Annotated in this window: 64 protein-coding genes, 6 pseudogenes and 1 riboswitch (1 of these 71 cut by a window edge); of the genes and pseudogenes, 49 read left to right on the plus strand and 21 right to left on the minus strand. The window is 37.7% G+C overall.

Going from position 1 to position 56,687, the window contains the following annotated elements; genetic code table 11:
* Window positions 1-160 precede the first annotated feature (160 nt).
* The 8 genes from IPU53_RS06385 to IPU53_RS06420 all read left to right on the plus strand — a co-directional run bounded on the left by IPU53_RS06385 (window position 161) and on the right by IPU53_RS06420 (window position 6,788).
* Window positions 161-1,108 (plus strand): ABC transporter ATP-binding protein, encoded by a 948-nt coding sequence (locus tag IPU53_RS06385; RefSeq protein WP_207449013.1) that lies wholly within the window; start codon window positions 161-163, stop codon window positions 1,106-1,108.
* Window position 1,109: 1 nt separating this feature from the next.
* Window positions 1,110-1,847, plus strand: coding sequence for an ABC transporter permease (locus IPU53_RS06390; protein ID WP_207449015.1), 738 nt, complete (start codon window positions 1,110-1,112; stop codon window positions 1,845-1,847).
* Entirely contained in the window at window positions 1,844-2,527 is a 684-nt protein-coding gene (locus tag IPU53_RS06395; RefSeq protein WP_207449018.1) for an ABC transporter permease, read from the plus strand. Before IPU53_RS06390 ends, IPU53_RS06395 begins: the two co-directional genes overlap by 4 nt.
* A gap of 287 nt (window positions 2,528-2,814) precedes the next feature.
* A complete protein-coding gene (locus IPU53_RS06400) occupies window positions 2,815-3,963 on the plus strand; it encodes a sensor histidine kinase (RefSeq protein WP_207449020.1) in 1,149 nt (382 codons plus the stop codon).
* A gap of 183 nt (window positions 3,964-4,146) precedes the next feature.
* The gene (locus tag IPU53_RS06405) at window positions 4,147-4,752 is read left to right on the plus strand and encodes a response regulator (protein ID WP_207449022.1); all 606 of its coding nucleotides are present in this window, start codon (window positions 4,147-4,149) and stop codon (window positions 4,750-4,752) included.
* Between the two features lie 51 nt (window positions 4,753-4,803).
* Entirely contained in the window at window positions 4,804-5,112 is a 309-nt protein-coding gene (locus tag IPU53_RS06410) for a WYL domain-containing protein (RefSeq protein WP_207449024.1), read from the plus strand.
* Between the two features lie 94 nt (window positions 5,113-5,206).
* Window positions 5,207-5,695: a DinB family protein gene (locus IPU53_RS06415; RefSeq protein ID WP_207449026.1), complete on the plus strand. Its 489-nt coding sequence runs from the start codon at window positions 5,207-5,209 to the stop codon at window positions 5,693-5,695.
* Window positions 5,696-5,732: 37 nt separating this feature from the next.
* On the plus strand, window positions 5,733-6,788 hold the full coding sequence (locus IPU53_RS06420) for a hypothetical protein (protein ID WP_207449028.1): 1,056 nt from the start codon (window positions 5,733-5,735) through the stop codon (window positions 6,786-6,788).
* Between the two features lie 70 nt (window positions 6,789-6,858).
* Here IPU53_RS06420 and IPU53_RS06425 read toward each other — a convergent pair whose 3' ends face one another.
* Complete coding sequence (locus tag IPU53_RS06425) at window positions 6,859-7,524, minus strand: hypothetical protein (protein ID WP_207449030.1); 666 nt, start codon at window positions 7,522-7,524, stop codon at window positions 6,859-6,861.
* A 476-nt stretch (window positions 7,525-8,000) separates the two neighbouring features.
* On the opposite strand from IPU53_RS06425, the gene IPU53_RS06430 reads away from it, so the two are divergent.
* The 8 genes from IPU53_RS06430 to IPU53_RS06465 all read left to right on the plus strand — a co-directional run bounded on the left by IPU53_RS06430 (window position 8,001) and on the right by IPU53_RS06465 (window position 15,721).
* Window positions 8,001-8,780 (plus strand): ABC transporter ATP-binding protein, encoded by a 780-nt coding sequence (locus tag IPU53_RS06430; RefSeq protein ID WP_207449032.1) that lies wholly within the window; start codon window positions 8,001-8,003, stop codon window positions 8,778-8,780.
* A complete protein-coding gene (locus tag IPU53_RS06435) occupies window positions 8,770-10,935 on the plus strand; it encodes an ABC transporter permease (protein WP_207449034.1) in 2,166 nt (721 codons plus the stop codon). The genes IPU53_RS06430 and IPU53_RS06435 overlap by 11 nt, the downstream gene beginning before the upstream one ends.
* Before the next feature lie 27 nt (window positions 10,936-10,962).
* On the plus strand, window positions 10,963-11,640 hold the full coding sequence (locus IPU53_RS25435) for a response regulator transcription factor (protein ID WP_207449036.1): 678 nt from the start codon (window positions 10,963-10,965) through the stop codon (window positions 11,638-11,640).
* On the plus strand, window positions 11,637-12,674 hold the full coding sequence (locus IPU53_RS06445) for a sensor histidine kinase (protein WP_207449038.1): 1,038 nt from the start codon (window positions 11,637-11,639) through the stop codon (window positions 12,672-12,674). The genes IPU53_RS25435 and IPU53_RS06445 overlap by 4 nt, the downstream gene beginning before the upstream one ends.
* A gap of 501 nt (window positions 12,675-13,175) precedes the next feature.
* Entirely contained in the window at window positions 13,176-14,003 is an 828-nt protein-coding gene (locus IPU53_RS06450; protein WP_207449040.1) for a dihydrodipicolinate synthase family protein, read from the plus strand.
* Window positions 14,004-14,090: 87 nt separating this feature from the next.
* Complete coding sequence (locus IPU53_RS06455; RefSeq protein WP_207449042.1) at window positions 14,091-14,816, plus strand: AzlC family ABC transporter permease; 726 nt, start codon at window positions 14,091-14,093, stop codon at window positions 14,814-14,816.
* Complete coding sequence (locus IPU53_RS06460; protein WP_207449044.1) at window positions 14,813-15,139, plus strand: AzlD domain-containing protein; 327 nt, start codon at window positions 14,813-14,815, stop codon at window positions 15,137-15,139. Before IPU53_RS06455 ends, IPU53_RS06460 begins: the two co-directional genes overlap by 4 nt.
* 63 nt (window positions 15,140-15,202) lie before the next feature.
* Window positions 15,203-15,721, plus strand: a complete 519-nt coding sequence (locus tag IPU53_RS06465) for a GNAT family N-acetyltransferase (RefSeq protein WP_207449050.1) — start codon at window positions 15,203-15,205, stop codon at window positions 15,719-15,721.
* Between the two features lie 97 nt (window positions 15,722-15,818).
* Here IPU53_RS06465 and IPU53_RS06470 read toward each other — a convergent pair whose 3' ends face one another.
* On the minus strand, window positions 15,819-16,133 hold the full coding sequence (locus IPU53_RS06470) for a DMT family transporter (protein WP_207449053.1): 315 nt from the start codon (window positions 16,131-16,133) through the stop codon (window positions 15,819-15,821).
* The gene (locus IPU53_RS06475; protein WP_207449055.1) at window positions 16,133-16,474 is read right to left on the minus strand and encodes a DMT family transporter; all 342 of its coding nucleotides are present in this window, start codon (window positions 16,472-16,474) and stop codon (window positions 16,133-16,135) included. Before IPU53_RS06475 ends, IPU53_RS06470 begins: the two co-directional genes overlap by 1 nt.
* A 458-nt stretch (window positions 16,475-16,932) precedes the next feature.
* Window positions 16,933-17,029: riboswitch (guanidine-I (ykkC/yxkD leader) on the minus strand.
* A 221-nt stretch (window positions 17,030-17,250) separates the two neighbouring features.
* On the opposite strand from IPU53_RS06475, the gene IPU53_RS06480 reads away from it, so the two are divergent.
* The 7 genes and pseudogenes from IPU53_RS06480 to IPU53_RS06510 form a co-directional block, all read left to right on the plus strand.
* Window positions 17,251-17,550 carry a hypothetical protein gene (locus IPU53_RS06480; protein WP_242698101.1) on the plus strand — a complete coding sequence of 100 codons (300 nt, stop codon included), beginning with the start codon at window positions 17,251-17,253 and terminating at the stop codon, window positions 17,548-17,550.
* A gap of 337 nt (window positions 17,551-17,887) precedes the next feature.
* Entirely contained in the window at window positions 17,888-18,370 is a 483-nt protein-coding gene (locus IPU53_RS06485) for an HAD-IIIA family hydrolase (RefSeq protein ID WP_207449057.1), read from the plus strand.
* Between the two features lie 65 nt (window positions 18,371-18,435).
* Window positions 18,436-18,789, plus strand: coding sequence for a VOC family protein (locus tag IPU53_RS06490; RefSeq protein WP_207449059.1), 354 nt, complete (start codon window positions 18,436-18,438; stop codon window positions 18,787-18,789).
* Between the two features lie 278 nt (window positions 18,790-19,067).
* Window positions 19,068-20,708: a ribosomal protection-like ABC-F family protein gene (gene abc-f, locus IPU53_RS06495; protein WP_207449061.1), complete on the plus strand. Its 1,641-nt coding sequence runs from the start codon at window positions 19,068-19,070 to the stop codon at window positions 20,706-20,708.
* Between the two features lie 399 nt (window positions 20,709-21,107).
* The gene (locus IPU53_RS06500) at window positions 21,108-21,548 is read left to right on the plus strand and encodes a helix-turn-helix transcriptional regulator (protein ID WP_207449063.1); all 441 of its coding nucleotides are present in this window, start codon (window positions 21,108-21,110) and stop codon (window positions 21,546-21,548) included.
* Window positions 21,545-22,726, plus strand: coding sequence for a macrolide family glycosyltransferase (locus tag IPU53_RS06505; protein WP_207449065.1), 1,182 nt, complete (start codon window positions 21,545-21,547; stop codon window positions 22,724-22,726). Before IPU53_RS06500 ends, IPU53_RS06505 begins: the two co-directional genes overlap by 4 nt.
* Before the next feature lie 351 nt (window positions 22,727-23,077).
* Window positions 23,078-23,566 (plus strand): annotated as a pseudogene (locus IPU53_RS06510) (alpha/beta hydrolase); the annotation flags it as partial.
* 464 nt (window positions 23,567-24,030) lie between these two features.
* On the opposite strand, the gene IPU53_RS06515 reads toward IPU53_RS06510, so the two are convergent.
* From IPU53_RS06515 to IPU53_RS06545, 7 genes are all read right to left on the minus strand, one after another.
* On the minus strand, window positions 24,031-24,675 hold the full coding sequence (locus tag IPU53_RS06515) for a DUF2306 domain-containing protein (protein ID WP_242698102.1): 645 nt from the start codon (window positions 24,673-24,675) through the stop codon (window positions 24,031-24,033).
* A gap of 130 nt (window positions 24,676-24,805) precedes the next feature.
* Window positions 24,806-25,570: an SDR family oxidoreductase gene (locus tag IPU53_RS06520; protein WP_207449069.1), complete on the minus strand. Its 765-nt coding sequence runs from the start codon at window positions 25,568-25,570 to the stop codon at window positions 24,806-24,808.
* 68 nt (window positions 25,571-25,638) lie between these two features.
* Window positions 25,639-26,475: an SGNH/GDSL hydrolase family protein gene (locus IPU53_RS06525; protein ID WP_207449071.1), complete on the minus strand. Its 837-nt coding sequence runs from the start codon at window positions 26,473-26,475 to the stop codon at window positions 25,639-25,641.
* A 179-nt stretch (window positions 26,476-26,654) separates the two neighbouring features.
* Window positions 26,655-27,062, minus strand: coding sequence for a DUF6220 domain-containing protein (locus tag IPU53_RS06530; protein WP_207449074.1), 408 nt, complete (start codon window positions 27,060-27,062; stop codon window positions 26,655-26,657).
* A gap of 132 nt (window positions 27,063-27,194) precedes the next feature.
* Entirely contained in the window at window positions 27,195-27,929 is a 735-nt protein-coding gene (locus tag IPU53_RS06535; RefSeq protein ID WP_242698103.1) for an ABC transporter ATP-binding protein, read from the minus strand.
* A complete protein-coding gene (locus IPU53_RS06540) occupies window positions 27,919-28,314 on the minus strand; it encodes a GntR family transcriptional regulator (protein WP_207449076.1) in 396 nt (131 codons plus the stop codon). Before IPU53_RS06540 ends, IPU53_RS06535 begins: the two co-directional genes overlap by 11 nt.
* A 3-nt stretch (window positions 28,315-28,317) precedes the next feature.
* The gene (locus IPU53_RS06545; protein ID WP_207449078.1) at window positions 28,318-29,133 is read right to left on the minus strand and encodes a hypothetical protein; all 816 of its coding nucleotides are present in this window, start codon (window positions 29,131-29,133) and stop codon (window positions 28,318-28,320) included.
* Between the two features lie 328 nt (window positions 29,134-29,461).
* Here IPU53_RS06545 and IPU53_RS06550 point away from each other — a divergent pair, with 328 nt between their 5' ends.
* On the plus strand, window positions 29,462-30,238 hold the full coding sequence (locus tag IPU53_RS06550; protein WP_207449080.1) for a GNAT family N-acetyltransferase: 777 nt from the start codon (window positions 29,462-29,464) through the stop codon (window positions 30,236-30,238).
* Window positions 30,239-30,253: 15 nt separating this feature from the next.
* Here the strand turns inward: IPU53_RS06550 and IPU53_RS24840 are convergent.
* A pseudogene (locus IPU53_RS24840) lies at window positions 30,254-30,665 on the minus strand (MFS transporter); the annotation flags it as partial.
* Window positions 30,666-30,948: 283 nt separating this feature from the next.
* On the opposite strand from IPU53_RS24840, the gene IPU53_RS06555 reads away from it, so the two are divergent.
* The 3 genes from IPU53_RS06555 (at window position 30,949) to bla (ending at window position 33,335) form a co-directional block, all read left to right on the plus strand.
* Window positions 30,949-31,215, plus strand: a complete 267-nt coding sequence (locus IPU53_RS06555) for a CD3324 family protein (RefSeq protein WP_207449082.1) — start codon at window positions 30,949-30,951, stop codon at window positions 31,213-31,215.
* Between the two features lie 131 nt (window positions 31,216-31,346).
* Window positions 31,347-32,213: a TrmH family RNA methyltransferase gene (locus IPU53_RS06560; RefSeq protein ID WP_207449083.1), complete on the plus strand. Its 867-nt coding sequence runs from the start codon at window positions 31,347-31,349 to the stop codon at window positions 32,211-32,213.
* Window positions 32,214-32,396: 183 nt separating this feature from the next.
* The gene (gene bla, locus IPU53_RS06565; protein ID WP_207449085.1) at window positions 32,397-33,335 is read left to right on the plus strand and encodes a class A beta-lactamase; all 939 of its coding nucleotides are present in this window, start codon (window positions 32,397-32,399) and stop codon (window positions 33,333-33,335) included.
* 80 nt (window positions 33,336-33,415) lie between these two features.
* Here the strand turns inward: bla and IPU53_RS06570 are convergent, their stop codons facing one another.
* Window positions 33,416-33,745, minus strand: a complete 330-nt coding sequence (locus IPU53_RS06570) for a tRNA-binding protein (RefSeq protein WP_207449172.1) — start codon at window positions 33,743-33,745, stop codon at window positions 33,416-33,418.
* A gap of 81 nt (window positions 33,746-33,826) precedes the next feature.
* Between IPU53_RS06570 and IPU53_RS24845 the strand changes: the two are divergent.
* The 6 genes and pseudogenes from IPU53_RS24845 to IPU53_RS06595 all read left to right on the plus strand — a co-directional run.
* Window positions 33,827-33,952 (plus strand): annotated as a pseudogene (locus tag IPU53_RS24845) (GNAT family N-acetyltransferase); the annotation flags it as partial.
* 428 nt (window positions 33,953-34,380) lie between these two features.
* A pseudogene (locus IPU53_RS06575) lies at window positions 34,381-34,665 on the plus strand (RNHCP domain-containing protein); the annotation flags it as partial.
* Between the two features lie 305 nt (window positions 34,666-34,970).
* Window positions 34,971-35,528, plus strand: coding sequence for a DUF4256 domain-containing protein (locus IPU53_RS06580; protein ID WP_207449087.1), 558 nt, complete (start codon window positions 34,971-34,973; stop codon window positions 35,526-35,528).
* 187 nt (window positions 35,529-35,715) lie between these two features.
* Window positions 35,716-36,453, plus strand: coding sequence for a GNAT family N-acetyltransferase (locus IPU53_RS06585; RefSeq protein ID WP_207449090.1), 738 nt, complete (start codon window positions 35,716-35,718; stop codon window positions 36,451-36,453).
* 76 nt (window positions 36,454-36,529) lie between these two features.
* Window positions 36,530-36,952: a DUF1801 domain-containing protein gene (locus IPU53_RS06590; RefSeq protein WP_207449092.1), complete on the plus strand. Its 423-nt coding sequence runs from the start codon at window positions 36,530-36,532 to the stop codon at window positions 36,950-36,952.
* A gap of 115 nt (window positions 36,953-37,067) precedes the next feature.
* Complete coding sequence (locus IPU53_RS06595) at window positions 37,068-37,775, plus strand: DNA alkylation repair protein (RefSeq protein ID WP_207449094.1); 708 nt, start codon at window positions 37,068-37,070, stop codon at window positions 37,773-37,775.
* A 442-nt stretch (window positions 37,776-38,217) separates the two neighbouring features.
* On the opposite strand, the gene IPU53_RS06600 is transcribed toward IPU53_RS06595, so the two are convergent.
* The 5 genes from IPU53_RS06600 to IPU53_RS06620 form a co-directional block, all read right to left on the minus strand.
* Complete coding sequence (locus IPU53_RS06600; protein ID WP_207449096.1) at window positions 38,218-38,574, minus strand: VOC family protein; 357 nt, start codon at window positions 38,572-38,574, stop codon at window positions 38,218-38,220.
* A 67-nt stretch (window positions 38,575-38,641) separates the two neighbouring features.
* Window positions 38,642-39,541, minus strand: a complete 900-nt coding sequence (locus tag IPU53_RS06605; RefSeq protein ID WP_207449099.1) for a DNA-3-methyladenine glycosylase family protein — start codon at window positions 39,539-39,541, stop codon at window positions 38,642-38,644.
* 57 nt (window positions 39,542-39,598) lie between these two features.
* Window positions 39,599-39,739 (minus strand): hypothetical protein, encoded by a 141-nt coding sequence (locus IPU53_RS06610; RefSeq protein WP_207449101.1) that lies wholly within the window; start codon window positions 39,737-39,739, stop codon window positions 39,599-39,601.
* Between the two features lie 388 nt (window positions 39,740-40,127).
* Window positions 40,128-41,075: a helix-turn-helix transcriptional regulator gene (locus IPU53_RS06615; protein WP_207449103.1), complete on the minus strand. Its 948-nt coding sequence runs from the start codon at window positions 41,073-41,075 to the stop codon at window positions 40,128-40,130.
* A 224-nt stretch (window positions 41,076-41,299) separates the two neighbouring features.
* On the minus strand, window positions 41,300-41,455 hold the full coding sequence (locus IPU53_RS06620; protein ID WP_207449105.1) for a hypothetical protein: 156 nt from the start codon (window positions 41,453-41,455) through the stop codon (window positions 41,300-41,302).
* A gap of 625 nt (window positions 41,456-42,080) precedes the next feature.
* On the opposite strand from IPU53_RS06620, the gene IPU53_RS06625 reads away from it, so the two are divergent.
* From IPU53_RS06625 to IPU53_RS06650, 6 genes and pseudogenes are all read left to right on the plus strand, one after another.
* Window positions 42,081-43,403, plus strand: coding sequence for an RNA-guided endonuclease InsQ/TnpB family protein (locus IPU53_RS06625; RefSeq protein WP_242698104.1), 1,323 nt, complete (start codon window positions 42,081-42,083; stop codon window positions 43,401-43,403).
* Between the two features lie 192 nt (window positions 43,404-43,595).
* On the plus strand, window positions 43,596-44,048 hold the full coding sequence (locus IPU53_RS06630) for a histidine phosphatase family protein (protein WP_207449176.1): 453 nt from the start codon (window positions 43,596-43,598) through the stop codon (window positions 44,046-44,048).
* Window positions 44,049-44,100: 52 nt separating this feature from the next.
* Window positions 44,101-44,619, plus strand: a complete 519-nt coding sequence (locus IPU53_RS06635) for a DNA topology modulation protein (RefSeq protein ID WP_207449107.1) — start codon at window positions 44,101-44,103, stop codon at window positions 44,617-44,619.
* A 29-nt stretch (window positions 44,620-44,648) separates the two neighbouring features.
* The gene (locus IPU53_RS06640; RefSeq protein ID WP_207449109.1) at window positions 44,649-45,437 is read left to right on the plus strand and encodes a nucleotidyltransferase domain-containing protein; all 789 of its coding nucleotides are present in this window, start codon (window positions 44,649-44,651) and stop codon (window positions 45,435-45,437) included.
* On the plus strand, window positions 45,430-45,975 hold the full coding sequence (locus IPU53_RS06645; protein WP_207449111.1) for a histidine phosphatase family protein: 546 nt from the start codon (window positions 45,430-45,432) through the stop codon (window positions 45,973-45,975). Before IPU53_RS06640 ends, IPU53_RS06645 begins: the two co-directional genes overlap by 8 nt.
* A gap of 10 nt (window positions 45,976-45,985) precedes the next feature.
* A pseudogene (locus IPU53_RS06650) lies at window positions 45,986-46,108 on the plus strand (acetyltransferase); the annotation flags it as partial.
* 111 nt (window positions 46,109-46,219) lie between these two features.
* Here the strand turns inward: IPU53_RS06650 and IPU53_RS06655 are convergent.
* Together IPU53_RS06655 and IPU53_RS06660 are read right to left on the minus strand one after the other, a co-directional pair.
* Window positions 46,220-46,699 (minus strand): DUF4188 domain-containing protein, encoded by a 480-nt coding sequence (locus IPU53_RS06655; protein ID WP_207449113.1) that lies wholly within the window; start codon window positions 46,697-46,699, stop codon window positions 46,220-46,222.
* A complete protein-coding gene (locus IPU53_RS06660; RefSeq protein ID WP_207449115.1) occupies window positions 46,696-47,253 on the minus strand; it encodes a PadR family transcriptional regulator in 558 nt (185 codons plus the stop codon). Before IPU53_RS06660 ends, IPU53_RS06655 begins: the two co-directional genes overlap by 4 nt.
* Window positions 47,254-47,480: 227 nt before the next feature.
* Here IPU53_RS06660 and IPU53_RS06665 point away from each other — a divergent pair, with 227 nt between their 5' ends.
* The 3 genes from IPU53_RS06665 to IPU53_RS06675 all read left to right on the plus strand — a co-directional run bounded on the left by IPU53_RS06665 (window position 47,481) and on the right by IPU53_RS06675 (window position 49,081).
* The gene (locus IPU53_RS06665) at window positions 47,481-47,963 is read left to right on the plus strand and encodes a DUF2975 domain-containing protein (protein WP_207449117.1); all 483 of its coding nucleotides are present in this window, start codon (window positions 47,481-47,483) and stop codon (window positions 47,961-47,963) included.
* 11 nt (window positions 47,964-47,974) lie between these two features.
* A complete protein-coding gene (locus IPU53_RS06670; protein WP_207449119.1) occupies window positions 47,975-48,199 on the plus strand; it encodes a helix-turn-helix domain-containing protein in 225 nt (74 codons plus the stop codon).
* Between the two features lie 117 nt (window positions 48,200-48,316).
* Complete coding sequence (locus tag IPU53_RS06675; RefSeq protein ID WP_207449178.1) at window positions 48,317-49,081, plus strand: DUF817 domain-containing protein; 765 nt, start codon at window positions 48,317-48,319, stop codon at window positions 49,079-49,081.
* 17 nt (window positions 49,082-49,098) lie between these two features.
* Here IPU53_RS06675 and IPU53_RS06680 read toward each other — a convergent pair whose 3' ends face one another.
* Window positions 49,099-49,443: a DUF3889 domain-containing protein gene (locus IPU53_RS06680; protein ID WP_207449121.1), complete on the minus strand. Its 345-nt coding sequence runs from the start codon at window positions 49,441-49,443 to the stop codon at window positions 49,099-49,101.
* A gap of 645 nt (window positions 49,444-50,088) precedes the next feature.
* Between IPU53_RS06680 and IPU53_RS06685 the strand changes: the two genes are divergently transcribed.
* The 6 genes and pseudogenes from IPU53_RS06685 to IPU53_RS06705 all read left to right on the plus strand — a co-directional run bounded on the left by IPU53_RS06685 (window position 50,089) and on the right by IPU53_RS06705 (window position 55,229).
* Window positions 50,089-50,946 carry a VOC family protein gene (locus IPU53_RS06685; RefSeq protein ID WP_207449123.1) on the plus strand — a complete coding sequence of 286 codons (858 nt, stop codon included), beginning with the start codon at window positions 50,089-50,091 and terminating at the stop codon, window positions 50,944-50,946.
* Between the two features lie 114 nt (window positions 50,947-51,060).
* Window positions 51,061-51,655, plus strand: a pseudogene (locus IPU53_RS06690) (NADPH-dependent FMN reductase).
* Between the two features lie 219 nt (window positions 51,656-51,874).
* Window positions 51,875-52,423 carry an NADPH-dependent FMN reductase gene (locus IPU53_RS06695; RefSeq protein WP_207449127.1) on the plus strand — a complete coding sequence of 183 codons (549 nt, stop codon included), beginning with the start codon at window positions 51,875-51,877 and terminating at the stop codon, window positions 52,421-52,423.
* 484 nt (window positions 52,424-52,907) lie between these two features.
* Entirely contained in the window at window positions 52,908-54,395 is a 1,488-nt protein-coding gene (locus IPU53_RS06700) for a UDP-N-acetylmuramoyl-L-alanyl-D-glutamate--2,6-diaminopimelate ligase (protein ID WP_207449129.1), read from the plus strand.
* A gap of 20 nt (window positions 54,396-54,415) precedes the next feature.
* Window positions 54,416-54,550, plus strand: a complete 135-nt coding sequence (locus tag IPU53_RS25245) for a hypothetical protein (protein ID WP_278253246.1) — start codon at window positions 54,416-54,418, stop codon at window positions 54,548-54,550.
* Window positions 54,551-54,761: 211 nt separating this feature from the next.
* The gene (locus IPU53_RS06705; RefSeq protein WP_207449131.1) at window positions 54,762-55,229 is read left to right on the plus strand and encodes an NUDIX hydrolase; all 468 of its coding nucleotides are present in this window, start codon (window positions 54,762-54,764) and stop codon (window positions 55,227-55,229) included.
* Between the two features lie 143 nt (window positions 55,230-55,372).
* On the opposite strand, the gene IPU53_RS06710 is transcribed toward IPU53_RS06705, so the two are convergent.
* The gene (locus IPU53_RS06710; RefSeq protein ID WP_207449133.1) at window positions 55,373-56,254 is read right to left on the minus strand and encodes a LysR family transcriptional regulator; all 882 of its coding nucleotides are present in this window, start codon (window positions 56,252-56,254) and stop codon (window positions 55,373-55,375) included.
* 164 nt (window positions 56,255-56,418) lie between these two features.
* On the opposite strand from IPU53_RS06710, the gene IPU53_RS06715 reads away from it, so the two are divergent.
* A protein-coding gene (locus IPU53_RS06715) for an ankyrin repeat domain-containing protein (RefSeq protein ID WP_207449135.1) crosses the window boundary here: on the plus strand, window positions 56,419-56,687 show its beginning. It continues 451 nt past the right edge of the window; only the first 269 of its 720 coding nucleotides appear in the window; its start codon is at window positions 56,419-56,421; its stop codon lies beyond the right edge, outside the window.

Here is a 56,687-nt window from a genome sequence, read left to right on the forward strand (position 1 = left end):
CCTATGTGAAAAATTACCTCTTTTGGATCATTATATCCACAATTTGCATTCCCAGCCTTTAAATCGACTAGTTAAGTTCATTACAATTGTAACTACTACTGCTAATGAATTCTTGCAATAATAAAACCATCAAAGAAATTCATTGAGGAGGCTATCGTACATGATAATTGCGAATATGAATGACATTGTAAAGAGGTATGGCTCTTTTCGAGCCTTGGATCATGTCGACCTTAAGATAGAAGAAGGTGAAATCCTTGGATTGCTCGGGCCGAATGGGGCAGGTAAGACAACGTTGATTCATTCATTGTCAGGACTGATTAAGGTAGACTCTGGTAATATTTCGTTGTTTGGAAAAAGACTGGATGAAAATATTATGGAGATCAAACGGCAAATTGGATTAGTCACACAGGAGATTACGATATTTGAAGATTTAACAGCTCGTGAAAACCTGGAATTCTTTGGTGGAATCTATGGTTTAAGGGGTGCAGAACTTAAGCAACGGGTAGATGAAACACTTACCTTTGTTGGTTTGACCGATAGAGCAAAAAGCTTGCCAACTAAGTTTTCGGGGGGAATGAAGCGGCGCTTAAACATTGCATGTGCACTTGTTCATAGGCCGAACCTGTTAATTATGGATGAACCAACCGTAGGAATCGATCCACAATCGAGGAATTATATTCTGGAATCGGTGCGCAAGCTGCAAAAACAAGGAACAACCATTTTGTACACGACACATTATATGGAAGAGGTCCAATCGCTTGCTTCTAAAGTAGCTATCATGGATCAAGGCCATGTTATTGCGGAAGGAACATTAGATGAGTTGATTGAAAACATTCAGCATGAAGAGATAATTAATTTGGAAGTAATTGAGGAACCAACCAATGAGTTACTGGACGACCTGCGAAACCTAGGTGGAGTGAAAAAAGTCATGCAAGACAGAAAGAAAATTCAGATCATATCCAGTGGTGGTGCGGAAAATGTGGATAACGTGCTTGCTGTGGTTAAAAAAGCAGGAGGAGTTCGGTCCATTACAGCGGAGAAACCAACGTTAGAAGATGTATTCCTCACTTTGACAGGGAAGACACTGCGCGATGGAGAGGAGGCATAACATGTTGCTCAGATCTGTTTACTTTGCGTTGCGAAGAATGCTCCGCGGTTATATGGGCTACGTCATTTTAATCCTGCTTCCTTTAGCAATTATAACGGTGAACGGCTTTGCAATCGGGGATGAATTTGTTGATGAACATGGCCGATCAGGAATGGAGATGATTGCAGGCGCAATCATTATCGGCTTTCAACTTGTTGGAGGGTTTTATACGATGGAAACAGTAAAATCTGATCTGTTTTCGGAAAATAGGTGGCGTTTGCTTTCCTTGCCTTATCCAATATATATCCATACTTTTTCCATATTGATAAGCAGTGTCTTGTTTAATATCCTGAATGGAACGATTATGGTGTTGTTTACACACTGGGTATTTGCTGTGAATTGGGGAAATATGGCTTGGGTGATTCTTGTCTTGACGCTTGTTTCTTTTGTTTCGCAACTCGTGTTCTTGTTAGCTGTTATGGCAATAAAGAAATATAAAATGGCAGAATTAATTGGATACGCATATCTTTTTCTCTTCATGCTCCTATCAGGTTATTTATTCATTCCAATCCCTGAAATAGCGCTCTTTGATTGGGTTAATCGCTATATCAATCCGCTGACACTTGGTGAGACGGCGATCATCTATAACATGATAGGGGCGGGAATGAGTGATGCATATTTGAGTATGGGAATGCTGCTTTTGCTGTCTGTTGTATTAGCGGTGCTTGTGGTGCTAATTGGAAGGAGACGGCTTGCATGACCATCTTCCTTTTTACAATCAAGCGTTGTTTTAGAAATAAGATGAATATCATATTACTGTGTGTGTTACCTGTTATCGTCATCTTAATGCCTGATGAAGAGTGGACGCTATTACCTTTAGGTTTTCAACTGTATGGAGTTGTATTGTTTTTTGCAGCTGCTAGGCTTGTCAGTATCATAATGGATGATCGAACTAAAGGGGTTTTGATGAGGATTGGAGTTGCCCCTGTCACGCATTTACAGTATCTTTGGCAAAACTTGCTGGCTTATTCACTTATTCTAATTGTACAGATCATACTTGTGATTGTTGGCGGCCTTTTATATGGGCATGATTTAGTTCATCCACTTTTACTTTTTGTGGTATATGCGTTATTTGCAATGACAGCAATTGGATTTTCGCTTGCCTGGTTTTCGCTATTCAGACATAAGGAGACAGCTTTTGTGATTCTGATGAGTTTCATTATGCTGATGTCGATGGGCGGAGGAATGTTATGGTCATTAGAGATGATGCCTGAATTGATGCAGCGCCTTGCGATGTTGCTCCCTACCTACTGGTTGGTGGAATCGATGACGATTGTGGCAAGTCAAGCAAATAAAACTGAACTGCTGGTTCCGTTAATCATCCTGCTTCTGTTTACCGTGACTTTCCTTGTAATTGGTAGCAAACGACGTCTCTCATAGGACACAACAAGACTCATTATTAAGTTTGATGAGCTTTCTTATCATAGATAGTTTCCTTACCCTTTTTCACATGATAAACTGAATAAAATATGAATAGAGATTTATCGCAGTTTAACTGGCAGTAAGCCCCCTAGTCCGAGGAATTCGTAAGTTATGAAAACTGGTAAGTGTGGAATCAACTGCCAGTATAAGCCTGATTGATTCAACTAATATCAGTGGGGAGGCAAGCAAACCCCAGCTGATTGAAGTTTTACAGATTTTATATAGTAGAAGGGAGATCAACATATATGACGCCAAATAAATATGAAGTGTTGACTCCATTGACATGCACGTTTATATGGCGCTCCCTAGCTATCCTATTATTTGGATTATTTTGGCTCTTGAATGATGTTGGAGAAGCAGGGATTCTCCTTCTGCTGTTTTTGACAACGATGGTTTTAGTGAGAGGCAGAGTTGATATGCCTGCTTGGACAACACTAATCGATCAGGCTGCATGTATCATAACGAGTGTCTTCTGGCCTGATGCTTGGTTTGCCCTAGCTTTTCCTTTTTTTGAAGTGATGCTTAAAGGTAAACCCTGGTTTATTATGTTATCTATCACCGTTTTTTTCCTAGTGGAATCACAATTGTCGTTGTTGTTATTGACAATTTTATTTGCCGCCTCGTTTACCGGAATGGCTATCTATCATTGGTCAAAGGGCATAGATGCGTATAAACAGGAAGCTGATCGGGAGCGGAGGCAACGCTATGAATTAGAAAACTTCAAGCGTGAGCTGCTACTGGCAAGTGTACAAAGTGCAAAAGTAGCAGAGATGGCGGAACGAAATCGTATTTCGAAATCATTGCATGATCACGTTGGTCATGAGCTGACAGGGGCTATTCTGGCGTTGCAGGCATTTGAACAGCTTTGGAAGGAAGGTGATCCACAAGCAAATCAGATTTTTTTAAAAGCAAAAGAGAGGTTTTCGGAGAGCTCACGCCATTTGAGAGAGACGGTGCGTAATATGAAGCCAGTAACTGTAATTGGCCTTGAAAGTTTTATAGAAATAAGTGAACAATTTAACACGTGTCCAGTCGATTTAAGGATTTACGGAGATACATCGAGAATTCCCGCCTATTTGTGGGGGGTTTTGGAACCGTCTCTGAAGGAATCTTTAACAAACGTTGTCCGACATACGGAAGCAACACAAGTAAAAGTTTCTTTGGATGTCAGTGAAAGTATTGTCCGTCTTTCTATTTTCAATGATGGCGTTTTGCAAGGTGCTGATGGGCATGGGATCGGGCTGAGGAATTTGCGTCAACGAGCACAATCAGTTGGAGGCAGTTTGGCAGCCTCCTCTGTAAAAGAAGGATTTCAGCTTGTCTGTGTACTGCCGCTGGAAGAGACAGATAAAGACGTATCGCCCTATAAATCTTCCGCAAAATTCCATCTTTAAAATAGAGTTAGGCAGGGCAGCAGATTAGTTAACTACTTCTCATTTACCCCGATTAATAAGTGCTATCCACACAATAATATTGAAGAATATAAGGTTTTTTATGTTTAATGGAAGAAGAGTAGAAATTCTCACTAAATGATTATCATTATATGAAAACGCTATAAGAAGAAAGAGGTTCTTGAAGTGAAGATAATAATTGCCGATGATGATGCGATGGTATACGAAAGTCTTCAACTGCTGTTGTCCCGTGAGAAAGATATCCAAGTAATTGGAACAGCGAATGATGGTGCGCAAGCTATCAAACTGTGTGAAGCTTCGTTACCAGATGTAATTCTTATGGATATACAAATGCCGGGAATGGATGGCATTCAAGCAACTCGTGAAATAAAAAAACGCTGGCCGCAAATACTGGTGATGATGCTGACGACCTTTGAAGATGAACAAAATATAAGGCTGGCGTTTTTAGCAGGAGCAGAAGGATATCTACTTAAAGCTACACAGGTTCAGGATATGGCTCAGCAATTACGAGCATTAGTTTCGGGAAGTTCGGTACTTCATGCAGATGTATTAAGACAGTTGACACAGCCCAAAAAGAATGGACTTGAGGATTTAACAGCACGGGAAAAAGACATTCTTCAGCTTGTTGCACAAGGATGCTCTAATAAAGAAATTGCGAGCCAGCTGTTTATTAGTGAAGGAACTGTACGAAATACACTTTCGATTATTTTAGATAAGCTGGAAGTTCGTGACAGAACCCAATTGGCCCTATATTATTGGCGAAGGGTATAGAAATTGCTTTCTTGCTAAAACTTGGTAGATGTTAGGGAAACGCCGCAGAGCTTGCCATATAAATCAGTTTTGGATTGGATTGAATTATCCGAAAAAGGCTGTCCTGATCCAGTTACTTTATCTGTGGAATTCACAAGAGAAGGTGCCCGTCGTGCGATGTCGGAGTTGGATTTGGAACGTTTTTTGAAGATAAGCGAGGATGGAACGGGTTTGATTAATACGAAAATCCCCAAATCAGAATTGACCTTTTTTGTAGATCTTATTTGGAATTTTGGCTGCGAGGCTATGATAAGGGAACCCTCAGAAGCTATTACATATATGAGACAAAAGTTAAAAATGCTTGTAGAACAATACCGTTGATGCTCTTTTCAAAAAAATTATCATGGAATAATGACATGATTTGTCACTATTCCATGATAGATTGAGGGAAATCATAAATGGAAGGATGAGTGCAATGGATGCAGTAAACATTTTAAGAAATGAACTTTTGGATGAGCTTGAACTAGGTGTCCGTTCTATGGAAGGTTTATTGAGAAAAATACAAGCAAGGGATTGGGGATATCGGCCAGCTGATAATATGCGGAATCTAGAAGAATTAGCTAAACATATTGTAGCCATTCCGGAGGTAGATCTTAATATTTGGCAGGAAAAAGATCAAGCGACGATTCAAAAGTTGGAAGCAAAGTACGATAAATTGGAATCAGCAGATGCTATGATTGAAGCCATGAATAATGGTTTTCAAGGCTACAAAACTTTTATGCAGTCTTTGTCCGACGAAGACTTTTTAACTAAAAAGTCAAAGCCCTTTTATCTAGAAGAAGGTGCTATCCAAGCACATTGGCTTGTTGAAGAAGTTTCCCATTTCTTTCATCATCGAGGACAATTTTTCAATTACCTGAAACAGCTTGGTTATGATGTAAACATGTTTGATTTATATGCCTAAGGAGATTTTTAAAAAAGCAGTGGTCGGAGGTGAGTGTATGTTGAATACGGAAAGAATCATTTGTGAACGGCTTAAAAGGCAAAAGCTAGTGGAGCCGTTAAGGGACATTCATGATACAGAAGCTTATGAACAGCTATTTCGTTTACTACAGCCTGTCGCTCCTATCTCTAATAGTCGGCCCGGCAACCCTCCACAGTTGGTACACAGGACAGCTTTTGATGATTTCTTAATAGCGGGCAATTTACGCAAGAAACATAGGTTAGTAAAAGGGCGTTTCCAAGCTGGGAGAATCGGATATGTTTTGGAAGACGACTTGAGTCTGTATGCTAATATTTATCGAAAACCAATTCAAAAAGTAACACTACTTCATGAAGAAATTTTAGCGATGATTCAACTTTTTGGTGGTGTATCAAAGGACCAATTGAAGGAAGAATTGCCCTATAAAGCAAGGGAAATCACCGCTGCGTTGAAAAGGATGCAAGAAGCTTTTTTGGTATATGAATCACAAGTTGATACTGATTGGAATACGGGCTGGTTTGACTTTAGGACTGAATGGGGAGAAATTGAAATACAGAAAGATACCGTATCTTTAGTTTCCGACATGCTCTTGCGTTTTTTTGATGCGATTGTCTTTGGTACCTTAGAGCAAATTAGAAGCTGGTCGCAGTTAAAACTGAAAACGATTCAAAGTGCTCTAGACCTGCTAATGGAGCATGGACAGATTGTTAAAATGACAATCAATGATCTTGGTGAAGGATTTATACTAAAGAAAGACCTAGGGCTGATTGACGAGGAAATTACTTCATCGGTTTTCATGCTTGATAAATCGGATTTCTTGGTCAGGGTATATATGAATGAGTTAAAAGAGATGTTCAAAGGACGTGAAGTTCTGCAATATCTTTTGATTGATGGAGAGTTTAAGGGGGCAGTCCTTGGGCATTGGCGAATCGGTCCCCATGATATTGATAATGTTGAACTTTGCCTCGCTCGAGAAGAAGCGGAAGATAGGAAAAAAGAAATCATTGCTGCCATCAGGCAATTTTATTCTGAAGACACAACCTCCATTCTTTGCTATAACGGAGAAGCTCTTTAGTGAAATCGTGTGACGAAAAACCGTCTGATGGAATCTCCCCACCAGACGGTTTATTCTGTGTCACCCATGATTAGTCATCCTCTAAGAGACTATATTGAAACTCCCATATTTCGTCTAACTCATCTAAGGAGACTTCTAAGTTGTTTCCCAAAAAGATCGTTTCATCGTTGATGGCGACTACCATCGCTTCAATAGCATGATCAGCATCTTGCTTTTTATATACATCACCAATATTCGGCATTTCACCTTGGCTGCCTTTTGTAGATTGTTCAGAATCGTTGCTCGTTAAATCACTATCTGCCATATCTTTATCGAAATAATCTATCGGGTGGCTATCAGGATCACGGCCTGGGACCATCAGTAAATATTCGATATGCTTGACTCCATTCGACTTCGTTGTGATAACCCCTCGACTCTCAACACTTGATACAATTTCAATTTCGTTCAATGAATAGTGATCCATGTAATCGGGACTTGGATTTGTAATTAAGATATAGTCCCCTTCTTCAGCCTGTTTATCTTTATGGAGTGTATAAGCCTTATGGTTAAAAATAAAGCTGTCAAGATGCTTTGGTCTATATCTTTCAACTTTTGAGGCATTGGTTAAATGCTGTGTTAAATCTTTCAACTTGACAAGATGGACGGACTGTTTATATATAGGCTTCACAGAATATACCCTGTGCAGCTCATTGTTAAAATATACAAATTGTCCTTTTCTTACTTGAAATAGTTTCATGTATAACTCTCCCTTCAGCTTGTTTAGTTTTTTAAAAGCTAAGCAAATTAATTAAATGATTCCAGACATTGATTAACCTTCCCCCGAACTTATATGAATATTACCAGTTCTATTACACCTAAAAAATTAAGTTTATGACCTAAGGATATCTTAAACTTTTCCAAAAGCACAAACATGACGTCTTCTTATTAATACTTATTTTATTTTCACCATATCACAACAAATTATAATCATTCTCCTTTCTGAAACCTGCGATGCTGGGATATTAGGACCAGTAAATTATTAGCCTTCCTCAAAATCCTAAAATAAAGCATAACATAGTCGTAAGGGGATCAGATATAGCTAAGAGCTTTTACTTCAGAAATTTTTTCTTACATCATTTGTAAGTGTTTCTAGTCATTTATACTGGTTATAATGTGTATAGCTCAAATTCGATCGTATTTTTGGAAGATGATAATGAAAAAGGAGCGTTATACATGGTCAGACAAGGAAAATTATTAGAGGTTCAAGATTTACAAAAAAACTATGGAACGAACAACAATCTAACAAAAGCTATACAGGGGATTAGTTTTGACGTTCTTTCAGGAGAATTTTTGGGGATAATGGGGCCAAGCGGATCCGGTAAAACGACATTATTAAACTGTATTGCCACGATTATAAAGCCAACATCAGGGCGTGTGCTTTTAAATGGAAAAAACATCAGTGCCTTTGATGGTAAGGATTTAGCGGATTATCGGGGAAGCCGCATTGGTTATTTGTTTCAGGATTTTGCACTATTAGATAATTTAACTGGACAAGAAAATATACTATTACCCTTATCGATACATGGGATGGATTTTGCTAAAGCACGAGCTAAGTTAAATGATCTAGCCGGTTTTTTAGACATTACAGATATTCTTGATAAATTCCCAGCTCAGATGTCTGGCGGGCAAAAGCAAAGGGTAGCAGCTGCACGGAGTTTGATTTCTGATCCAGATATCGTGCTAGCGGATGAACCGACAGGAGCATTGGACACACGCTCTGCAAAAACTTTAATGAATAAATTGGAAGAGATTCATAGAAATAGTGGAAGAACGATTTTAATGGTTAGCCATGATCCGAATGCAACAAGTTTTTGCTCAAGAATCCTTTTTATTCAAGATGGTGTCATCTTTCATGAATTGCGCCGCAAACACGATGAGTCTCAAGAGAAATTTTATGAAAGAATTTTGCAGTTACTCGCTCAGCTTGGGGGAGGAAGCGCCAATGTTCTCTAAGCTGATTTACCGCAATGCGAAACGAAGCCGTAAGGAAAATGTCATTTACTTTGCAACCTTGGTAACAGCAGTGGCCTCGTTTTATATTATTCTTTCCCTTGGGAGACAAGATATTATTTTATTCTTAAAAGAATTTGAAAGTGATGCAATTGATAAACTTTTAGCTCAGATGCCAATTATCTATCTGTTTGCATTGTTTTTATTATTTTTCTTAACTTTATTTGCTAATCGATATCAATTGAATCGGAGAGGCAAAGAGTTCGGACTTTATCTTATGTTAGGAATGCGTAAAGAACGCCTTGTTCTTCAACTTTTAGCCGAGGGGGTTGTTACCTCTGTTTTGGCCCTCATAGGCGGCATTTTAATAGGCGGGTTTTTAGCAGAAATCATCAGTTTGGCGGTTTCGAAATTAGTCGGACAGGGCATTATCGGTCATCAAATCAGCTTTTCGATCAGTGCGATAATATTGACCATTATTGGCTTTTTATTCATCCAGTCGCTAGCATTAGTTATTCTTGGTAGGAGGTTATTTCATCAAGAGGTCCAGCAGTTACTTTATGAGCAAATGGACAAGATCCAGGATATGGGCCATTTAAAAGGTAATATCTTCAATTTACTCATAGGTGCTTCTTTACTAGGTGTTGCCTATTGGCTTGTTTTATATCGTTTTATGGATTTTGGCGGACTGCCTTTGTTTGTGGCACTTGCTCTCGGGATTCTGGGAACGATCCTTTTTATGAGCGGATTTGGGAAATTACTTGGTCTACTCACAGGCTTGTCAGAGCGTAAATCTACGAAAGCACTGCACACCTTTACATTAAGGCAGTTTCAGGAAAACGTTGCTAATAAGTCTACTTCTGTTGCTGTGACATCTATTCTCATTACCTTGTCTATCATTTTACTAGCAGATGGTGCTTCGACTTTTATAGGTTTAGAAAGTACTTTTACAAGGAGTTCCTCGGTATATGATTTCACAGTTAATGGAAATGATCAAAAAGTTGAGCAATTTCTTACTTCAGAAAAAATGGTATCATATGTAGAGGATTTAAACTACTTGGAAATTGGGCGTATGAAAGGGCAGGGGGAACGTGGGGAGAATGATTTGCCTTTGTCGTTGGTAGATTGGTCTGAATTAAGGGAGCAACTAATTATGGCCCTGCCAAGCAAGTATCAAGAGCAAGTTTTATCCGGAGAAATGCAGGGGTATACAATCAGTTCGGAAAACCCTGAAGCACTAAATCTGTTCGGAATCCTAGAAATTGATGCAACAACACCTTACCTCATTCCTGCATCATCTTATAATGGACTGTTAGAAACAATCGGTGCAAAACCATTAAACCTTCAGGCAGATGAAATGGCTTTATACTTTAATCCTGATTTTATACCTATGGAAAATTTAGATAGCTTTCCTGTATTAGATCATATACTAGAAAAGGCTGAAAATAACGGACAAAGTTTGCTGAGTATTAATGATCAGGCAATATATATACGTCCATCCATTCCAATGAAAGGATTAGTGGCTGATCGTTCCGTAGAAATTACCTCAGCATTTATTGTCCCTGATCCTATGTTTGAACAATACTTAAATGCGGAAACCTATGCATCATATTGGAATTTTCGCATTCCTCAAAGGTTACAAGACCAGCAAGGATTAATGATTCCAATGATGGAAGCTAGAGATATATTAAGGTCTTCTGGCTTTGAGTTTGAAAGTTATTTACAAAATTTCGGACGAAAACTTTTTTATGTTGTTGCTGGGAGTTATGCAACACTCTATGTCGGTTTCTTATTCCTGATCATTGCTTGCACTGTGTTAGCTTTACAATTTTTGACACAGATGAAGCAGACAGGTAGGCGCTATGTAACACTTTCCATGTTAGGGGCAAAGCGTAAGCAAATGAAAAAATCGATGCATAAACAGGTAATGTTGACCTTTCTATTGCCTATATCTGTTGCAGCTGTCAGTGGAGCTGTTGGCATAAGGGCAATGATTTCCTTTGTTATGATTAACGTTGATGACGAAGTGTTACTTTATCCTATTGCCCTTGCCTTTGCAGCTATTGTCATCACCATTTTAGCGATTTATGGAGTAGCAGTTGCCCGCTCAGCAGATCATGAGATTGATAAATTACGTTGGAAACCGAATATAGATTAAAATGTCACATCAAAAGGGGGTGCTGAAGTGACGAGGATTACAATTGTTGAAGATGATTCATTAATGAGAGAGGAGTTAATGGATATATTACAAAAAGCCGGGTTTGAAGTGACGGCAATTGTAGATTTTCATGATGTAGTTGCTCAAATTGCCGCTTCGGCATCTGGTTTAGTCTTATTAGACATCAATTTACCAGAACAATCAGGTTTTGAAATATGCAAAAGTCTAAAAGCAAAAGGGATTGGCCCGATATTGATTCTTACATCAAGAGATAAGTTACAAGATGAATTACATGGTCTTGATTTAGGGGCAGATGATTATCTCACAAAACCATGTAATCGTGATCGATTATTAGCGCGTATTCACAACCTGCTCAGAAGATTTGAAGGGCAGCCAGGCTTGGTTGATGGTGGCAGCTTTTCGCTAGACCCAAATACCTTTACTTTGTATAAGGGATCCAAGTCGATACTATTATCAGCTAATGAAGGGAAAATATTATTAGCTTTAGTGCAGAATAGATCTGAGATTGTATCTAAGTCCATGCTGAGTAAGCATTTGTGGGGAACAGACCAATATATAGACGAAAATGCACTACAAGTAAACCTGACTCGTTTACGAAAAACACTGCGACAATGTAACTTAGAAGATCAAATTGAAACAATAAGGGGACAGGGGTATCGGCTTAGAGGAGAGAGGAAGCCATGAAATGGATAAAACAAATCTATGATTGTTTTCATGCTTATAAACAATGGTTTCTTATATTAATTTCAACAAATCTCCTATTCAGTTTTTTAGCTTGGCTGGCCTACCCAGAAACATTTAAAGTGTTAGTAGGACTTATGATCGCTTTTACTCTAGCCATGATAACGTTAGCCATGTTCCTGATCATTAGAAGGCAAAAAATAATCGAGGCTGCCTTTCAGGATTTTTTATTAGAAGCAAATGAGACAAATGAAGAAAGATTATGTCAGGTATCTCCGAAGACATATTGGTCATATATCCACAGGACAGGAAGTGTTATAAGGTCCTATCGGTCGGAACGTAATGAGCAAGTCACGCAGTTGAACGATTATGAAAACTATATAGAAGGATGGGTTCACGAAATTAAAAAGCCATTGTCATTGATGACATTGGTATTAGATAACCGTAGTGACGAAATGTCTCCGCTTGTGAGGCAGCGTATGCTTCATGTCAGAGATCAGGTGCTTGGTGATGTGGAGCGAATTTTGTATTTTGCAAGACTTGAGGCTACTCATAAAGATTATATTTTTGAGTCCATAAACATACTGGCATTTTGTAAGCAGACAATTGAAGACCATCAATCACTACTAGATGAATCCGGTTTTCAAATACAGTTCATAGGAGAAGAAAGAGAAATTTTGTCTGACCGCAAAGGATTAGCTTTTATATTAGAACAAATAATTGCTAATAGTACGAAATATGTCCAGCAGAATCAGGATCGTCCAATATTGGTATTTGAAACGATCTTTGATGAGGTGGGAAATCAAACCATTTTACATATTCATGATAATGGTCCTGGAGTATCCGAAGAGGATATACCATTTATTTTTGAGAAGGGATTTACTGGAGGGCGAGGTACTTATACAAGGCAAGCAACAGGGATGGGCCTCTTCTTAGTAAGCAAGATGGCTTATGATTTGGCTATTCAGTTGGATGCGAAATCAGAGTGTGATTCGGGCCTGACCATATCCCTACTATTTCCAAATGTGAAACAATAAGCTGTCAACTTATTGATTTGAATTGATCAGCATCTACTTGATGAACGGACTACAGATAAAATCGTATACATGAATGTAGTGTCAAAAATTCTATGAAAATATAGTGGTAAGCTGTCGCAATCGCTCTTGAGCAAATAAGCCAATGGCTTGAATTTAGAGTAAGAAGGACGAGAGAGACAGAGCTGTCTCGGGATTTTCCAATCTTCATTTAATCGATTATATCAATCAAAAAAATCAATACAAATTCAGACTGGATCCAATATTGATTCAGTCTCTTTTTACTGTTTTCGATTTTCTTTATATCCTATTCAATGAATTAACCCTCGCCATAGTATCACGAAATAAAGGCCAGATTTCTTACAATAAAAAGAAGCATGTATAATTTACAATAAAGTTATCAAAAAAGCTATATTTTCAACGAAATAGATAGTAATCTTAATACAAAATGATTATGCAACATAATGAAGCAGTTTAGTCTAAGCAGAATAAGGGGATGATAAAATGCTAACAGAAAAAGTTCATATCGCCGTACCTACAGCTTTTTTTGAAGATGAATCCTTAAATATTCAAGGGACAATAAGTCATATACGCAACCTGTATAAACAAGGAGTAAAATCTGTTCTTGTTTCTGGGACTACTGGAGAACAGCATAGCTTAAATTTACAAGAGAAAATGGAGCTAATAGACAGTCTAGAGCAGGAAGAAGAACTTATTCGTAATATGGAAATTATTTTTGGAGTAGCTTCCATTAGACAGAAAGAGACAGAAGAGTTAGCTGAAAAAATTCGTCAATCAAAAATATCAGGTATCATGCTTGGGTATCCGCCGTATATTATACCGTCACAAGAAGAAGCGGTTGTTTATACAAAAAGGATAATACAGCTTAGTAATAAACCTACAATTTTATATAATAATCCGAGAAGAACTGGATTTGATTTATCAGAAAAAAGTATTATTCAATTAAGTAAGATAGATTTAGTGGTTGGAATAAAAGATGCTGGCGATAAAGAAAAAATTGAACGAATAAAAAAGGGTATACATAGACAAGGCTTCTATTTTTATGCTGGTGGAGAAGTGGGGTTAGCCGAAAAAGTTTCATATGGGTATGATCGTCTGTCTTCTATTGCTGGAAATATCTCACCAATAGAAATTAGTCAGTGGTTTGCAAAAATACTTAAGAGGCAAAAGATAAGTAAGCAAGAAAGCAAAACAATAGAAAATATTCTAGAACAAGTTTATCAAGGAAATGCTATTGTGAATTTGAAAAAAGTCATAAATAATAATGGACTTCCATTAGGAATTTGCAGAAGTCCAATAGGAAATAATTAATTAGCTAGTATATTTTTAGACAGATGATTAAGCTATCTATAGCAACTAGTAAAATGTAGGAGAGTTATAATTAACAGAGGTGCAGCTATGAATGAACTAGATAAAGAAATCAATAGAGTAGAAAATCTCACGACATTTTATCAGGGAGTAAAAGATTGTGTCCCAACTTTAATTGGTTACATCAGTATCGGAATTGCGATGGGAATTGTGGGAGCTTCATCCAATCTAAGTATATTAGAAGTTGCTCTTTTGTCGGCAATTGTATACGCAGGTGCAGCTCAATTTATCATTTGTGCCTTGTTAGTAGGAGGGAGTCCTATTTCAGTTATAGTATTTACAACTTTTATTGTAAATTTACGGCACTTTTTATTAAGCATGACACTGGCTCCCTACTTTACAAAGTATTCTTTGATGAAAAATATTGCAATAGGGACCCTTTTAACAGATGAGTCATTTGGTGTGGCGATTAATAAAATTGTTAAAAAGGCAACCTTTAATGACAAATGGATGAATGGGTTAAATGTTACAGCTTATACATTTTGGATATTATCTTGTGTGCTGGGAGCGATCTTTGGTAAATGGATTTCAAATCCAGAAATATTAGGATTAGATTTTTCTTTAACAGCGATGTTTTTGGCATTGCTTGTGTTGCAATTACAAAACATGAATCGTGGTAAATTGAAGCTTTATCTATCTTTAATTGTGTATGTAATTTTATTAATGCTCATTCTTTGTATGTTTGTTCCTTCTTATCTAGCCATTCTCTTATCAACAATAATTGTGGCAACGATTGGGGTGGTAAAAGACAAATGAGTATTCAATTATCGATATTATTAATCATTTTAGGCTGTGCAATTGTAACTTTTATACCGAGAATTATTCCGTTTATCGTTATAAGGAATATTCAACTTCCAGAAATAGTAATCAAATGGTTATCCTATATTCCTATTTGTATTTTTACTGCACTTATCATTGATAGTTTTATCATCCAAGACAATGAGTCTTTGCTATCCATTGATTGGAGGATATTCGCGGCTATTATCCCGACACTAATTATAGCTTTATGGACAAAGAGCTTGTCCGTTACGGTTATAGTTGGAATAGTGTGTATGGCTATTGTTAGGTTTTTGTTTTAACAGGATCATCGATTGAAAGAAGGGGAAGGGATTTTGAGCTACATAAAGGAGGGAACCTATTAAATGACTGTAAGAATAAAAAAATGTAATCTTGAAGATTTAAAAACACTTCAAGGCATCAGTATAGAAACATTCAATGATACATTTAAGGATCAGAATTCACCAGAAAATATGAAAACTTATTTAGAAATGGCATTTACCTTAAAGCAATTAGCAATAGAATTATCCAATGTTTCCTCGCAATTCTTCTTTGCATATTTGAATAAGGATCTTACAGGCTATCTAAAGATCAATATCAGCGATGCGCAAACGGAGAAAATGGACGATAAATCCTTGGAAATTGAGAGAATTTATATAAGAAAGGAATTTCAAAAATATGGGATCGGTAAATTTCTATTAAATAAAGCTATTGAAATGGCAATGGAACACGATAAACAGAAAATTTGGCTAGGTGTATGGGAAAAAAATGATAATGCTATTGCTTTCTATAAAAAAATGGGGTTCGTTCAAACGGGGGCTCATTCTTTTTATATGGGAAATGAAGAACAAATCGATTTAATAATGACCAAAACATTAGTATAGAACGGTGGGGTGCTTCAAAGCGCTTATATGACCTATAAGCATCTAGGTCGTATAAGCGCCACAAACATCAAATTGCAATAGAAAGAGTGGAAGAGGGTCAAGAGACGAGCTTGAGCCCTACTGCCGCACCCAATACCATTCCTATGAAAACAAGCCTTCTCCAATCTTTGGATTCCCCATATAAAACCATGCCTAATATGGCTCCACCAGAAGCACCAATTCCAGTCCAAATGGCATAAGCTGTACCCATAGGAAGTGTTTCCATTGAATAAGCAAGAAATATAAAACTTGCTCCAAATCCAAGGACTAAAAGCACCAATGATTGCCAATTACGGTCTTTGTGCAATTTATTAATCATAGTAACTCCGAACATTTCACATAGACCTGCTAAGACTAAAGAAATCCAAGCCATTAAACTTCCTCCCCTTCCTGGACTTTGTCTTTCGTAACTAATTTCAAGCCAACGACTCCTGCTAATAAAACTAGAATTAGCAGTACTTTTTCAGGTTTAAAAGGTTCACCAAAGAAGAGAATCTCAGAAAAGACTGTTCCAGCTGTTCCTAAACCAACAAAAACCGCATATACGGTACCGACAGGAAGTTTTTTCCCAGCCATGATCATCACATAAAAGCTAATGATAATCGCAATAATGGTTCCAGTCCAAGTCCAAAAGTCATTAGCATGCTTTAACCCAATAACCCACATCACTTCAAAAAAAGCAGCAATCAATACTTTAATCCAATCTTTATTCATCTAACAACACCTCCGTTTTTTTCTTTCTGTTAAGAAAGCTATAAAATTCTTGCTTGTGGATAAGTTATAATTTTGAGTTTCGTTGTCTAGCTCCAGGCGCCATCGGCTCGAGGTCAAATAACCTGAGCCAACGAAAAGGCAAAGAGCGCCTTTCTTTGGCTCAGAACATTTGCTTGTCGCCGATAGGCGGGCGCCTTGCGCTTTTCTTGTTGTTAAGGAAATTATAAAATTGTCGCTTGTGGATAACTGTTTGCGTTGCGGTTTGACATCCAGCTCCAGCGCCCAGCGACTAGCAAACTTTCGGTTTCTTCCTACGATAAGTCAACATCCATTCGCTTTCCAAGCTCATGGTGTTTCCTTTATCTCGTCAGAACCCTAAAAAGTTTGTACGTCGCTAAACGGGCGCTTGCGCTTTTGTTCCTAAAAAACAAAAAGCCCGAGAGAAAACTGTAAACAGTTTCTCCCAGGCTTTTATCCTTCCGTGACACGCCGAGCGTGAGTTTTCTCTCGGACCAGACCAATAATAAATATTGCGGAACCCTAGAAAACAATTTTACTTATGCGATTACCTTGTATTATACACAATTTTATATGCAAATCAAGGTGAGTGTATCATCCTTTAGGGTGAAGAACTTGTCAAGATACTAGTATCTAATACAAACCAAAAGCTGAACGTGTTGAGAAGGTGAATTTCGTTTGCTATAATTACCTTACTAGGAAAAATTATACAGGCAATTTCAGAAAAAATGGGTTGGAAATTAAAGGAGTGATACTACTTGAAAACGATAATTCTAGGAATTTTAGTTATCGGAATTAATCTGTTTGCAATTGTTCCCCTTATACCCAGAGTCAATGAAGAGGACATTGGAGAAAATATCAAACATTTAAAAAGACATCAATGGTTTCAAGATTTGCTAAGGAATGGAACGTACAGAGAATTAATCATTCATGATCAGCAGGTAAGAAAAACGATTGGAAAATTCAATAGTAAAAAACTTAAGAAAAAGTTTTTTACCAACAGATTTGAGAAAAAACTACAAAGTATTTTACAGCAAAAAACAGGTCAATTGACTTAAATAAACGAGCGTAAGATGGGATGATCAGCTTCGTATATACTTCCACAAAGAAAAAGTCCATTTTTTCTTTGTGGATTTTTTCTAGTTGCGATATAAGGCTGTTTAGGGAAAGAAGTGGGAAAATAGAGGAGGAATATCGTGAATATTGAGGCTGTGTTTATTGACCGTGATGGAACCTTCGGTAGTACGGGGCATTTTATCCCGCGTTAACTGGCTGTAAGACCCCACTTCAAGAATTGGTGGAACACCTGGAATTGTAAGTGGGGCATCAACAGCCAGTAAAAGCCCGATTTGTTCAACTACCAATCAGTGGGGGATGAAAGAAAACCTCCACTGATTGAAGTTTCACTTTATCCATCCAAAAGATTTCACTCCATATCCTTATAGCAAAACGGCATTACAACAGCTAAAAGATAGAAACATTAAAGTTTTTGCCTGCACGAATCAGCATAGAATTAGTAGAGGAGAAGCTACGGTTGATGATTTTTATCATGAATTTAAGGAATTCGGGTTCGATGATGCCTTCATTTGTCCGCATAGTCCAAAGGATCAGTGCGATTGTCATAAACCGAAACCTGGGATGCTGATAGAAGCAGCGAAAAAATATAATTTAGATTTATCGAAAACAGTTTTTATTGGAGATACAGGTTCATCAGATATGTTGGCTGCCAATTCAGTTGGCGTCATCAAGGTTTTAGTGCTTACAGGTTGGGGGCATGATTCCCTTAATAAGTACAGGAGTAAATGGGCAGAAACAGAAGCAGATTATATTGCTGATAACTTATTAGAAGCTGTTAAGTGGGTGATAGGTAAAGAATAAATTGTTATGGAACTAGCAGTCCAGAGTATTGAATAAAAATATTGCTGATTCTAGGAGGTTAAGAAATGAAGGTTAAACGAATTGTTGCTAATATTGAGACACAGGACGTTGAGAAAGCATCATATTTTTATGGGGAAGTACTCGGGCTGGAACAATTGATGGATATGAGGTTTATTTCCACTGATGGCTCGCATGAGAAAATGGATACTCAAATTAGTTTTCTTTCAGAGGGAGGTTCTGGTACACCTGTGCCTGATTTGTCCATTGAAGTGGATGATCTTGATGAGGTATTAATGCGTGTAAAAGAAGCGGCGATTCCAATGGAGTATGGACCAACTGAGGAGCCATGGGGAGTTCGGCGATTTTTTGTAAGGGATCCATTCGGGAAGCTTATCAATATCCTTACCCATCTAGAATAATCTTGCATATTGTATTTTGAAATGTTAAAATTTTATTTATATTAAACGAAAGGAATGATGGGTGGACAATGGCTAACTAACCTAATGTTTACATTTGAAATTTAATATTTCAGATAATAAAAACTTAGGATTAGTCTGCCCATTTTTCTATATACTAAATAGCTATATATAATGGTGAATAGCTTATTTAATTGTGTAAAAATGTTATGTGACTAATCCTTCCAAATTTATTTGGGAGGATTTTTTATTCTCCCTGAAAAAAGAAGGGATGATTCATTATGTTAGAATTACTGCAATTAGAAAATATAAAAGTTGAAATTCAAGATCAGCTTATTTTTGAAAATATAAATACGAACGTACAGCAAGGGGATAGAATCGGCATCATTGGTAAAAACGGTGCCGGTAAATCAACTTTGTTGCAACTATTGAATGGGGATTTTCCTTTAACAGAAGGCCATGTTAAACACCTCCAGTATGACCTCGTTATTACGATGCTTGAACAAGAAATGGAATCTTATTCTTTTGGTGAGGTTACATCTGGAGAGGGAGCGTTATTAAATAAGTGGGATGTACCAATTCGTGACTTTTTGAGTTTAAGTGGTGGAGAAAAATTAAAAGCGCGCCTAGCTAAGGTTCTAGCTAAAGATGCTGACATTTTATTATTGGATGAGCCAACAAACCATTTGGATGAACAGAGCTCGAACTTCCTAATAAGTCAGCTTAAACGCTATAAAGGTACGATTATCCTTGTATCACATGATCGTTATTTCTTAGACAAGGTTGCCACAAAGATATGGGCAATTGAAAACCGAACCCTGGTTAGTCATAGCGGCGATTACACGGGTTATATGAAGTTTCGTGAAAGAGAAAGGCTAGCACAGCAACATGAATATGAGAAACAACAACAGATGATAGAACGTATTGAAGGTCAGATGGATCAACTTACATCATGGTCAAAATCAGCCCATGCACAATCGACAAAACAGGGAGGATTTAAAGAATATTATCGTGCAAAAGCGAAACGTATGGATTCGCAAGTAAAATCAAAACGAAAACGTCTTGAAAAGGAACTTGAAAAAATAAAAGTTGAGGCGCCCAAGCCGGAATACCAAGTGGATTTTTCGTTAAAAGCAAACGATAAAGTTGGAAAGCGATTTTTAGAAGTGAAAAATCTGGCAAAGTCTTTTGAGAAACAAGCACTTTTTAAAAATACTCATTTTACTATTCAGCACGGGGAAAAGGTTGCTGTTACAGGTCCAAATGGTTGCGGTAAAACGACTTTTTTGAATATGCTAGCTGGAAAAGAAACCATTACTCAAGGGGCGATATGGATTTCGCCATCAGCTAATATTGGCTATTTAACTCAACAGGTATTTGACTTGCCGCTTGATCAAACACCCCAACAATTATTCGATAAAGAGTCATTTGCAGAGAGAGGGCATGTACGCAATCTAATGAAACATTTAGGATTTCATAAATTTCAGTGGACGGAACCTATTGAGAATATGAGCATGGGTGAACGCGTGAAATGTAAGTTAATGAAATACATTTTAGAAGAAAAAGATGTGCTTATTCTAGATGAACCGACAAACCATCTAGACCTGCCTTCTCGTGAACAACTTGAGGAAACATTAGAACAATATAATGGCACTCTATTGGTCGTGTCACATGATCGTTATTTTCTTGAAAGAATTACAAATACTAAGCTGGTCTTTGCAAATAATACGATCTTAAAGCAAATTAATGAAAAAGAAGCGCCAGCAAACAAAGATAATCATGAGGAACTGCGTTTAACACTTGAAACAGAACGACAAGAGGTTTTAGGCAAGCTTAGTTTTATTTCGCCAACTCATAAAGAATATAAGGAGCTTGATCTTAGATTTAAGGAGCTCACACAGTTAATAAAGAAGCTACAATGATTGGACAATTTTTGGCTTTTTATATAAGTAAAAATGAAACTTCATTCCCGCTGAATGAAGTTTCACTTTATGTTATAGACACAATATACAATTCGACGCTGGACATAAGCAGAAATCGGGCTATTTTTTATAAACGGCATGACGCATTAATGATTCGAGTGGTCCATTTATCTTGCAGAAAGTATTCTCATGAACGGAGAAGAATTTGATCTCGAAGGCTACAAAAATGAATTGATAGAGATGGTAACGAAGATGGTGAAATAAATCTGATTATTTGAGTCGAAAGCACAGATACTCTCCGTGGATAAATGCCACAATTTTTAACAAAAGGTGATAAGAGTTGTTGGTAGAATTACCTTATGTCTTCTGTATACTTAACTATATAAGGAGATGAAAAACATGATTGGTATGAATATTCGTGTTTTACGTAAAAAGACCAAACTTAGTCAGGAACAATTGGCTGAGAAGGTAAATGTATCACGACAGACCGTAGCAAAGTGGGAAAATGGGGAGGCTTTGCCTGATATCTATAAATGCAAGATTCTTAGTGATATTTTCCAAGTCACCTTGGACCAATTATCACAGAATATGAGTGAAGAAGAGACAAACCAACTGGCTCCCAAGGGAAAGCATTTTTTTGGTGTTGTGAAGGTAGGAGAACGGGGCCAGATTGTGATTCCCAAACAAGCACGGGATATGTATCAGATTCATGCTGGTGATAAGCTAGTGGTTTTGGGGGAAGATGCAACAAAGGGGATAGCCGTTTTAAAAAGTGAGGGGTTCTTAGAATTTGCGGAGTTAATCCAAAAATCCAAACCGACGGAAGCTGATTCAGAATGAAGAAAATCGTATTTTTTTCGATCCCAGCACACGGTCATACCAATCCCACGATTCCAGTCGTTACTGAATTAGTAAATATGGGACATCAAGTTTGGTATTATTCTTTTCTAGAATTTCAAGAAAAAATAGAATCCGCTGGTGCGACATTTATTACTTGTGATGAATTTTTACCGAAAGTTTCACAAGCAGAATTGGATCGCAAGGCTGGCAAAGACTTTGCCGCATTGATTGAAATGGTTGTCGATACGACGATTGCTTTGGATGAAAAGGTATGTAAGGAATTAAGCGCAAACCAGCCGGATTGTATTGTATCAGATTCGATATGCTTTTGGGGGAAATTAATTGCCAAGAAATTGAGAATCCCCTATATATGTTCAACCACTACCTTTGCTATAAATCAGTACACAGCAAAACGAATGAAGCAAAGTCTGTTGGAAGTTTGCAAGATGATTGTAGGGATGCCTCGGATTAATAGAAAGATTCGCTTACTCAGAGAACATGGTTACGAAGTAAAGAATTTTGCATCACTTGTTCAAAATGATAATGAAACAGACACCATTGTTTACACCTCAAAGGAATTTCAGCCGTTAGCAGATACCTTTTCTGAGCGCTATGCATTTGTGGGACCATCCATCAATCAACCAACGCTGCAACCGAAGGATACAAAAGAAAGAAAGATAGTTTATATTTCCCTTGGGACTATCCTTAATAAAAATGCTGATTTTTACCAAAACTGCATCAAAGCTTTTGCAAAACAAGACTTTGATGTAGTGATGTCGGTTGGTGAAAAAACGAAGATTTCGTCTCTTGGTAACATTCCGGAGAATTTCACCGTGAAACACTCCGTAGATCAAATATCGGTATTACAGTCAGCAGAGGTATTTATTACTCACAGCGGCATGAATAGTGTCAGTGAAAGCTTGTATTTTGGAGTGCCAATGGTTTTATTTCCACAACATAGTGAACAAAGAATGGTCACTGACCGAGTTGTTGAATTGAATGCAGGGATAAAACTCAAAGGGAAGCAGTCAAAGCATTTACTGGCTGCGGTAGCGGAGATACTTTCGAAGCAGACCTACAAGCAGGGGGCGCAAAAGCTGTCAAAAACCCTTCGAGAAGCTGGCGGTGCGCGAGAAGCAGCCAATGCGATTTTGGCGAGAATTTCGGACAAATCTTAATGGTTCTTTATGAAAAATAAATTTTCCAATATAGGTTGAATATGATCAAACTTTGCTTTAAAGAGTTAGTAATAAAAACGTTAAACACCAAGGACGAATAATGCATTATCTTAGTGGATTATATGCAGCCAGCAATTCGTTTCTAGGGGGGAAATGCTTATGTTCGGCTTCTTTAAAGATAGTGCATTTTCAATAAAAACTCCAGTTTTGTTATTCAATAAAGGTGGCTAACAATGGTATTTTAGTGATTCGAGAAGAAATACTTAATGTCCATATGTGATATACTTAAAAAATTAATAGAACATAGATATAAAGCAAGGGATTAATTGCGAGTAAATCAGCTGTTATTCCATACGGCATCCGGAGCAGGTACAAGTGCTGGTTCCACATGAACCGATCCTCTTGCAACTTTTGGTTGGAAATGAGCTGAAACAGGCAGAGTTATTCATGGAGGAGCTTAAAAAGGATCATCGAAGTCAGGTCATAAAGTTATTATCAAATTTAGAAATCGATGATCTCAAACCCGGACAATCTATGGACGTGTTAGCAGAGCTACTGCTCAGTAATTCAACGTACTTTACTGAACATGAAATTCCGGGAATTCTTAACTATACGTTAAACATTAATAGAATAAAAATAGTGTTAGCCTCTGCATCAACACAGATGCTTCCAGCGGGTGGAGCTGCTTCACGGGAGTTTTTTCCATACCGTTGCGCAGTTGCTTTAGCGGAGCAACTGGGGATGGAAATCGTAGAATTTCCTGGAGATCATGGGGGGTACAACTCAACGACACATAAAGAGTTCGCTAACCAGCTGCACAACGTTTTGGTGAATGCCTAGAAGGGAATTCAAATGATCCCACATTAACGGGTAGTAATACCCTTACTGGAAGCAGCCTTGCTCGGAGCCAGTGTTCCGTTTAAAAACCTTGAACTAATGAAGATAAAGTCACCTTCATTGGTTCAAGAACATTAAGAAACAATAATCCCCCAACTCAACGCTTGAAAGAATATGAAGAAGCGTGGGTGGGGGATCACCAGCCAATCCCGATTAAGCGACAAGGATCTTGCTGTCTGATACTGCCAACGAGGTTTTGCTCATCTAAATCAGTGGGGATTAAATTAACTGTATGAGTTTCGCATTATGTTAGCTTTTGAAGTTCGCCATGAATCAATCTACATTATGTCCATATTCAAATATATCGATCATCGCATAAAACATATGAATCATACCGGGGGAGGCAGTTATTTTTTACTTTTTTTGATATATTTATAGTTTTTTCAGAAGTTAATAGATAACAAAAATTAAAGCTTGTTAAAGGGCCGCTTTAAAATTATCCACTCAACAATCGTAATGTTCAAAATAAGCCCTACCCAAATGTTCACCTTTAAAGCTTCTTCGGTCATCTGCATTCTCCCTCCTGGAAGAGTAAAACCATGAAAAATAACATAACTAAACAGAATAACCGGTACTAGTATTCGTGCACTAACAGCTACCAATGTTATAGCAAAGCTGCGGATCATCCATTTCCGATGTTCATCATAATGTCTTTGTATCGCTTTACGGTAGGCTTTCAAGGTCGTAAACAGCCATGCAATAGCCAATACAAGAAAGGCCAACGCTTTTGTGAAATTTTCGTCATAAAAATACAACACAAAAGCCAGAAGTCCACTTATAAAGACACTTACGACATAAGTTCTGCCGATATTGCGATGAAGCCTGGGATTTTTAAGACGAATACGATCGACAAACTGAAGAAAGCCAGCCACCAAGGCGATAAAAGCTAATGCAATATGCGTGACTAGTACCGGATATTGAATAGTGGTGGATGTAATCGCCACACGACTTTTGGCGGGATCAAGAGTCAAGTAAGGATACATAAAAGGCAGCATTACCCCGATTGACACAATAATTAAAATCCACCAGCTCTTTTTGTGTTTTACCATCATTTCAAACTCCTTCGATCCTTAAATTAGCTTAATCATCTAGGTGCAACCGTCCGTAACTCCTGCACTTAAAGACTATGAATCTTTCAAGAAGACCAAGTAGGGAATAACGGACGCTAACACCCCTATCGTTTTATAAAATTCCGCCTCCAGAAGTATCAACAATTTGGCCGGTTACCCAGCGGCTATCGGGAGAAGCGAAAAATGCTACAACATCTGCAATATCCTCCACCTGCCCCAGGCGGTTAAAAACCGAAGATTGTGCTGCATATTTTTTAGCTTCTAGATTTTTTAATCTTTCGGCATTTATTTCAGTTTCAACAACCCCAGGCAAAAGGGCATTGACTGTAATTCCACGAGTACCCAGCTGCTTTGCTAAATTTTGTGTTAATGTGTTCAATCCAGCTTTGCTTAAATTGTAAATGAGGGTCCCCGGAAAATTATTTTGAGTTGAAGCAGAAGAAATATTGATGATTCGACCTTCATTCCGTAACCGATTCAGAGCCAGTTGAGTTAAGAAAAATGGTGATTTTAGATTAACAGCCATTACTTGATCGAACGCTTCTTCTGAAATCTCTTCAATGGTTCCCATATAAGAGATACCGGCGTTGTTGACCAAAATGTCAAAGGTGGTATTCCCAGTTATTGCTTGCAATTTCGAATCCAGTTTCTCAAAAAATGCTCGCATGTTACTCGCTAATTCGAATAAGTACTGAATGGCAAATGCTTGACCACCCATTGCTTCAATTTCTTGCACCGTTTCATTTGCAGCCTCTTCATTCTTGGCGTAATGAACACTTACCAAAGCCCCATCCTTTGCTAAACGCAATGCAATTGCACGACCTATTCCTCTGCTTGCCCCTGTCACTACAGCAATCTTTCCCTTTAATGGTTTCATTTTTCCCCTCCTAATTTTATGAGCTGATTTTGACAACAGTACCTACCCATAACGTCAAATATAAAGAGTTACATTCCAGTTTCCCTCGTAAGTTCTTCAACCAGCCAAGTCACTATTGCTTTATGACCAGAGATTGATGGGTGCAGTCCGTCCACTTCCATCCACTCTGGTGAAGCAGGCATTCCAAATCTCGTTTGTGTATCAATAACAGGATCAGATAGACGATGAATCATATTACTTACAACATGAATATCTTCATTACGACAACATAGCTGTCGAAAGTATGGGAAAGCAGCCATTCTTTCATCATTAATAGGCGTTGGCGTGATCCACACCCACTGGGCAGCGCTATTTACTGTAGAGATCCGTCTAATTTCGGAAATATTCCTAGCGGTTTCCTCTGCACTAACTTGTGTTTTTGTAGGCTCTGGACCAAACCGTAGAACATCATTGCCTCCAATCATACAAATAATCCAATCGGGTTCTTGGGCGAGAATACCGTTAAATCGTCCAAGGAGTTGGGTGGAGGTATCTCCTGAAATCCCTTCGTTAATCATGCGAATATTATCCTGAGGTCTTTGTCTTTCTAACAAACGGCGCAAAATCTCGAACCACGAGAGGAGATCATCCGTTGTGCTTTCGCCAACTCCGATCACGGTTTGCCCTGCTTCGAACGGCAGACGATTGACCCTGTCAGCAAATTCAGGATTTGCAAGTAATTGGTCTGTAGCTTCTTTTGTTTCTTGCTCTAATTGACTCTTTATGTCTATATATGTTTTCAAGTCCATACCGTATAGAGTTGCTAATGTTTCTTCATCAATCTGACGAGCGAACTTTAGCAGCTTTTCTGGATGCTGCATCTGAATCATCTTTTTCCATTGCATTTTCATCTGATCTTTCCCCATATCATCATCTCCTCGTTATGGTCATTCATGAATTAACGTGTTTTAAACCAGTCCAACTGTCCTTAGGGCTAACGATACCAATCTTCTGATAGATCTCACTATTCGAAGAGGTGCAGCTAAATCTTCTTGTGTCAATATCACCTCCGTTTTGTTAAACTTGTGTCAAGAGAGCTCATGTCTTAAGAAACTTGCTCATGGTTACGCTGAAAAGAGAGCCCCCATGAAGCTTGGGCAGTGTTGATCGCTAACACAAACATTCCCATGCCGGTTACCGGATGAATAGCAGCGATATAATTAGTCATATTCACAGTAGCGTATTGAATTATGATCAACACAATTAACCCGATCGGCATCCAACGGAGTCCTCCTTTGATCTGCCCGGTAAATGCCAGAATCAGCAAAATAACCGGGATGTACTGAAAAAAATTGACGAACGCTATGTGTAACTGCCAGTTTGTTGCATTCCAGAAAATTGCCATACCGGATAAAAACACTTGAACCAACAGACAAGCTGCAAAAATCATTGCCAAAATTGTGTAAGCGTAACGTGAAATTTGCACGCCAGTTGCCACATTTCTTTGTTCCATTTTTTTCCGCCTCCAAGTTAATTTGATTTTAAAGCCTCTCATTTGTCTTTACGATTTCGGCCATTCCCCAGTCTAGAAGAACGTTTGCTTGTCGCCGATAGGCGGACGCCTTGCGCTTTGGTTCTAATCGAATCAATCTATCCCGGCTTTAAAGGAAAAACGAGTGGACCCGAAGGTGTCCATCATCCAACTGACAAGGCCATCTCCATACATGGCACGAATGCTCTCCACTTCATCGAGCTTGACAATCCCCCCATCTTTTATGGCGACAACCATATCTAGGGCTGGTTCGATTTCGGATACTTCATGTGTTGTCATCACTACCGTCTGTTCTGAAGGATCAACGAAGGCAACAAGCCCTTTAATGACAGAATCTCGGATCATCGGATCTAACCCGGCCAAAGGCTCATCCAGTAACACAATCGGGGCGCGCCTTGAGAGTACTGCAATCATTTTTAAGCGTGTCTTACCCCCTTTGGACAAGGCATGGACTTTCTGACTTCTATCCAGCTCCATAAAATCAATCATTTCTTCCGCTTTGCTACTGTCAAAATCGCTAAATACGGTATTATAAAAGTTCAAAGTTTCCGCAACCGTATAAAAGGGGTAACTTCCTTCCTGTTCGGACAAATAGGCTACTTCCGCTGATATGCGTCGTTGTGCCGGTTTACCATTTACAATCACTTTTCCAGATGTTGGACGAAGCAGACCGGCAATGAGTTTGAGTAAAGTGGATTTTCCGGCTCCGTTGGGTCCTATGACTCCAATCACTTTCCCTGCTGGAAGTTCAAAGCTGATATCATCGAGCGCCATTTTTCCTGGGAAATTTTTCGACACATGTTCGAATTGAATTATTTTATGATTCATCCATCTTTCCTTCCTTCTTTTTTGCATTGTTTAAATAGAGCTGTATTCCCTTTGCAATTTCGTCGGCGTCAAATCCCATTTCTTTCATATCCGACACAAATGTTTCAATTTTATCCTGTTTGAGTTGTTCGCGAAGTTCATCCAGTCGCTTTTGATTTTCAGTGACAAATGTTCCTTGTCCGCGCCGTACTTTTGATATTTCCATTTGGTCGAGTTCCATATAGACCCTTTTCACCGTATTCGGATTGACTCCATACTGGACAGCCAATTCCCGTACGGAAGGTAGCTTATCACCTGGGTTGATCTCGCCACGAACGATTTGATTACATATTTTTTGTACAATTTGATAGTAAATAGGGGCTTTTCCAGTAAATTCATCTCCCACAGCCTACACCTCTACTTTCCGATCCAATAGCCAGGCCGAAATGAAAAAAACGGCTGTCGCAAACAGAAACTTAAATACGATGTCTCCCAAATAAACTGGGAAAAAACGCTGAAAAATCATGGTTACAGGAGGTCCGGGAACGGAATCAAGGGTAGGAAGTACTGAAAAATCGGAAAGATCCAACTTACCCCAATGGAAGATTAGAGCAAACAGCCCGGTATGACTGAGCCATATAACGACGATGATTCCGGCAAAAAATAACATCAGCCCTATGATCCAACGCCATCCTTTGATGGCATACTTGAGTAAATCGATGAGAAAATAAATCAGCATCCCTAACGCAGCGAGAAAAAGTGCTCGCTGAACAAAAACAATAAGTGACAAAAACCAGTGTTGTTTGATTAGTCCTTCAATCGCTAGCAATGACTGAAAATACTCTCCGCCTTGATATAGACTGCTTTGAAAATCGAGTTTCACAACCCATAACCAGAGTATTAGGTTTAAAATAAGCGACAGTAACATTAAAACAAAGCCGGCTGCAAGCTTTACGGAAAGCAGGAAAGTCCCGGACTGTGGGGACTGCATCCAAATAGGAGTATGACTTTTTTCCATTTGAAAGCTTACAAGCAAATATAAGAGCAAAAAGAAAGACTGAAAAAACATTAGCATAAATAATACCAAACTCGGAATTCCGGAATGAAATTGAAGGGCAAAATACGCTCCGATCATCTCGGCAATGATTACGACCAGAGCAGCTATCGCCCAAAAAGATTGTGTTAACTGAAATTCCTTTTTAAATAAGATCCACCACGCATTCATAAACATGTTCCTTTCTTGTATCGGTGTGATATCCAGATAGTACACTGACTCATTGATAATGTCAAGGCTAATTATCATATTTATGACAACTGCTAGAATACTAGGGTTTTTCTCGCCCAAGGTCTTCAACGGAATGGGCCACTATCATGTTTCTGAAAGTTGCTCATGGTATGCATCTCGATTCAAAGAATGAAGGGGCTAGACGAAATCCTTATTTCATCAGTTGGGATGGATATTCCCACACACTAATGGAGTTTCGCTGTATTGTTGTGATAATTATGATAAAATGGATGAAATGTATTAATACTTATAAGAAAGAAGGAATTGAATGATCTATAAAGCGAATGACGAAGTAAGGAAAAAGATAGCACCGATGTTTGAAAATATTGATAGTGTTATTATTCTTTCATATCTTCAAGGACATATGGGAACAGCTTATGTCGATGACCTTGAGAATCCAACAGTTGCTCAGATAACGGTTGGAATTTTTGTGTATTTTGCTGGAGACGCTCATACAAAGGAAGCTGAAGAGTTACTTAATAATTTACCTGAATTTACGCTCGCCATTGTGAATTCTGATGAATGGAAATCTCGTATAGAATCAGTTCATAGTGGTACGATTAAGAAGTTTCAACGATATAGATTTGAAAAGGATGCAAAGCATTTAAATAGAGCACATATACTGAACCACTTGTCTTCATTGCTAGAGAGCTACGAAATTAAGAAAGTGGATCACCACATAGCAAATGATCCATCTTTCCATGAACTCTCAGAAGACTTTGTCAGTCAATTTGATTCAATTGATGATTTTATTAGTAGAGGCGTAGGGTATGCAATCGTACATGATGGAAAAGTCGTTTCTGCAGCGACATCTTTTAGTGTATACGATGATGGGATAGAGATTGAAATTGCTACACATCCCCAATATAGAAGAAAAGGTTTAGCGACTATAACGGCCTCGGCCCTGATCTTAGATTGTTTGGATAGTGGGAAGTACCCCAATTGGGATGCAGCGAATCTTCAGTCTGTTGAATTAGCCAAAAAGCTGGGGTACATATTTAAAGAATCATATGATACTTATTTTATCGAGTGCAACCGTTCGTAAGAACCTGATACCTTGCTAACCATCAGTGGGGATGAAGAAAATTTTAATCCCCTTTTTTTCTGTTTCCCACCATAATGAATCCTCCGGGTTCTCAATAGCTTCTTTATACTCAAATTTAGAAGCAACAGTTGGGTATGAACCTTTTAATGATTTTCCTGAGGCGTTGTGGAACAAGAGCAATAAGACTAACAATCCGATGATGCTAACAATTGTAAGATAGAAACCAGGCACCAAGTTATTCCCAGTTTGGTGGACCAGTCATGTTGAGACTAATGGTGTTGTTCCGCTAAATATTGAAACCGAGACATTAAAGGTCACTGCTAAATGTTCTATAGCGAATATCTGTGTAAAACATTGTTGGTAATGTTCTAGGCATAGTGCCTTCATAAGTTGATAGCAGCACACCTAAAATGAGAATCCTAAAGAAATCAATACGATAAGGTATTTAATGAAAAAGATTGATTATATTGACAATTATGATAAGTATTGCTATTCTTCTTACAAGTTTGTAATGAAAAAATGGTAAAGGAGAGGATCCTGTGTATCTAATGGTGTGGGATGTATATATCTTACTAGGCAAGCTCCATGCAAAGTCTGCATTATAAACAGAGCTGGTTGTTTGCATGGAGCCTAATAAATAAAAGCCAGCTTTCATTCTAATGTAAGGCTTTGCTCCCTTAAAAGTATTAATTTTAAGGAGCGGAGTTAGAATGAGCTATATTAAAGCTGATGTTATTTTTCCAAAAGAATTATTAAGAGAAATACAGAAGTATGTACATGGTGAAACCATTTATATTCCAAGCCTAGAAGGGGAACGAAAAAAGTGGGGAGAGAATTCCGGAAGTCGGCAATATCTAGATCAAAGAAACAAAGAGATTCGTAAGAATTTTTCTGAGGGAATGACTATTTACCAGCTTTCAGATCTCTTTTGTCTTTCCCCTGATAGTATCAAAAAAATTGTGTACTCTAAAAAATAATGAATCAACTGGCTCGCAGCTGTCTAAAGCTGTGAGCCAGTTTTGTGTATAGTATGGTTGGCAACTGTTCTTTATATATTATTCAAGTGATATCGTCCCTATAATCAGGCCTATAAGGAATAAGAAATGGGATGATTAACATGGGTAACCTGGACATGAAGCGCATTATGGAGAAAACTAATATAAAATGGATCGGTGCGAAAAACGATAAGATTACCGAAATTAAGCGTTTGATAAAGGGAAATTATCCGGATTCTGAAAGGCTTTTTGTGGCTGAGGGGATTTGGGCACATCAAAGGCTGGTGAATACCCAGATTGAGATAAAATCATTTATACTTTGTCCTGAATGTATTTATAGCGATGAAGCCACTCAATTAGTGAAGACATTTACTGAAAAAGATGCAGATGTTTATGCCGTTTCTAGAAATGTCTTTGAGCGACTGAGTGAAAGGGATAAGCCGGACGGTTTGCTATCTGTTGGGATGATTCCTTTTTATAAGAAGGAAGATTTGGAACTAAAAGATGCCGCTGTCATTCTTATACTAGATGGTTTAGAGAATCCAGGAAATATAGGAACCATTTTGCGAACCTGTGATGGTGCTGGAGTGGATGCCATTTTTATATGTAATAAACGGGCGCGAATGACCAATCCCAAACTTATAAAAAGTAGCATGGGGGCAGTTTTCGTCATCCCAATCATTGAATTTTCCAGTACAGCTGCCTGTATTTCATGGTTGAAAAAATATCATTTCAATATCTATCTGGCGGATACCAAGTCAACTAAGACCTTTAAGGAGTTTGAATACAAAGGGAGATCAGCTCTTGTCGTAGGAAGTGAAAAATTTGGCGTTTCAGACAAATGGTATAGTACTGAAACTCAAAAACTGGTTATTCCAATGCTTGGTGTTTGCGACTCGTTAAATGTTGGTACCGCAACGTCAATATGTATCTATGAAATATGTATGAAGCGGTTAACGAATACTCTTGATATGACATAATGCAGCGAAGGCGAAAAGGAAGTTATAAGAATATTTGTTGGTTGGAATCAATTGGGTTCCAACCCTTTTCGTTGTATCAATATCTCTTCCAACTTAAAGTTTATTAAAAGTAGTTGACACCTTAATATTACAAATGTAGTATTAAGGTTGTCGACAAGTTCAATTTATATGGGAGGTTAAATTTTGAAGAAAGAAAACAAGGGTGTGCCTAATAGTATTAGTAAGGGTAAATTTTTGGCATTGGTTTATCTAATTGCATTTGTCACTTTGGTTGGGTGTGCAAAAGCAGATACCCCAAATGAGTCTGCGGTCAAAGCGAGTAATTCAGAATTGAAACAAACGATAGAAGAGGACTTTGCTCAACTGGAGAACAAGTATGACTCCAGGCTTGGTGTCTATGCGATTGACACGGGTTCGAATCAAATTGTTGCTTATCAGTCTGATGAACGATTTGCTTTTGCATCCACGTTCAAACCGTTAGCAGCGGGAGTAGTGCTACAGCAAAACTCAATTGAAAAGTTAAACGAAACAATTATGTATACAGAAGATGACTTGGTTACATATTCCCCAATTACGGAGAAGCATGTAGACACAGGAATGACGTTATTAGAAATTGGTGATGCTGCCATTCGTTATAGTGACAATACGGCAGGAAATCTTTTATTGAAAGCACTGGGAGGACCTGATGGTTTTGAGAAAGCGATGAGAGAGATCGGTGATACCGTTATAAAATCTGATCGGTTTGAGACAGACTTGAATGAAGCAATCCCTGGGGACTCCCGTGATACTAGCACACCGAAAGCCCTTGCTACTAGCCTTCGTGCTTTTGCGATTAATGAGGAGTTACTTTCCGAGGATAAACGTACAATACTTCTGGAATGGTTAAAAGAGAATACTACTGGAGACAATTTGATCCGTGCAGGTGTACCAGAAGGTTGGGAAGTCGGTGATAAGACTGGAGCCGGGAGTTACGGAACACGAAATGACCTTGCCATTGTATGGCCACCTGGTAGAGAACCTATCGTTATGGCTATTCTGTCAAGCCGTGATACAGAAAATGCGGAATATAATGATGAATTAATCAAGCAAGCAGCTGAAATTACAATTCAGGCTTTGCAATAATCTGAACATATAAGAGGTTTTCAAGTTGAAGAGATTGAAGGAGCTTGTACTCTTATGTTTTTTGTACGTGCAAAGGAGACTTAGCCTAACCGGTCTCCTTTTTTTACTTTTTGCTGAGGTTCTATAAGAACAACACCCTGTTCCGAATACACACCCATCACTAAAACTTCTGAACGAAAATCAGCAACTTGCATAGGAGGAAAGTTAATCACTCCTAGAACTTGCTTACCAATTAGTTCATTCAACTCATAGCAGTCAGTTATTTGAGCACTGCTTTGTTTAATTCCGATATCTTCTCCAAAGTCAACCCACAGTTTGTATGCTGGTTTTCTTGCTTTAGGGAATGCTTCTGTTCTAATAATTTCTCCAACACGCATATCTAGTTTTTGAAAATCCTCAAAGGTTGCCATCATAACCCCTCCTTTATTTTTGGCCAGGGTGCGTAAGAATTCATAGTAGCAAATATTTCTTCGAATCGCAATTTCATCAGCAAAGAACTGCTAAGACTTTCCCCTACCCCTTATGCTATATATGGAGTCATCTTCAAGAATAAGTTAATCTCATTCCATAGGCTAACGGTTCACTCTGCAACAAAACGATTAAGACAGCTAGTTTGAAACAACGAACAGTTTATTTACAACTAGAGTTAGTTTAGAATAATAGCAAGGATAATCTAAAAATAAAAGACTGGAGTGTTTTTTTGTATCTATTATATATGCTCAGACAACTCTTCTAGGGGACGAATGCCAATGTCAGTGATTAAGGATGAACACATACTAGTGGAAGATGGAGAAGTCCGTCTTACAGTGGTTGATACAAATTTATAAAATCAATCGTGGTTCGGATCAAGAGATGTAATAGGCTCTTGTGAAGCAGGAACTAGAAGTAATCGTTTTGCAGCACAAAACGGTGAATAGGATCATTCTCCTTAAAAGCCTGAAACAATACCAAATTGGAGAACAAACGGAACCCTTCTTCTTCAGATGAAAAAAATCATCTTGGAGGAAGAGGATGTTGAGCATTAACTGAAAATACGGCTTTTCAATGTGAAAATTGTGGAGCGAATGTACAACCATTAACAAATGGAAGCTATAGAAATCATTGTCCATTCTGTCTATTTTCAAAGCATTTGGATAACAAACCTGGAGATCGGTTAAGCCATTGCAAAGGATTAATGAGACCAATAAGTATCGAATATTCCGGAAAAAAGGGCTATCAGATTGTACATGAATGCAGGAAATGCGGTAAATTGCAGCGTAATAAAGTTGCGGAAAATACAATTCAAGCAGATAATTACTTGAGTTTAATGACTCATTACTCGAACGATTAGATTATCCGATACCTCTCCAATTTCATGTCTTGGAGAGGTATTCTATGTTGACTATTGGGAGTAGATAGATTCTTTAAAAAAGCCGAATCAAATTAAATACGTTATACTATTTATTGACAGGATCTTTTGTCTTGATTTTATGATAGAATGTAAAAAAAATATATAGTAGGAAAAATTACAGTGAATGCTAAAGATATTAGAGGAACTTGAGATTGGATTCACTAATAAGAGCTAGTTGTGACATCGAAGCATATAATTAGCACGACTAATAACCATTATAAATACACATTAAGGGAGGATAGAACATGACAAAAGAGCTGTCACTAGAACAACATGAAGAATTACTCAAAGCGTTGAAGACTCGCTTTGAGAAAAATATGCATCGCCATCAAGAGTTTGAATGGAGTAAAATTGAAGAAAAGCTGGAAACAAATCCTGAAAAACTGTGGTCGCTTAATGAAATGGAAGCAACGGGCGGTGAGCCAGATGTTGTTGAGTATGATGAACAAGCAGACAAGTATATTTTTTATGATTGTTCAGCAGAAAGTCCTAAGGGGCGAAGAAGTGTTTGTTATGACCGCGAAGCGCTTGACGCAAGAAAAAAACATAAACCAGAAAATAGCGTGATCGATATGGCAACAGCCATGGGGATTGAACTATTAACGGAAGAACAATACCGGGCGTTGCAGGAACTGGAACATTTTGATAAGAAGACGTCTAGCTGGGTGCAAACCCCAAAAGATATTAGAGCACTAGGGGGTGCCCTTTTCTGTGATTATCGTTTCGGGCATGTTTTCTTGTATCACAATGGCGCAGACTCTTACTATGGTTCCAGAGGATTCAGGGGATCGCTAAGGCTTTAAAACTCGTATAGAAAATATAAATCGGTATCTCCTAAAATGAAGGGATATCGTTTTTTCTTATTGGATTAGAAAAGCAAAAGTGCATCAATGGGGGATTCCGGAAGTGGTACTGAGATAAAAAAGCATAATATCTCTGTTGAATTAAAATTCGTTTTAATGTATATTAATTCAAAAAAGGAGATAAGAAATGATCCGTACTATTGAAGAATTATCGCTTAATGCTTGGCCCTCATTGTCGTTAATGGTGTATGATGGTTGGCTGTTAAGATTTTCTAATGGTTATACAAAACGTGCTAATTCTGTTAATCCGATATATACGTCAGCTGTCGATATAGATAAGAAAATTCATTACTGTGAGCATATATTTGCGGCTCGCAATTTGAAGCCAGTGTTTAAAATGTCTGAGCTCGTTTATCCAGAAATCTTGGATAAGACTCTAGAAGGCCGAGGCTACACTGTGATTGACCAGACAAGTGTTCAGTTATTATCACTATCGAACCTAAAGGATCCACTAATAGATTCGGTTAAATTGGAAAAGAGAGTAAATGAAGAATGGCTAAATCAGTTCTGCAAATTTAATCAACAAAATGAACGTAATAGAGTTATTATGAAGCAAATGCTTTCAATGATTATTCCCAAAACATGCTTTATTTCACTTTATAATAAAGAGGCGGTCGTTGCATGTGGCCTAGGCGTTTTGGAGAGAGGTTACTTAGGGATTTTTGACATTGTTACAGATCCGCAGTGGAGAAACCGTGGCTTTGGAGAGCAGTTAATGCTGAATTTGCTGAAATGGGGAAAGAAAAACGGTGCGGAATATGCTTATCTCCAAGTAGTCCTAAATAACAGACCTGCATTAAATCTTTATTCAAAATTAGGGTTTCAGGAGAAATATCAATACTGGTACCGTGTAAAAGAGGAATGACGTATGATTGAAGGTAACATAATGTTACAAGATTAAGCAGTTATTCGATGGAACAACGTTTAGGAGGGATGGGACGATGTACGAACTAAAAACGAAAGAAACAGATAGTAGTGTCATTGAGTTTATTGAAAATGTGGATTCACCTCGAAAACGTGAAGATGGCTATAAATTATTAGATATTTTTACAGAGACAACAGGGTATAAAGCGAAAATGTGGGGACCAAGCATTATCGGATTTGGCAAATATCATTATAAATATGCATCTGGGCACGAAGGCGATGCACCGCTCGTTGGCTTTTCACCTCGAAAAGCTAAAATAAGTTTATATTTTGCAACAGGTGACACACAACGAGACGAATTATTAAAGGATTTTGGAAAACATACAATAGGAAAAGCCTGTGTGTATATCAACAAAGTAGCAGATATTCATGTGGATGTCTTAAAGGAATTAATCAAACAATCTGTGGCTTTTTTGCAAGAAACCTACCCGAATGAATGATTTTTCCTGCTGTTAGGGTTGATGGACAGCATTAAAAAATGAATATGCAAGTACGCTGTTAATTGAAAGGAGAGAAGGCGGTTTTTCCCGAATCCGAGGAACTTCGCCGAGTTGGATGAATGTAGAAATGGTAATGGAGGAGCTCGAAGCACTTGGGAAGGAACGAATGAAGAAAATGTACATATCCAATGGTGCACACGAACCGCTTTTTGGTGTTGCAACTGGTGCAATGAAGCCGATCGCGAAGAAAATAAAAATAAATCAAGCTTTAGCAGAAGAACTTTACGCTACAGGAAACTACGATGCAATGTACTTTGCAGGCATTATTGCAGATCCAAAAGCAATGACAGAGTCAGATTTTGATCGTTGGATGGATTCGGCCTATTTTTATATGTTGTCTGACTATGTGGTAGCAGTCACATTATCAGAATCGCCTATAGCACAGGATGTCGCTGATAAATGGATTTCAAGTAAGGAAGAGTTGAAAATGTCGGCAGGATGGAGCTGTTACTGCTGGCTTCTAGGAAGACTCCGTGACAACGAATTTTCTGAAAGTAAGATTTCCAACATGCTTGAAATGGTGAAAGATACTATTCATGACTCCCCTGAGCGAACAAAAGCTTCTATGAATAACTTCCTATACACTGTTGGTATTTCCTATGTGGCGCTTCATGAAAAGGCAATGGACGTTGCAAAAGAAGTTGGAACAGTAGAAGTTATACGGCCCAAAAAGAAAAGCAGTTTTTTAAATGCCTCTGAAAGTATTCAAAAAGATATTGAAAGAGGAAGAGTTGGTTTTAAACGAAAATATGTAAGATGTTAAAAAATTTATATATCGCCAAACGGGAGCTTGCACTTTTATGTAAAGAAACCATTTTGAAAATTCTTTTTCATCCCGAATTAACTGACAGTAAGACCTCCACTTCAAGAATTCGAGGTAAAAACGAGAATTGTAAGTGGAGGACAACTGCCAGTAAATGCCCGATTGGTTCGGGCCGACAGGAAGATGGTCACAAAAGCGTTGCGACGTACAGGACGTACTAGTGCGGGCGAAACGACAGGATGTCGTGCTTTGAGCCTGCCGACAGGACGTCGCGAATTTAGTCTTTGATCTTCTAAAATCAGTGGGCGATGGAAAAAACATTGAATGAAGTTTCACTTTATTAAAAGTCAAGATATTTTATTTGGGAAAAAGAGAGGGATAGATAAAATTCGCTTTATCTCTGTCCTTCTTTGTACTACGATAAAATAAGAAGCTCGGGGATTTATCCGTGAAGAGTAATATAATATCCATCAGGATCTTCTACTGTAAACACCTTTCCAAAGGGACTGTCTGCTAAATCCTTAACAATCTTCACTTTTTTGCCACGCACATCATCATATCGTTTTTCCACGTCAGGAACAGAAAACCAAAGCGCGACTCCCCATCCAAGTTTGCCTGCTTTGTCCAAATCAACCAAAGGTTTTCTAATAGCAAAAGAAGCGCCCTTTTCATTTTTAAAGATATAGGCTCCTGGATTTTCATTTTCAATTTCAAAACCAAAGGTATTCTGATAAAATTCACGTGATCTTTCAAGATCCCTTACCTGAATAGATGAAAAGTCGAGTTGCGGTGTAGCCATGTACTTCATCTCCTTAAATATTGTGTGCTATATTAGCGTTTTGTCATTTGAACGATTTTATTCTATCCTATTTTGTAAATGCACCCAAAGCGCGAAGATAATGGGCCCAGTATCCTTTCCAATTTCCATAATGATTAGCAATCACCTTAACATCCTGATCACCTTTATAAATTTCCGAAAACACCTTGAATAGCATTTTTTCGCTAACAGGTAATCGTTCCATTCTCCCAATCCCTCTGATAAGAATAAACGAGGCTGACCATTCACCGATTCCTTTAATACCTTTTAACCAGTATTCAACTTCATCATAATCTCCGTCGGTGAGGAACTGTTCATCAACGTCGGAAAATGCTTCGGAGACTGACATCAAATATTGGGTCTTTCGCTTATTTTTGACCGTTTCTGCTACCTCTTCCTCGGAAGCTCTAAGGATATTTACAGGCTCGGGAAATGCAGAATAACATTGATGGTCTATTTCGAGTGATTGACCAAAATTTTCACAGAATCTCATCTTGATTTCCTTGGCGATATTCGTGGGCGTCCTTTGGGTAAAGATCGCCCAGCAGGCATTTTCAAAAGGAGTAAGAAATTTAACCTGATGATAGCCATATAGTTTTTTATTAATATGTTGGAACCACGGATCTTCCGATGCCAAAGTATAAAATTCCTTGAGATCATCAGATAAACTTAAAAAATGATCGATTTTCTTTTCAAGTATTTTTAAGCTCTTATCCGAGATATCCTTGTCTGAAAATATGGTGTATATCAATTTTGGGTTTTCAATATCACCTTCTGATTGTAAGTCAAAGACAACTATTTGATCATTCATTAAAGTGGCTTTGGTTAGATGATTTTCATTCAGCGTTTGTTCTTTTTTAGTTGGGGGAAATCCATCTAAAAACCTTATAGTTTTTTCAAAATCAAAAGGGGCTTTAGGGAATAACTCACCAATTTTCTTGTACAACATTAAAAATCACCTTTTTCCATGGGTTTCAAACCCATTAACAGTCACAATCGAATTTTCTTAACCAATACGATTCATTATTTTTCCTTCTTCGATATGGTTGTCCATAACTTTAATAAAATCGATTTGAGTTCCTTTTGCTCCTTGACTGAATCCCTGAAAGAACATCCAAATCAATAGTTTCGAGATAACGCTCCCCAAATCTTAATTTCTCCTTGACTTGTTTCGTGACCTTCAACGAAAAAAATCTCCTATCTTTTGGATTCCTCACTCGTTGCACACACTGAATTTCCTCCAAATAATCAATATGAGATACCATTGTTGTACGATCAATTTGAAGAGCTTCCGTTTGTTTTTGTGAGGCTTTTGAATGTTCTTCTAAATATTAAAGGACCCCAAATTGCCCACGTCGTCGGGGGTGATGTGCACAGAAGCAAAATTCACGAAATACCATCCTTTCTATAATAAACGATACAATTCCGTATCCTATCATCCCTTCAACCGATGTAAGATATACTACTTCGCATTTCTATCACTCCTTTATGCTTACTTACTCCGATTATAAAATAACACTACTGACAACGGTATGTCAGTAGTGTTTTAACATTTTTTCGGCTTCCTCACGAATCCGATTTCGAAACGATTCAGGCTCTAATACTATTACACCCGCTCCCCATCCAAGCACCCATTGCAACACTTCGTCCAGGTGACGAACGCGTATGACCACATCCAATCCATCTTGATGCTCTTCCATATCCTCTATGTAATAATAGTTAGATTCCTTCACCTTATCTGCAATGTCAAGGTTAAATCGGAGACGAACCAGCAAGTGCCGATCATCTGCAGGAGTATAATCCCTAAAGTTAAAGTGCGCCGGTATTTTAAATCGTTCTTCCAGATCGATAAGTTCCGTCATTCTGGATAATCGGAAATGGCGAATGTCTCGGCGCAGCTCACAATGGGCTACGAGCATCCACGATCCTTGAACGAGCACCAATCCATAGGGAGCAACGGTACGAACACTATGGCGATTCCCCTTGGAATCTGCAAGTCTTTTTACATATTGAAAGCCAATCTTTCGCTTGTCTAATATCGCCCGACGGATCTTTTCTAGATATTCCTTTTCTTTTGACGGTATGGACTGTTTATCGGAATTGAGCAAACGCATAGCGTTGCGTACACGAGCTGTTTCATTGCGAACGCTTTCCGGTAGAATGGTCTCGATTTTGCCGCGAGCGGCTTGTGCCTTGATACGATAATCCTCATCAAATCGCTGTTCGATAAAGTCTGTTCCAATCAGCAAGCTCACTGCTTCCGGTACCGTGAAACTGATCGGCGACAGGAAATAGCCTTCCATCAGGGAATATCCCGTACCAGGAGCTCCTATGATCGGCACGCCCGCTTCACTCAGCGCCTCAATGTCACGATAAATGGTCCGCACGCTAGTTTCAAATAGGGTTGACAAATCTTCGGCCCGTACAACTTCTTTACGTTGCAGTTCCAGCACGATGGCAAATAATCGGTCTGTTTTGTTCATTGGTTACCCACCTTGTTGTTTATTGCAAAATAATAGTACCACATCTTAATGGAGAAGATGATTTAGTGAATCTGGGGCTAGCATCTATCGGGAATTCATACAAAATAAGGGCAATATGTTTTTTCTTCATATTCTTTTTGTGTAAAGTCAGACAATCACATACTTTCTTCTTTGGTAATTTAACAGAGGTAGAAGATGGACTCCAGTTTTTATTCCTTCAACACTTATACAACTTTTAAAGAATGTATATCCACAGAAGTGATATCAACTGTTACATCTAATCCGTTCATTCCAGCGCGGATAATATCGTGATTTTTTCCTAATTCTTTGGTAATCGCTTGTCCAATCGTCCCACTTGCTCCAACAAGAATGATCTTCATTGTTATTCTCCTTCCGATCAACGAATTCTGTTACATCTCTTATTTTAATCTAACAATCGCTTTGATGTTGTAATCTGCTTCCAATCAATCTGTTTAGAATGAATGAAAAGGAAATAAAGGATTTGACCATCGAAAACAAGAAGTAGTATGGGTGAGTAGAAAAAATCGATGTGAGGAGAGAGCTTTGATGAAAAAACACCATTCTTTACAGTTGTATGATTAATAATTTCTCGTAATGAGAGTGAAGCCTGTAGTAGAAGGGGGTTATGTTGAATATACATCAAGGATATGTGCTTTCAACTTTCTATTTGTTTCGTTCCTCAGCCGAAATGATAACACTTTTGCCTTCTCCAACATCGATCCTATCTTTGTCCACATACCTATACGTGCGTTTGATAGTCTATATCTGTATGGATACTTTTGCATACCTCCAGCTAAAAAAGGGAATGGAAAAAATACGTCTTGAATCAAGTTTTTCATCCATGTACCATAGTATGAGCTAGGCGAAAGTATTTGTTACAGACCTTTCCTCCCTTTCATCCCACTTCTTCAGAGGTGGGATGAAAGGGAGGAGGTAAGGCTTTAGAATGTAAATAAATTGAATAATTGGGTTGAGGGGAAACGAATGTTCCGGTATAATGGAACTATAGAGTATATAGAAAGGAGGTTAGCCAATATGATCGTCACTCACTCTTTTCTCATTCCTTATGATGAAAGCCTATACAATGAACTCAGAATGATGCAACGGGAAGCGGCCTCTGTTTGGAATGATATTGTCAGGGAAGCAACGTCCTATTTTTTCATGTTTAAGAAATGGCTAAGTAAAAAGGAGATCCAGTCTGTTCGTAAACAAACCTATAACTTGCACTCTCAGACGGTGCAAGCGATTGCAGATAAATATGAGGCAAATCGTGAAACAATCCGGAAGTTAAGGAAGACCGATAAAAAGGCGAAATATCCGTGGCGAAGAAAATATTATTATTGCGTTCCCCTAAAGAAAGCATCGATGTCGATCACGGACGATGAAATTGTGATTAAAAGATCGGAATATGAACTCAGATTATCCGAACTTTTAACAAAAGAGCAAAAGAAGAACGGGAAGGAGAAGTTTCCGAAACAGAATAAAAAGCTCTATATTCCGAATCTTGCCACAGAAGATCTTGAATCATGTAACTACGCTGAAATCGTATGGCGGAATGGACAATATCACTTTTGTTATACGATTCATGTACTTGAGAAAGATATTTCTTCATATGACTTTAAAGTCGCAGGCGGCGATTTAGGCGAAATCCATGCGGTGGCAGCTGCTACAGAGGATAAAGCCTTATTGGTATCAGGACGAGCGATGAGGAGCATTGCCCAATTCCGCTCAAAAGTACTAGCCGATTTAAGTAAGAAGATGTCTCGTTGTCAAAAAGGTTCCCGGCAGTGGAAGAAATATAAGCAAGCGCGAAGTCGTATCCGCCAAAAAAGTAAAAATCAGCTCGAAGCATTGGAACATAAAACTACCAAAGAAATTGTCTCCTTTCTGGAGGAAGAAAAAGTCACTCATTTTGTGATTGGCAATGTATCCGGCATAGAGAAAAAGACCAAAAAGGATCCAAAGAAAAAACGAAAACATAACAAAACAAGAAGACAACAGCTTTCCCTGTGGAATCAAGGGAAAATCAAACAGAAACTAACGTATAAAGCCCAACAAAAAGGGATCAAAGTCGAAGAAACGGAGGAGCGTTATACTTCGCAATCCTGTCCATTTTGCGGCGGGAAACATCAAGCAAAAGGAAGGAAGTTTATTTGTTCTGTTCATCAAACAGAAATCCATCGTGATGTCAATGGTGCACAAAACATTGCCCGTAAAAAGCATCCAATGGCAGTTCACACGCTTATCACGGTTGTCTATAAACAACCGATTTGGTACAAACGCTTTCTCTCTTTAGAGGAAAAGTAAGAAATCCAGAGAATAAGCTAAAAAGGATAAAAGTATCGCCATACGGATGGCGTAGTAGGCACAGACCTTGCCCACTGGAAAGAATCATCCAGTGTTGTTTGCCCAAGTTTCCTCTCTGCACCCTCCTTGGAGGTTTGTAAGGGAAATGTTTGCGAAAAAGAATCCCATGTTCTTTAGACATGGGAGTGGTCAATAAAACGGGAAAATATTGATTATGTTTATTCTAGTCCATATAAGCGTGCTGTACAGACAATAGAAGGCCTGGCTAAATATATAGATAAAGAAATTCAAATTAAAAATGATTTTAAAGAACGAATATTAGCCGGAAAATCTGTAGAAGATTTCACAGCCGCAATTTCAAAAGTTTGGGAAGATGATGATTTTTCATGGGAAGGTGGAGAATCAAATCGGGCTGCTCAAAAAAGAGGAGCAGATGCACTTTTGCAAGTTTTAGAAACTCACAAAGGCAAAAATATTGTGATCGGTACTCATGGAAATATTATGGTGTTAATGATGAATTATTTCGATCCTACCTACGGATTCGAGTTTTGGAAGACACTTGAAATGCCTGATATCTATAAATGCTCTTTTAACGGAAATAAGCTTAAAGAAGTGCTTAGAGTATGGAGGGATCGAACTTTTTAAGGTCTGAGACAACCGAATAACAATTATGCCTGTTAAGTGAGGAGGGGTCTGAGTGAAAAAAATTGCTATTATTGGATCAGGTGGTTCTGGAAAATCTACTTTAGCAAGGAAGTTAGGGGAATTAATAAAGATTGAAGTATTTCATCTTGATGCATTATTTTGGAACCCCGGATGGGTTGGAACCTCTAAACAAGAACAGCAACTTGTTCAAAATGAATTGGTAGAACAAGAAAGTTGGATTGTGGATGGGAATTATAGTGGAACAATCGATATTCGCTTGAACAAAGCGGATACGATTATTTTTCTAGATATTCCCCGAACAATTTGTGCATATCGTGTTATAAAACGCTGGATTCAATACAGAAATAAGACCCGACCTGATATGGGAGAAGGATGTGAAGAAAGGGTTTCAGTTGAATTCTTGAAATGGGTATGGGAATATCCAAAATCTAAAAAACCGCTAATCTTGAAAAAGCTGGCGTCGTTTTCTAATAAAAAGGAAATTGTGATCTTACGTTCTCCAACGGAGGTAGAGCAATTTTTAAATATGCTAAAAAAATTGAATAGCTAATAAAGCCTTTTTTAGATGGAGGAGTATGGATGAAGCAGGAAGAAGCAGTTCACGACATTTCGCAAAGTTTAATGAAAGATAATCGGGTGAAGGCCATATTTCTGAAAGGATCAATGGGAAGAAGAGAATATGACGAGTATTCAGATGTCGATCTTTATTGTTTGATAGATGAAAAAGATGAAGAGAGTTTTTTGGCCCAGAGATTAAAGCATTTAGAATCTTATCGGAAAATATTGTTTTATGAAGACTTTTTTATTATTGCACCGCAAATAATAGCTGTTTATGATAATCTGCTTCATGTTGATTTATTTACTGTTACGGAAAGGAATTTTAAAGAAAAGGATTTTTTTCATGTGTTGTATGATCCTGAAAGTCGGTTAGCTAAATTTCAATCAACCCAAAACTTGTTGCTTTCTAAAGAAGAATTTAATGATTGTGCTTATGATGTGGCTTGGTTTTTATTTCAATATCATAAGGCAAACCAAAGAGGCAATGATTTATGGGCTGTCGAAATGTTACAACATGTGATGGTCAATCTTTCAAAAGTATTGCTACATAGATATAAACCTGAACGGGCTCAATTAGGATTAAAGGCACTTGAAGCCTTTTTGCCTTCTACTCCTCTTGATAAGATAAGGATGATTTTTAACTATATTACACCAGCTTCTCATAATAAAGCGGTTTGTTATTTAACGAACTTGTTAGGCGACGAAATCGATTGGATCGAATCTAATATGGAAAAAAATGCACAAGCCGGCGCATTTTTGCGGATGATGATAAAATTACTTACATCGTCTAGTGGGGGGAAGTATGAATAAAAACATATACATTATTCGGCATTGTGAAGCGAAAGGACAATCTCCTGATTCATTGTTAACAGAAAAGGGGTTCATGCAAGCAAAAGCATTAGCTGATTTTCTGTCTGATATGAAAGTGGATAGGATCATTTCTAGTCCTTTTTTAAGGGCTATTCAAACAATAAAGCCTTTTGCAGAAAAAATGGATTTAGACATTGAGACGGACAGCCGCTTAACCGAACGTGTGCTAAGTTCTATGTCTTTTCCAGATTGGCAGGAAAAACTGGAAACGACATTCGAGGATATGGATTTAAAGTATGAAGGTGGAGAATCAAGTAACGAGGCTCAAAATCGAATTGTCGAGGTTCTAAATGATATTTTGGCAAGTGATTCCGAACACATACTGATCGTGGCCCATGGAGGGATTATATCCTTATTATTGCGCCAGTATGATCAAAACTTTGGTTTCGAGCAATGGAAAAAGCTAAGTAATCCAGACGTGTATCTAGTAAGAATTTTACAGAAGGATTGTTATATTAAACGTTTATGGGCGGATTGATCCTTTTGAAGGCGACGATGTTGTAATTGCATCTGGTGCTGTTGTGACGAAAGATATTCCAGACAATGTAGTTGTTGGCGGTAATCCAGCGAAAGTAATCAAACAAATTGATATGGTCCCAAATACAGCTTAAAACGAAATGGGAGTTTAAGTAGATTTTGTCCAACACACTAAAGATAAACACTCAGTTCAATGATCAATGAACTGAGATGTTTTTTATTGTTACAGAGGTTTTTATATGAATCTAGGTATTTCTTTTGAGCCGTTTTAGTGCACCCTTATTTTCTTTTGTAATCGGAATATGCTTCATGGCTTTTCCTAAACCATATAAAGGCATATTTCCATAGACTGATTCATAGTGGCCACTCTTTAGTTCATAGGTTTCATGATATATACCAACGGCCGCATTATTGCCGACTTTTTGGTTGAAATTTTTCCATGCACTTAAATGTTTTTGTCCTTTGGCGTAGGCTAATAAATCTTCGGTAGAGCGCCAATATTGAATCATAACAGTGGTTTTCAGGCCAAAATAGCTTTCCATCGAGAGAAATCCTAATTCTTCTTTATGCGAATACAGCTCTTTAATCATGCCGGGCATAGAGGTAAATACTGGTCCCCATTTATGAATGGCGAAGGGGGTGTTTACACGCATTCCAATAAGAAAAACCACTACATCCTTGTCATTTTCAGTTGTATAACGTCCGGTATAAACTTTCTTTGTCATGTTAACCCTCCTTTTATAAAATGCTCTTTTGTTGCATCACACCAGTCAATGGCTGCATTTGTTACTCGTTTTCCGTAATCCAAAGTAAATAACCAATAGGTCACATCTTCTGTGTTATGAGGGGTGGAAGTAATCATTTTTTCTATATTTTGATAAAGTTGGTAGCGTTCTACTAACTTTTGTTGGTAATCTTCAAGTTGTAATAAAGTGTTTTCCTTGGATTGGTGACGTCCAAAAAATAATTTTAATAAAACTTCGTTTCGTTCAACTGGTATTTGTTCAATCGGTGTTTCCAGCCAGTTTTTTAAAACAGCTTTTCCTTTATCAGTCAGAAAATATTCATTTCGTTCAGGCTTCCCTCTTTCTGATAAGGTTTGAACGACTGCTAATTCCTCCTCAACAATTAACTTTAAAGTAGGATAAATTTGACCATAGCTGATTTTCCAAAAATGATTTAAGCTCTGATCAATCAGCTGTTTAATCGCATACCCCGATCTGCATCCAGTCGTTAAAATGCCTAGAATCGCGTAAGTTGTATGATTGTACTTTTTCATTTTATGCCACCTATCTAATTGATATGTATCATTTAGATATATAATACAATATATGTAAGTCGGGTGTCAAAGAGTGTGTGCAAATATATAATTAGTCTGAGTTTTTCTTTATATAGCAATAGCAAGGTTAACAATAAAAAAAACATAAATAATAATAAAAATTTATTGTAAAACGATAAATCAGATGTTAAAATCAATTTGAGATTGAATAAGTGAGGTGCTTTTTTATGAAACGAGGCTCAACGCTTTTTTTGAGAATAGCTGTTTTTCTGATTGGGACTCCTATTCTTGCTTTATGTCTATTTGGATTACCAATAGTCGCCAAAGAGGCAGTGGACAGTTATTCTGAATTTGCATATGTACTGTATGGCATTTTAATTGTGATGTATATATCAGCGATCCCGTTTTTCATTGCATTGTACCAGGCATTTAAACTTTTAAGTTATATTGACAAAAACAAGGCGTTCGCATACATCTCTGTAAAAGCATTAAAAAATATAAAATATTGTGCAATCACAATCAGTGGCTTTTATATCGTGGGCATGCCACTCTTTTATCTTATCGCGGAGGTAGATGATGCTCCAGGGATCATTGTCATTGGCTTGATCATTATTTTTGCTTCTTTGGTCATCGCCGTCTTTGCGGCCGTTCTTCAAAGACTTTTAAAAGAGGCGATCGATATAAAATCAGAAAATGACTTAACGGTCTGAGGTGAATAAAGATGGCAATTATCATCAATATCGATGTTATGTTGGCTAAAAGGAAGATGAGTGTGACAGAACTTTCAGAGAAGGTTGGAATCACGATGGCGAATCTTTCGATATTGAAAAATGGAAAAGCAAAAGCGATTCGCTTATCAACGCTAGAGGGAATTTGTAAGGCTTTAGAATGCCAACCTGGAGATATTTTAGAATACCAAAATAATGAGGGCATTCAGGATGAATAGGAGAAATATGTGAAAGAAATTGGCAAGTTCCATTCAAATACATTCCAAAAAGAGGGGTTAGCGATGAATTTAGCCATTGAAAATAAGTCACAGAAAAAAACTTTGAAGGCGCAAGTTATAAGAGCGGGTAAACAGCTTATTCATTTTGGTTGGGAGCAGGCGCTGTCCTGCTTGTTTCCTGTTGTTATTTTTTCCGCCTTAGCTTTGACGAAAATCTTACCACTCCCATTCCTTGGACGATACGACTGGATGCTGATCATCTGCCTGCTAATGCAGTGGTGGATGGTACGTTCCGGGCTTGAAACAAAAGACGAATTAAAGGTAATCACAATGTTTCACCTGATTGGGCTTGCTCTCGAGCTTTTTAAAGTACATATGGGTTCATGGTCATATCCAGAGGAAGGCTATTTTAAAATTTTCGGTGTCCCACTCTATAGCGGATTTATGTATGCAAGTGTCGCGAGTTATCTTTGCCAGGCATGGAGGAGGTTGAAGGTTGATCTAATTAAGTGGCCACCATTTCTGATTGTTGCGTTGCTTGCTGCTGCTATTTATCTAAACTTTTTTGCCCATCATTATTGGATCGATATCCGGTGGTGGTTAGCTGGACTTGTCATCATTGTCTTCTGGAAAACATGGGTGACATACGAAGTAAATGGAACACGTTACCGGATGCCACTTGCCTTTTCTTTTATGCTAATCGGCTTTTTCATCTGGATCGCCGAAAATATTGCCACATTCTTCGGTGCTTGGACATATCCAAATCAGGCAGAGGCATGGAGCCTCGTTCATCTAGGAAAAGTCAGTTCTTGGGTTTTACTAGTGATTGTTAGTTTTTTAATTGTCGCGATGCTAAAGCGAGTAAAAAGTAATTCCCGTTAAGAAAGTTCGCAATTCAACTATAAAAATGATCTGTTAGTTTTTCTGTATGTTATATTGATAATTTCTTCTGTTTTATTATCAAATTTTATATTAACAAAAACGCCGAACTCTTTATGATCACTTTTTAGCCATAGCTTAAATTTTTCTGTGGAGTATTTTGAACCATTTTCTCTGCCGATATGAAGGTAATCAACGATATCTGCTTGGGGATATTTCTCTTTCGTCTTTTCCATAACTATTTTCCCCCATTTAGCATAGGAAGGTTGGTTTTCTGCAATTTTTATAGTATTTTGCTGTTCAAGGGGTACCAAATTTCCAAGGAAGAATAAGCTCATTACCAACGGAATGAATAGAGTTTTCATTGTCTTTTTAACCTCCTTTTATTTTATTCTTGTCTTGTTAGTTTAGTCTATACATCAAATGAATAATAAAATTCATGGTAGCAATTAAAGCATTGACAGTTAGATGTCCCGGAGGCTTGTAAGGGAGATTAAAAGCAAGGAGCTTCCTTAGGTAAAATTGTTGAACCTTTAGAAGTTAGAATGAAAGACGGAGAAACCATTCAACCTAAATAGCTAAAAGGGTTAAACCCAAGAATGCTGTTATATTAGCATTCTTTGGTTTGATTTTCTGCGAAGTTTATCCACTATGCTTTTAAGCAGTTTTACCCTCACTCCTTAGTGTTACAGCTAAGCCTTCTCAGTTAGTGAATACGAATAGGAATTTCCCATTTTATAATTCCATCTTTTCTATGGCGGATCCAATACAGCAAAACGTTTGGGCATAGAGAGAAACAGAAAAAGAATTGGTCCTGTCCACCGCTAAATATTTCCATGTCTTTTCAAATCTATCCTATATATTCGAACTAGAAAATAATTAGATCACTTTTTGTTAAAAGATTACTTGACTTTATCAGGTTGTATTATTATACTTACTTACATAAAGTAACTTATTGGAAGTAAATTAGGGTTATGCTTATTCAAATTAATAAAAGGGGGGTGAGTTGATTGAGTTTTCATCGGGAGCCATATACATTTGTGGGGCAAGTGAACATAAAGGTACACAGTTTAGAACGCTCTCTAGCCTTTTATCAAGAGATAATTGGATTCAAGGTATTAGAACAATCTGAAGGATTCGCAAGCTTAACAGCAGATGGAAATACGGTTTTATTAACGATTGAACAACCGAAGCAAGTTGTTCCGATATCGGGAAAAACAACGGGGTTATATCATTTTGCTATTTTGCTCCCAGAACGAATCGATTTAGCGCGAATGGTTTTCCATCTTTCCGAGTTGGGGATTTCATTTGGTTCATCAGACCATCTGGTGAGTGAAGCCCTCTATTTATCTGACCCAGACGGAAATGGAATTGAGATATACATAGATCGCTCCCCTTCCCGGTGGAACTGGCATAATGGAGAAGTGGAAATGACTGTAGATCCATTAAATTTTCCCGACCTTCTCTCGATTTATGACCACCAAACATGGACTGAGCTTCCGACCAAGACGGTTATGGGACATATTCATCTACACGTTTCTGAATTGGAAAAAACAGAAGAGTTCTATGTCGAGGGATTAGGGTTTGAAGTAGTCAACCGATTTGCTGATCAAGCGCTCTTTATTTCTGATGGAAAATACCATCATCATATTGGCTTAAATACTTGGAATGGAATTGGTGCACCACAGCCGTCTCTGAATAGTGTTGGCTTGAAATCATTTACTATAATGGTTGCAAATGAAGAGAAAATAAAGAAAATTATAGATCAGTTAAATAAAATTGGGGCTTCCATTTTAAAAGAAAATGGTACCTTTATTACTGAAGACCCTTCAGGTAATCGCATCATCTTGAGGGTTGCAAAGGAATGAAAAGCAAGCTGTTATTAGTTTGAAAGTATACTAGTGTTAATTGCTTTGTTAGCTGTACTGAGTATGCAGCACTGAAATTTGTTCCGTTTTAGATAAATTTTAATGGTATCAACAATGGGTTATTTTGAAAAAACATTTGGAAAACCAGGAGGAAGACATAATGACAACTGAAAAATTAAATATTGGAATTATTTTAGGGAGTACACGCCAAGGACGTGTAAGTCCACAAGTAGGAGAATGGGTAAAAAAACTTGCAACTCAGCGCGAAGATGCTAGCTATGAAATCGTCGATATTTTAGATTACAATCTCCCGCTTTTTGGAACAACTGATGGAACAGAACCAGGAATTGTCGCATGGAATGAAAAACTTGCTAGCTTCGATGGCTTTGTATTTATTGTTCAAGAATATAACCATAGTATTACCAGCGCTCTAAAAAATGCGATTGATTTCGCTCGGGAAGCTTGGTATGACAAAGCAGCTGGGATTGTAAGTTATGGTTCAACTGGTGGAGCACGCGCTGCCGAACATTTACGAGGTATTTTGGCAGAACAAAAAGTTGCAGATGTTCGTACACACCCAACTTTAAGCTTATTTACAGATTTCGTGAATGCAATAGAATTTCAACCACAAGAATTACATTTTGTAAATGTTAATACGATGTTGGATGAGGTGCTTGCCTGGAGCGGAGCATTAAAAACTATAAGATAAGCGAATGAATTTGAACCGACCTTCTTTTTTATAAAATAGGTCGGTTTTTTGTGTGGGTTAGAAGGTGATAATACACATTTACTTGAATTATATAAGAGAGACAGTATTGCTAAATGAAAGTAGGTGAGATATAACGATAGGCTAGTGTATAAAACGAACTTTTTAATAAATAATAAGGTGATCACCTTACTATATCAAAAAAATAAGGAGTGAAAGAAAATGACAAGAGTTGGTATCTTAGTTGGAAGTCTTCGGAAAGAATCTTTTTCTAAAAAAATCGCAAAAAATGTTGCAACCCTTTTTCCTGAAGGATACGAAACAGAAATGGTGGAAATTGGGAATCTGCCCTTATACAATCAGGATTACGATGATGAAAACAATGTACCAGAGGCATATACTACATTTCGTACAACAATGCAGGAAATAGACGCAGTATTATTCGTCACTCCTGAATACAATCGTTCAGTGCCCTCCGTATTAAAAAATGCTTTGGACGTAGGGTCAAGACCTTATGGCTCAAGTGTGTGGGATGGTAAGGCTGCCGCGATTATTAGTCAATCTCCTGGGAATTTAAGCGCATTTGGCGCAAACCATCATTTGCGGCAATCCCTTGTCTTTTTAAATATGCCAACACTTCAGCAGCCAGAAGCCTATCTGGCAAATGTTGCTGAATTATTAGATGAAAATGGACACTTACAGAATGAAGGAACAAGAGAGTTTTTACAAACCTTTGTGGATGCGTTTATTGAGTTAATAAAGAAGCAGTAGCAAAATAATGTGGCTGAGGCAAAAGTGCTTTCGCAAAAGGAAAAAACGAATTACTAGGGTGTTTATACATCTCGCTTTGGAAATATACTTTACACTCCCGGATCTCACCGATGCCTTTTTCCCACGGGAGTCTACGTACATTTCCTCCTCTCAGGTAATGAGTTATTCTTCTTTGGGGCTTAGCATTTTAGTTATGACTCAGCCACTTTTTCAAAAAGAAACTCTCTTCCATCTGGGTAAATCTTTTCTGAACAACGATCGTTCTATCAACTGATAACAATGATAAATCAATTATTTACTAGATTATTCAATGAATATTTTCTTTAATGGCTACCCCTTGTTGTAAACGCAATCAAAGGTTTTATTAAAATATAAGTATGTGATTAGTTAAACCAATTAACAACTTGGGCAAATGAAGAAGAGGGAAAGTGTTAAAATATGGATTAAACATTTTGATTTTATCAAAAGATAGGAGGTAAGTATTTTGCTATTAAAAGAGATTGCAAGCCTTTTCCTAGTGAAAAGTACAAGCGGAAACCTTGATATCGAAATAACTGGTTTACAAATGGATTCAAGAAAAGTAGAAAAGGGAAATTTGTTTATATGTGTGCCAGGGCTCAAAGGATTTCTTGAGGATAGGCATCTATACGCACAGGAAGCTATAGAGAATGGTGCGGCAGCCCTTGTAGTTGAACGAGATGTTGATATTATTGTTCCCAAAATTTTTGTTAAAGATGCAAGACATGCAATGGCGATTATTGCTGCTCATTTTTATAATCATCCATCACATGAAATGAAACTTATTGGTATTACAGGGACGAACGGCAAAACTACAACATCGTACATGATAGAAAGTATTTTTTCTGATTATGGGCTTACTATGGGCCTTATGGGGAATAACGGCATAAAGATGAATGGAAATATGTATTCGACAGATATAAATACACAGGAATCTCCAATTTTGCAAAGAAATCTCCGGCAGATGAGTGATTACAAAACGGAATATTGTGTAATGGAGGTGACATCTCAAGGGATAGACATGAAACGTGTAATGGGATGTAATTTTCGTACAGCCATATTTACTAATCTTACACAAGACCACCTAGATTATCACGGTACGTTTGAAAATTATAGGCATACTAAAGGTCTGCTATTCTCTAGTCTTGGAAATTCATTTAATTATCAAGATAAAAAATATGCTGTTCTAAATGCGGATGATCCATGTTTTAAGTATTTTAGTAAAGTGACATCTGCTGAGGTCATTACATATGGAATTAGCAATAAATCTGATGTTTCAGCAGAAAATATAACCATGAGCTCACAAGGAATTCGATTTTTATTAACTTCCTTTATGGGGAACATTGAAATCGACATGCAATTAGTCGGTCGGTTTAATATATATAATGCATTGGCTGCTGTCACAGCGGCGTTACTAGAAGGAATTCCCCTTGAAAATATTAGTAATAGTTTAGCTCAGATAACTAGTATTAATGGTAGAGTGGAAATAGTGAATGAAGGACAGAATTTTCTAGTTTTAGTTGATTATGCTCATACGCCCGATGCTTTAGAAAATGTGTTGAAAACGATTAAGGAATTTACAATTGGTAGAATCATTACTGTTTTCGGTTGTGGTGGAGATAGGGATGCGACAAAGCGCCCAATAATGGGAAGGATTGCAAGCGAATACAGTGATATTGTTTATATTACTTCTGATAATCCGCGTTCCGAAGACCCAAATATAATTATGAATGATATTGAGGAAGGATTAAAAAGAGGAAGTACATTACAATATAAATTATTGATTGATCGGGAAGAGGCCATTTATAAAGCAATTAAAACAGCAAAGAAAAATGATGTTGTCATTATTGCTGGTAAAGGGCATGAAACGTATCAAATATTTCAAGATAAAACGATCGAATTCAATGATAAGGAAATAGCCCGAAAGTTCATCCAGAAGATACAAATAATTTAATTTAAGCATAGGAGGAAAAGATGAATGTACCAAAGAATCTGTTTTATTCCTGTATTTTTAATCTTTTATTGACTCCGTTTTTATTTGCTGAGATGAAAATGAGGGACAGTAATTTATCAGTTGTTCATCTTGTTATTGCGTTAGGGAAGGGTTAGATGGATATTATGCTAGAAGATATCACCTAATTATCCTTTTGTATATTTGGGAATTCCATTGAATGTTCTATATTATTGACCGCAATGCTTACCACTTTATTTTCGGGTTTAAATAGAATAAACATATTGTTTCACAAAGTATTTAAAAACGAAGTACTGTATTAACAACAAAGGACTGTTTGAAAAAGCTTAACGTGAGAGGAAGATTGCAGTGGATTATATCCAACATGTAAGGTCAATGGTTGGAAATGAGAAAGTCATTATGGTTGTGGCGGGTGCCTTTGTTTTTGATAAAGAGAATGCTATACTCATGCAAAAACGTGCTGATAATGGTCAGTGGGGGTTTCCTGGTGGTTTTATGGAATTAGGTGAAAGCGTTCAGGATACAGCTAAGAGAGAAGTGTATGAAGAAACAGGACTTTTGTTAGAAGAACTAGAGTTATTTGGGATTTATTCTGGTCCCCAATATGATAAGACATTTGCTAATGGCGACCAAGTATCGTTGGTTCAAATCTCATTTGTTTGTAAACGTTACAGTGGCGAGCTAGTGGAAAGTAACGAGGAATCCATTCAGAATAAGTTTTTCCCCATTGAAGAGCTGCCAGAAAATATTTTTACAGATCATCAAGTGTTTGTTGAGGATCTATTATCAGAAAAACAGCTACCAATTATTAAGTAACTTTTGGTAGCTATTTTTGGAGGGATCTATCATTCCACTGCACCTGGTAAGAGTAATTTAAGAATGGACATTTTTCACCATTTCCGAGGAAATGACCAACGATTATACGTAAGCTGGGTGGGAAGGCGATAACAATTTTCTCCTTAACAAAACCTTCTCCTTAATAAATCAACAAAATTTTGAGCGGTTCTAGATAAGTAGTGATTCTTTAACCATACAAGACCGACAGGAGCCGAAAAATCATTAATATTGGAAATCTTGTGACTGTGAATAGGGTATCCTCTATAACGATTAAGTAATGATTCGGGAACGATTGCTGTTCCAAAATCAGTCGAGATTAAATCAAGTAATAGAGCAATATCAGAGCATTCCCCGATAATATTAGGTTCTAGCTGTAAACGCGAAAATGCTTCTACTATTGAATAATATACGCCTAATCCTTCTGTACTTGGTAAAAGTAGTGGTAAGTCTTTTATATCCTCAAGTGTAACGTCACCATCGAATCGTTTCTGTTTTTTGGAAGTGATAAAGTAAAATGGTTCTGTGTAAAGATAGAGAATGGAGAAATCATCTAATTCAAGTGGTAAACGAATAATAGCTAGTTCTATTTCACGATCACGAACCATTTTGCAGAGATGTGCAGATTCACTCTGTTGGATTTTATAATGAACTTTAGGAAATTTTTCTTTAAATTGCTTGAGTAATTCTGGCAATTCATCTGAAGAAAGGGTATTAACACCTAAGGATAGTGATCCATTAACACCGTTACCGATTTCCTTTACCTCCATCTTAGCTTCTTCCATCAGTTGAGTCATTCGTAAGGCATATTGATATAAGGCCTTTCCGGCATCTGTTACTTCAAAATGCTTCCCATTTCTAACAATTAATTTTGATCCAAGCTCATCTTCCATATTTTTAAGTTGTTGACTTAATGGAGGTTGGGAAATATGAAGTCGTTCAGCAGCGGCAGAGATCTTTCTCTCTTGTACAATGGCTATAAAATAGCGAAGTTGTCTTATATCCACTTGAAAATACCTCTTTTCCTATTATATGTAAACCCTAAGTGAAAGTTACTTTTTTAATATTTTTCATATAACTATCATCATGATAACATAATTACATAACAGAAAATAACTGTGAGACTCGCTTAATTATTTGCCCCAGGTATATAGGGAAGGAGGAGATAGACATGCGTATAACGAATCATATATGGATTGTTATAGTGATGATTTTACTTGCTGCATGCCAATCCGATTCAGAGTATTCAGATCCCTTAACGAAAAAAGTAGAACCGAATACAGAGGAGGATATACCAGTGAATCAAAATCGATTTATCTTAGCTGCAGGAAAAGGAGATGTAGAAGAGGTTTTGCGCCTTTTTGAAAAAGGTGTTGATATTGATGGGACCGATGAAGAAGGAAAAACAGCGGTTGTGGCAGCTACTTATGGTAACCATAT

The organism is Bacillus sp. SD088 (assembly GCF_017355205.1).
Taxonomy (GTDB): Bacteria; Bacillota; Bacilli; order Bacillales; family Bacillaceae_C; genus Lederbergia.

What these genes read in the sequence shown, in the direction of transcription:
- IPU53_RS06455 (WP_207449042.1), top strand. Translation starts at nt 14,091, where the DNA reads ATGAATGAACTAGATAAAGAAATCAATAGAGTAGAAAATCTCACGACA.
- IPU53_RS06670 (WP_207449119.1), top strand. Translation starts at nt 47,975, where the DNA reads ATGGCAATTATCATCAATATCGATGTTATGTTGGCTAAAAGGAAGATG.
- IPU53_RS06435 (WP_207449034.1), top strand. Translation starts at nt 8,770, where the DNA reads ATGTTCTCTAAGCTGATTTACCGCAATGCGAAACGAAGCCGTAAGGAA.
- IPU53_RS06605 (WP_207449099.1), bottom strand. Translation starts at nt 39,541, where the DNA reads ATGTTGTACAAGAAAATTGGTGAGTTATTCCCTAAAGCCCCTTTTGAT.
- IPU53_RS06595 (WP_207449094.1), top strand. Translation starts at nt 37,068, where the DNA reads ATGAATGTAGAAATGGTAATGGAGGAGCTCGAAGCACTTGGGAAGGAA.
- IPU53_RS06625 (WP_242698104.1), top strand. Translation starts at nt 42,081, where the DNA reads ATGTTCCGGTATAATGGAACTATAGAGTATATAGAAAGGAGGTTAGCC.
- IPU53_RS06570 (WP_207449172.1), bottom strand. Translation starts at nt 33,745, where the DNA reads ATGGCAACCTTTGAGGATTTTCAAAAACTAGATATGCGTGTTGGAGAA.
- IPU53_RS06465 (WP_207449050.1), top strand. Translation starts at nt 15,203, where the DNA reads ATGACTGTAAGAATAAAAAAATGTAATCTTGAAGATTTAAAAACACTT.
- IPU53_RS06520 (WP_207449069.1), bottom strand. Translation starts at nt 25,570, where the DNA reads ATGAAACCATTAAAGGGAAAGATTGCTGTAGTGACAGGGGCAAGCAGA.
- IPU53_RS06655 (WP_207449113.1), bottom strand. Translation starts at nt 46,699, where the DNA reads ATGACAAAGAAAGTTTATACCGGACGTTATACAACTGAAAATGACAAG.
- IPU53_RS06660 (WP_207449115.1), bottom strand. Translation starts at nt 47,253, where the DNA reads ATGAAAAAGTACAATCATACAACTTACGCGATTCTAGGCATTTTAACG.
- IPU53_RS06500 (WP_207449063.1), top strand. Translation starts at nt 21,108, where the DNA reads ATGATTGGTATGAATATTCGTGTTTTACGTAAAAAGACCAAACTTAGT.
- IPU53_RS06550 (WP_207449080.1), top strand. Translation starts at nt 29,462, where the DNA reads ATGATCTATAAAGCGAATGACGAAGTAAGGAAAAAGATAGCACCGATG.
- IPU53_RS06395 (WP_207449018.1), top strand. Translation starts at nt 1,844, where the DNA reads ATGACCATCTTCCTTTTTACAATCAAGCGTTGTTTTAGAAATAAGATG.
- IPU53_RS25245 (WP_278253246.1), top strand. Translation starts at nt 54,416, where the DNA reads ATGAATGTACCAAAGAATCTGTTTTATTCCTGTATTTTTAATCTTTTA.
- IPU53_RS06590 (WP_207449092.1), top strand. Translation starts at nt 36,530, where the DNA reads ATGTACGAACTAAAAACGAAAGAAACAGATAGTAGTGTCATTGAGTTT.
- IPU53_RS06505 (WP_207449065.1), top strand. Translation starts at nt 21,545, where the DNA reads ATGAAGAAAATCGTATTTTTTTCGATCCCAGCACACGGTCATACCAAT.
- IPU53_RS06535 (WP_242698103.1), bottom strand. Translation starts at nt 27,929, where the DNA reads ATGAATCATAAAATAATTCAATTCGAACATGTGTCGAAAAATTTCCCA.
- IPU53_RS06580 (WP_207449087.1), top strand. Translation starts at nt 34,971, where the DNA reads ATGACAAAAGAGCTGTCACTAGAACAACATGAAGAATTACTCAAAGCG.
- IPU53_RS06445 (WP_207449038.1), top strand. Translation starts at nt 11,637, where the DNA reads ATGAAATGGATAAAACAAATCTATGATTGTTTTCATGCTTATAAACAA.
- IPU53_RS06555 (WP_207449082.1), top strand. Translation starts at nt 30,949, where the DNA reads ATGAGCTATATTAAAGCTGATGTTATTTTTCCAAAAGAATTATTAAGA.
- IPU53_RS06645 (WP_207449111.1), top strand. Translation starts at nt 45,430, where the DNA reads ATGAATAAAAACATATACATTATTCGGCATTGTGAAGCGAAAGGACAA.
- IPU53_RS06450 (WP_207449040.1), top strand. Translation starts at nt 13,176, where the DNA reads ATGCTAACAGAAAAAGTTCATATCGCCGTACCTACAGCTTTTTTTGAA.
- IPU53_RS06585 (WP_207449090.1), top strand. Translation starts at nt 35,716, where the DNA reads ATGATCCGTACTATTGAAGAATTATCGCTTAATGCTTGGCCCTCATTG.
- IPU53_RS06525 (WP_207449071.1), bottom strand. Translation starts at nt 26,475, where the DNA reads ATGGGGAAAGATCAGATGAAAATGCAATGGAAAAAGATGATTCAGATG.
- IPU53_RS06680 (WP_207449121.1), bottom strand. Translation starts at nt 49,443, where the DNA reads ATGAAAACTCTATTCATTCCGTTGGTAATGAGCTTATTCTTCCTTGGA.
- IPU53_RS06600 (WP_207449096.1), bottom strand. Translation starts at nt 38,574, where the DNA reads ATGGCTACACCGCAACTCGACTTTTCATCTATTCAGGTAAGGGATCTT.
- IPU53_RS06665 (WP_207449117.1), top strand. Translation starts at nt 47,481, where the DNA reads ATGAAACGAGGCTCAACGCTTTTTTTGAGAATAGCTGTTTTTCTGATT.
- IPU53_RS06490 (WP_207449059.1), top strand. Translation starts at nt 18,436, where the DNA reads ATGAAGGTTAAACGAATTGTTGCTAATATTGAGACACAGGACGTTGAG.
- IPU53_RS06620 (WP_207449105.1), bottom strand. Translation starts at nt 41,455, where the DNA reads ATGAAGATCATTCTTGTTGGAGCAAGTGGGACGATTGGACAAGCGATT.
- IPU53_RS06470 (WP_207449053.1), bottom strand. Translation starts at nt 16,133, where the DNA reads ATGGCTTGGATTTCTTTAGTCTTAGCAGGTCTATGTGAAATGTTCGGA.
- abc-f (WP_207449061.1), top strand. Translation starts at nt 19,068, where the DNA reads ATGTTAGAATTACTGCAATTAGAAAATATAAAAGTTGAAATTCAAGAT.
- IPU53_RS06475 (WP_207449055.1), bottom strand. Translation starts at nt 16,474, where the DNA reads ATGAATAAAGATTGGATTAAAGTATTGATTGCTGCTTTTTTTGAAGTG.
- IPU53_RS06460 (WP_207449044.1), top strand. Translation starts at nt 14,813, where the DNA reads ATGAGTATTCAATTATCGATATTATTAATCATTTTAGGCTGTGCAATT.
- IPU53_RS06515 (WP_242698102.1), bottom strand. Translation starts at nt 24,675, where the DNA reads ATGATGGTAAAACACAAAAAGAGCTGGTGGATTTTAATTATTGTGTCA.
- IPU53_RS06695 (WP_207449127.1), top strand. Translation starts at nt 51,875, where the DNA reads ATGACAAGAGTTGGTATCTTAGTTGGAAGTCTTCGGAAAGAATCTTTT.
- IPU53_RS06415 (WP_207449026.1), top strand. Translation starts at nt 5,207, where the DNA reads ATGGATGCAGTAAACATTTTAAGAAATGAACTTTTGGATGAGCTTGAA.
- IPU53_RS06545 (WP_207449078.1), bottom strand. Translation starts at nt 29,133, where the DNA reads ATGAATGCGTGGTGGATCTTATTTAAAAAGGAATTTCAGTTAACACAA.
- IPU53_RS06385 (WP_207449013.1), top strand. Translation starts at nt 161, where the DNA reads ATGATAATTGCGAATATGAATGACATTGTAAAGAGGTATGGCTCTTTT.
- IPU53_RS06560 (WP_207449083.1), top strand. Translation starts at nt 31,347, where the DNA reads ATGATTAACATGGGTAACCTGGACATGAAGCGCATTATGGAGAAAACT.
- IPU53_RS06390 (WP_207449015.1), top strand. Translation starts at nt 1,110, where the DNA reads ATGTTGCTCAGATCTGTTTACTTTGCGTTGCGAAGAATGCTCCGCGGT.
- IPU53_RS06420 (WP_207449028.1), top strand. Translation starts at nt 5,733, where the DNA reads ATGTTGAATACGGAAAGAATCATTTGTGAACGGCTTAAAAGGCAAAAG.
- IPU53_RS06400 (WP_207449020.1), top strand. Translation starts at nt 2,815, where the DNA reads ATGACGCCAAATAAATATGAAGTGTTGACTCCATTGACATGCACGTTT.
- IPU53_RS06425 (WP_207449030.1), bottom strand. Translation starts at nt 7,524, where the DNA reads ATGAAACTATTTCAAGTAAGAAAAGGACAATTTGTATATTTTAACAAT.
- IPU53_RS06615 (WP_207449103.1), bottom strand. Translation starts at nt 41,075, where the DNA reads ATGAACAAAACAGACCGATTATTTGCCATCGTGCTGGAACTGCAACGT.
- IPU53_RS06640 (WP_207449109.1), top strand. Translation starts at nt 44,649, where the DNA reads ATGAAGCAGGAAGAAGCAGTTCACGACATTTCGCAAAGTTTAATGAAA.
- IPU53_RS06430 (WP_207449032.1), top strand. Translation starts at nt 8,001, where the DNA reads ATGGTCAGACAAGGAAAATTATTAGAGGTTCAAGATTTACAAAAAAAC.
- IPU53_RS06530 (WP_207449074.1), bottom strand. Translation starts at nt 27,062, where the DNA reads ATGGAACAAAGAAATGTGGCAACTGGCGTGCAAATTTCACGTTACGCT.